Below are 57671 nucleotides of genomic sequence, written 5' to 3' on the forward strand. Positions count from 1 at the left end.
ATTCAGAATCAGAGCAAGCGCAAGCGTTGTATTACTTCAACAACATGACGCCAGACCAAATCCAACAGCTGACCAATAACATCATCGCTGGCCTGCCGGGCGCTGAAGAAGGCTATACACTAGAAGCGTTTCAAGCACAGCTGGATCGCTATGCGGGAATCGACAAAGACAAGCTACGTGAGCACATGTCTTACTTCCTCGCTGAGCTGATGCCTATCTGTGATGCGAATGGCTTGAAGATGGCGGTTCACCCAGACGATCCACCGCGTCCGATTCTAGGCTTGCCTCGCATCGTCTCAACGATCGAAGACATTGATTGGTTGACCGAGCATGTACCAAGCAAGATGAATGGCTTGACGATGTGTACGGGTTCATACGGTGTTCGTGGCGACAATGATCTGGTTAATATGATCAAAAAGCACGGTGACCGAATTTATTTTACGCACCTGCGTTCAACTAAGCGTGAAGAGAGCAACCCAATGACATTCCACGAAGCAGCGCACCTAGATGGTGATGTGGATATGTACAACGTTGTGATGGCCATTTTGGATGAAGAAAATCGTCGTGCAGAAGTGGGCGATCACCGCTTAATTCCAATGCGTCCGGATCACGGTCATCAAATGCTGGATGACCTAAAGAAAACCACTAACCCAGGTTATTCGGCGATTGGTCGGTTGAAAGGCTTAGCTGAAGTTCGTGGTTTAGAGATGGCCTTGAAACGCGCTTTCTACACCAAGTAACGATTGCATCTAACTTTAAAATATTCTTAAAAACCAGAACTCATGTTCTGGTTTTTTTGTATCTGAGCTAAGTAAAATCTAAGAGTTTGTATTACTGCGATCACGTCCCTAACTTGGTAAACGCCAGTGGCGTTTGTCCGGTTTGCTGTTTGAAAAAAGCGATAAATGCACTGTTGGACGAGAACTCTAGCAGATGTGCCACATCACCAACTTGTCGGTTTTCTGAAAGCAGTTCAATCGCTTTAAACAAGCGCCATTGCTGACGCCATTCTTGATAGGTCATGCCTGTTTCGGCTTTGAATAATCGAGTAATCGTCTTGGTGCTTGCACCAACCGAGCTCGCTAATGTCGACAGGGCTGGAGCAAGAAACGAGGTGGTTCGGACTCGTTTGCAAAAGCTTTTAAAGCGGCGATCTGTTGGTAGCGGCAAGATAAACGAGTGTTGATTGGCGCTGTAAAACTCTTCCCAAAACAGGTTGGCAGTATTGGTGGTTTGCTCGGACGCAATGTCCCAATCCCAAAAAGCCATTTTGTTGATCAGAGCCTTTAGTAGCTCATTTACTTCTACAATTTCTATGTTTTCTGGGCATCTGTAAATACCACTGTCGAAATAGAGCGAGCGATAGGCAACCACATTGGTCATCTGCGCTCGGTGCTTGGTATAGGGCGGGATCCACACGGCCTTGGTCGGCGGTAAAATGCAAAGGGCGTTTTCTAAGGTCAAGGTGATGCAGCCTTGCGGAGCATACAGAAGTTGCCCCTTAACGTGGTGATGTATACCCGAGTCATGTTTGCCTAGCTTTGCGGCAATGCCAATTACAGGCGCGGGTAAACTGTCTGCATCAAACTCAATGGTTTCGCTGATTAATGCCATTTGTCCCAATCTTGTTGTTTTTGGTTTTAATGTTGTTAACGAGCCAAGGTTAGTTTCCCCTAGACTTCTCGTCAAGTTCACTGGTCTTGGAAAAATGATGAAAACAAAACCTTCTTTATGGCAAATGGTGCTGCTGCTGATGTTCCCTCAGATCGCAGAAACCATCTATAGCCCGACTCTGGATTCAATCGCGAAATCCTTTGATGTCAGTTACACACAAGCTGCTCAAACCCTCTCTATCTACTTCTCTGCATTTGCGTTGGGTGTGGTGGTATGGGGCGTGTTAGCGGATAAATGGGGACGTCGTCCCACCATGTTATTGGGGATGGGATTATTTGCCTGTTCTGCACTCATAGCCATGCAAACCCACAGCTTTGCGTGGTTGATGGTCGCAAGAGCGATGGGCGCTTTCGGACTTGCTGTTGGCTCTGTCGTCACTCAAACCATGCTGCGCGATGCTTTCAGCGGTACTGAACTGGCTAAAGTATTTGGTTACATGGGAATGGGGTTGTCGATTAGCCCAATCATCGGGTTGCTACTTGGTGGTCAACTAAGCCAAGCGGGCGGACATCAATATGTGTTTATTGCCTTATTTATTATGGTATTAGCGTTGTTGGCACATAGCTTATGGTCGCTGCCTGAAACACAACAATCTCAGCAGCCGTTGCAGTTAAAATCGCTCGGTATACGCATGGCCAAAGACGGCAGTATTTGGATTTCAGCACTGCTTGTCGCATCGTTCAATATTGCGCTGTTTTCGTATTACCAACTAGGTTCATTCACCTTCTTACAGCTTGGATTCAGCATCGAGCAGTTTGGTTATAGTGGTGTCGTTCTTGGGTTCGGAACCTTGCTAGGAAGCTTGGTTAACAAGGCGCTATTGAAGCGACAAGTTTCCTCTATCTCTTTGATTAGCTTAGCGGCAGGGCTTCAAACATTAGGTGCGGTGGGTGTCTATTTTTCACAGCAGTCAATATGGTTTTTACTTCCGATGATGTTGGTGGTTATGGCGTTTGGCATTGCGATTCCTAATGTATTGAGCCGTGCGTTGGTGCGTTACCAATCTCAAGCAGGAAGTGCAGGCGCACTGTTTGGTTTGATGTACTACACCTTGATCGGTACAGGGCTCGCTTTAGCGGGAATGATTCAAGATCTAGGCGTGGTACTGGTACTTTGTGGCGCGTTATCTGTGTTGGTGATGATACGCAGTCGACTCTAGCTTAAACGGTAAATCTCTGATCGATATCGATAAATTCCGCATTCTATTGGGTGCGGAATTTTTCATTTTCTTGATTCGTAGCCGTTGGCAACGAAGTATTGGCGAACGTGTTCTGATTGAGCCTTGTTTGACTGAGGTTTATGGGCAAGATTTGCCGCAGCGATGGTATTTTAGCTCTGAGTGCGATGGCGGTTTTGCTGAATACACCAAAGTAGCAGCAAAACATGCTTACGCGGTGAACAGCACAATGTCTGATGTTGAGCTAGCGTTTTTCCCATTGGCTGACTCCATACTGAACAAGATGAGTTCTTGAAGAAAAGCACGTAGCCAAGATTGTGCTAGAAGTGGCAGAGCGCTAGTTTTAGTCAGCTTTACGATTTAGATTGATGGAAGAGTGAGCAAGCGTTAATAGCTCGCTCTTTTTGTTTCTGGGAGATACGTAAGTTTGGTTTAACAACTTGATGAGTAACAGATCCTATACAGCTGAAAAATTAATGATTTATTTATCATTGTATGGTTTATGAGTCTGCTGTGTAATAATCGCCGCCGTTATATATCCCGTTCTGTTTTGTATTCATCTAGGAGCCGTATTGATGTTTAAAAGGGTATTGCAGGCACTATTCTCGCCTTTTGTTGATTCAAAAAACAAACCCTCTGCAGAGCCTGCCCAAAAAGAGCAACAACAAATCGTTGCTACTGATTCTGTTCGCTCTTCAATCTTTGTTCCGCCTTCGTCAGCTCAACCATCATCATTAATCGTCGACAAAGCGATGAGCCTTCACGATGGTGAGTTTCTTGATTACTTGTTTGGAGAGTCTCGCCTTCGAACAGAGTCAGACCCATTTAGCGATTTTGTCGCTTGTCAGATCGAACGTTTGATTCGCTCTCCAAAAGCCTTGCTCAATGAATTGCCAGTGATGCCAGCCTCAGTGACTACATTGATGGCAGAATTACAGAGCGACGAATTTGATGTCGATGCACTGTTAAGAGTGATTGAGCGCGAGCCGAGTATGGCGGCCGATGTGATTAAACTGGCTAACAGTGCGTTCTACAAACGTAATGAAAAGCAGGTGACGAACCTAAAAACCGCATTCTTAAATATGGGCTCTCAAGGCCTTGTTGAGGGGGTGGTGAATTCTTACATGAAGAACTTCACACCGGGCAATAATATTTACTGGCGTCATTTCGGTGAGAAAATTTGGAATCACAGTGTTCAAACTGCTTCTTTTTCTAAGGAGTTAATGAAAGAGTCGCCATCTCAAGAAGACCAAGCTACCGCATATTTTGTAGGGTTGATCCGTAACCTAGGCAAGATGATCATTTTCCAAATGATGGTGGAAGCTTTCAAGCATGTTGACCCTTCAGTTCCGCCTAACTCGTTGGCATTGAAGCGCTTGATTAATAGCTATTCTATTCGCCTGACTTACACGATTGCAAAGTTCTGGGATCTGCCTGAATCGGTACTGACTGTGATTGGTTATCAAGAGTCGAGCAGATACGCATGCACTCCACTTGGCCAAGCTGTGTTTGAGGCTAACTCTTTGAGTGAGCTGACGAACTTATTGGAAGAACAGGCGATCGACATCGAGCAGTTTAAGAGTCGATGCAAGGAGAGGCTGACGTCACCGGCAGCGTATAAGGTAGCTAATCGCATCTATAAAGAGTCTGAATTGGCGTTGGTGGGATAAGCTGTCGAATTTGCTTTGTTAATTGTGGATGTTGTTTAAATCAGCATGCTTTAAATGGCCTTATTAATATGTAAGGCCATTTTTGTTTCTAGTTTTGATACATCATTGGTAGCTAAATGATGTATCAAAACTAGGGAGTAGCTTAGAACAAGGGGCTTAGCTGAAAACAAGTGCTGCTTAAGGGAGCTCTGCTAACTCTTGCTTTAAGCGATCGATTTTATGCAGTTCTTTTTCGATCTTATGTTGGTATTTTTGAATCTTATCCGCTTTATCGTCTCTTTTTGCTTCTTCTAAGTCGGCTCTGTATTCGGCCAAATCTTCTTCATTGGATTCAATCTTCTCACGGAGATCATCCTTCAAGCCTTCATTAGTGCAGTTCTCTTTCGCGGCTTTTAACGCCGTGGTTAATCGCTCCACTTTGTACTGATTATCGTACTGCTCCGCTTTCTTTATTTGATATTCGATCTCACAGAATTTCTTTTCACAACCAGTTAGTGCGTCGCATTGGGTGCTCGCCATGCTGTTAAAAGAGAATGCGCAAAGAAACAGTAATGAGCCTTTTAAGTGTCGAGTCATGGTTTACCTTCTTATTATGGCTGTTTAGCTTGTGTTATTTTTTGTTGAGTATTACTTCCAGAGTACATTAGCACCCGATTACCTTGCTATTGGCAGGGGAGTGTTAAAGATAAGTTGCTGTGCCTAATGACTTATTTTGAACATGGTTAGATTTACAAATGGCTAATCCATAACTTGTCGAGTTCGCACCAACCGAAACCATTCACTTGCGCGCCGTGTATCTTTTCAGAAACCTCTAAGTTGAACGCCTCTTGCTTGATCTCAACCACAATCCCAGAGTCATTCAACCAAAGCCGAAGCATCAACAGTGCATTCATTGCTAACTCAAAGTTTGGCTGGTTTGTTATTGAAGCTAAGCCTTGTTCTATTGTTTTTAGCATCTCAGAGGGTAGAGCTAAGTCCTCAAACGGGAAGCGAGTGAAAAAGCTTAACCACGAAGTGAAGGTGTCGCTCTCATCAATAATGCTGCATAGCGCGACGTCTTTGATGGTTCGGTAGCGTCCATATTCAACGCCAATCGGACTCTCACCAGAAACCGATAACTGTTTGAATAGTGCTTGGCATTCAGATGTGTCTTCAACGGTGAATTCACGAACGGCTTTCGACAACACCGGACTTTGAATCATAAAGAAGGTTGAGCCGAATTCCGGTTGGGAAGAATTGTCATCGCCACGCACGGTGATCGTCTTTTCGGGCAGCTTCACACACACCTTATTTTGAGCGCAAGCTTTACTCTGTGCCCATTCTGGATAGACCCACAACTCAACTCGATTAAGAATGGGCGTACTGTGTACATACGCGCTATTGCGGCTCAATCTCAACATCTTGCTCGAGAAAATGTCTAACGAGAACGCACCAGATCCAATCAGCCGATCAGTTGATGATGAGTCAAATATGGAGGCTTCAACTCTGGCAAGCAAGCGCGGTAAATGCCAATCAGGTTGATTCAATTTCACGATAAGCACATTACCAGTCGAGACAGAGGCCTCATCAATATGCTGATAGCAGCGACGCCATATTTTGTCTTGGCTGAGTGAGTTAAGGTTGCGAGCTATGTCTTGAGCTTCCAGTGTTCGACCGCTGTGGAATTGAACGCCATTACGAATTTGGAAATGCCAGATCGTTGCATCTTCATTGGGTTGCCAATGGTAGGCTAAATCGCCGCTGAGCTTACCGTGCTGAACGGAGGTGAGGCGTTGGCACACCTGCATCACTAAGAAGCGTTCGGTGCGCCTAAGTACTCGTTGAGGATGAAGAGTCTCGAGCTCACGGTGAAAGGGAATGTACGCGACGCTCTGTGCAGATTGATTGGCGCTGCTTAGAAAAGCTTGCAGCTCCGCGCCAGCGTTGCGTCCGTTAAAGCTCAAGGTGCTAAATACCTGAACGACGTTACCTGAATCTACTTGGTTTTGTGCGTATTGGTAACAAATATCCATCGGTTCAACCAGACACGTGAGCTGTGCCTTTTTGTTGCGCCCAGAACTGGCTTGCCACTCAATCCAACCTTGCGCTGTCATCACTTTGAGTAAGGTCTGAACATGACGTTCACTCACGTGCAGCAGTGTGGCCAGTTGGTTGACCTGACAATGTGATACTCCAGGCCCAAAAGCCTGAAATATCTTTTCATACAGTTCAAGCTTGCGCTTAAGGTTGCCCAATTTTCTTTTCCTAACGACGAGGTTGAGTTAAATGTGGATAGCCAGAATAAATGAGTGCGTTTTCCATCGTGTCGAGAACTCGAGAGGTTATCTCTGAGCTTAGGATATCAGACTCAAGTTTGCCTTCTAATAGAAGTTGCGAGAAGTGCTCGATTTGATATTCGAACCCATTGCCCTCAATCGGGTGTTGAATAGTGAAGGTTTCATTCCGGTATTCGATCTCGATGTAGGCAGGGTTCCACCACTTCTCTTGAATTGTGATGGTGATGTCTGGGCCAATTAATCGCGCAGCGCGTGGCAGATTGCGCACCGTTGAAGCCGATATGGTCGCGCTGATTTCTCCAGAGAACTGGAAGCATGAATCGGTATCAACATTTGATTCTTCATAGAGGCTCGACATCTCTACTTGAGGGATAGAAGGCGCAACCCCAAGCGTGCGGCACAAATCGTAGAAAAACCATAGTCCATACACCCCAACATCAAGCGTTGCTCCGCCCGCTAAATCTGGGTTGAAGATAAACAGTTCAGGGTCATAGTCGTGCTCATTGCCAAAGCTGGCTTCTATCGAATCAATCTTAATCTGGTTGTCGATCAAAAACGATGTAAGCTCGCGATAGGCTGGGAATACGACAGTCTTCATTGCCTCTAGCAACATCACACCATGTTGTTTCGCAAGGACTTTTATTTCTAACCAATCACCAAGGTTGGTGAAAGCGGGCTTTTCTACCAATACGTGTTTTTTATGGCTCAGAAACAGTTCGGCTAGAGGCTTGTGATATGGATGAACCGTGGCTATGTACACTGCTTCGACGTCTGGATCCTTAGCCATAGCTTCATAAGAGCCATAAGCCTTAGCGCAACTAAACTTGTTGGCGAACGTGGCTGCGCGAGAGTGATCTCTTGCAGCAACAGCATACAACTCACCATGCAGAGAGTGTTCTGTGACTGCGGTTGCGAATCTATTGGCGATATTACCTAGCCCGGCTATGCCCCATTTAATCTTGCGTTGCGTGTTGCTCATCAGTTGCTCCAAATCGTTGTTTTGTGTCAGTGTACTCAGAGACGTCACATACAAATAGAGAACAGATTTCTCAACCTGTTCTCTATTTATTTTATTCTAGTTGAAGCTCTGGCTTAGCTCTGTATGGAGAGCTTCCAATCGGCTAGGGCTTTAATGTGTTTGGGCCCGATGCCACAACAACCACCGACGATATTCGCGCCCAATGCATGCCAGCGTTTAGCGTAAGCTAGGTAACCTTGACCATCCAATTCACGCATCTCTTGAAGCATGTCATTCGCTTCATGTTCGCTGCTGATAGGCGCAAAGTTGTTTGCGTAGACACCAATCTCTAAGCTGCTACCTAGCTCATTGATCACATTCTTAGCATCAATAATGGCTTGATCCATCACTTCAGGCACTGAGCAGTTAAACATAATGCCTTTTGCGTTTGATTGGCAGGCCAGTTTGATGGCGTCTGTTACGCTCTCACCAGAACGAATAGAAGCGGAATCGCCCTTGGTATCTTCCAAGCTGAATGCGTAATAACACGGTTTGGTTGATTGCTTGAGCACCGCATGAATGGACTCGAACTCTTGCAGACTACAAATAGTTTCCGCTATCCAAAGATCGATGTTTGGGTCTTGGGCATCGTAAAGAGTTTGGATGATTGGCGCTGCTTCTTCGACTTTGAACAAGTCTGGTCGGTAGCTACCAAATGGCGGTGGAATTGCACCCGCTACTTTCACGGAGTGAGGAGCACTATTGGCAACAGCCTTAGCCAATTCGCCAGAAAGCGCAGCTAGCTCAAAGCCTCGTTGTGTAAAGAGTTCTTCACCCAAGTGAAAAGGCACACACGCATAGCTGTTGGTAATTATGATTTCAGCGCCTGCATCGACAAAGTTTTGGTGTGCTTGGCTAACAAAATCAGGGGCTTCAATTAGCGCTTGAGCGCTCCAAAGAGGTTGCGAGAACGGCGCGCCAATTTCTTTGAGTTCTCGGCCCATGCCGCCATCAAGTATGGTGAGTGTTTTCATATTCAATACTATCTAAACAATTGCTGAAGTTCTGCCGCCACCATATCAGACAACCTTGCTTGACTAAAGCTATCCAAACGGAAGGGTTTTAACTAAGTCGATCCCGCATAAATAGGAATAATAAGATATTGTGCCTCTGGCGCTATGTTGTATTGGATTTGGGGGATATATTATTAATCACTGGGGCCTGTGAATAATTCGAACACAACAAGTTGTAGAGGAAAAGTGCATTGAAGTTAACGAATAAACTCGTGCGTTACCCGCACATTGATGTTGATCGTGCGTTTGAAAAAGAAGACGAGCTATTGCAGCAAATTCAGGCTGGTGAGATTGGACAAGCCTTAATGTTGTGGCAAGCGAAAACGCCAACACTGGTTTTGCCTGCAGGTAAAAAGTGGCCAGTGACGGTGCAGTCTAAAGCACAGCTCGACGACCAAGGCTGGCAACTCTGTTCGCGTAAAACGGGTGGCGCTCCCGTTCCCCAACTGCCGGGTGTCATTAACCTATCGCACATTTATCATTGGCCTCGTGATGAAGCCTACAATATTCAAAAAGCGTATCGACATTTATGCAATGTATTAACGATGTTTTTTAAAGAGTTGGGCCTCGATGTGGATGTTCATGCAACCCCCGGTTCTTATTGCGATGGCGATTATAATCTCAACATCAATAAACAAAAAATAGTGGGTACGGCTCAGCGTGTTTTACTCAAACGCGGGGGCGGTCAAATCGTACTTTCGCAAGCCTGTATCTTGCTAGACGCTGATTTAGAGCACATCGTTGCCCCCGTGAACTTTTACAATCAAGTTTGCGGCAATCCAACCGTGGTGGATGCACATGTTCATACCTTGTTGTCTAAGCATGTAACACCCTTACCCAACTTAGACTCACTTTTTCAGCAGCTAAGCCAAGCTTTTATCAAGTATGCTTGATGTTATGTGTCTACCAGAATTAACTGGGTGCGACGCACAATTTCTCTTCTAGCAACCGATCAAGCGCTTCCACTAATTTACGGTTTTTAGCGGGGTTCAATGCATCGGCATGAGGGGCTTTGAATAACCCTGAATCATTATCAAAATATTGACCAGAAGCGTTGGCAAACTCGTCACTGAGTGCAGCGCGACAAAGGATATCGGCGCCAATCGCCAGATCATTCCCGTCCACGCCATAAGCTTCTTTGACCAATTTACTGCCGAGGAAGGAAGCAGGGTTCACCGGGATCACCGAAGGTCCATTATCTAATAGAGTGTTGGCCAATTCGATAGACCACATCGTCAGCGCGAGCTTACTTTGCGCGTAAACTGGGCCATCTAGTTTGCCTGCGTTCGAACTGATAAGCGCTTCTAAATTTACGGTTGATTGGGCTGCTGAAGATAGGTTGACGATACGACCTGTCGCATCAAAAAGAGGGATCAGCTTCTGTGTCAGTAGGTAAGGTGCAATGGTGTTCACAACAAAGCGTACATCAAGGTTGTCTGAGGTGGTGACTTCTGAAATCTTGTATACGCCAGCGTTGTTAATGAGTACATCGAGCTTTTCATGCTCCGATTTTACTTGGTTGGCGAGGGCTTCAACTTCTGAAAGAGAAGAGAGATCGGCAACATAACTTTCGATCACCGCATCCTTGGATAATCGAGAAAGGCCTGTTTCTACTTTGCTGAGTTTTGTTGGGTTACGTCCATGGATAAGGATGTGATGCCCTTGTTGGGCTAACATTTTCGCGGTCTCTAAACCGATACCATCTGTCGCACCTGTAATCATGATCTTTTTTCGCATCTTCCTTCCTTGAATAAAGAGTCCGGACAACTTTTATAACAAAGTTTGATTGCACAAAGTTTCTACTACTTCACATGCTGAGATATAGAAAGTACGGATGTGTATTGCTATTGAGAAACCGTGAAATAAGGGTGTGGTTTAACAAATACAGTACTGTTTTTCTGGGCTTGATAAGAAGATTTTCTAAATGCTTATTGAGTACTGTGAGTGGGGTTTCTCATTTAATTTTCTTGATATCGAATAAAGCTAAAATCAAAAAAGCCTCAACCGATTTAATGGTTGAGGCTTGGTCGTAATTAGCCTTGTTTCGGCCTATTTAAGCCAGTTTGACGTTGTAATTATTCTACCTTAGAGCTGCTTAATGAGCGTGTACCGCTGAATCTTGGTATAGCTCGGCATCCACCTCTTCGCCTTTACTTGGGCGAGGTACAATCTCAAACGAGGTGTCAGCTTCAGTCAGTGAAGACAACAGTTTGTTGAGAGATGATTTGTCACCTTTCACACCTGCTTGGCCATCTTCTATTAGTTTCCCTAGGCTTGTTTTCTTCAGCACGATGTCAGACACGTCAGACTTATTGATGATCAGTGTCGTATCCGCATCTTGCAGCTCTGATACTTGAATGTTGTTCAGGTTGCCGTTCGACATTTCTACGTAGTAGAACTCTTTTACGTCAGGTAGCTGAATATTCATGGTAAATGGTGTTTCTTGCGCTTTTAGCGAATCCACTTTTACAGCTAAGTAATCCAACAAGTTTTCGATGGTCATGTTAGCTAGTACGTCCGGCGACGCGGTTTTTGGTGCGCCCGGTTGTGTGCCAATGCGAAGCTCTTGAGCGCCCGTTAGGTAGATGTTTCTCCAACCAGCACCTTCTGATTGGTAACCTAACTGTTCGTAAGTATCTGCCAATAGGCCACGTGCAACTTTGTTGTCTGGTTCAGCTTGAATTACTTTGTTCAATGCTGTCGCAACGAAGCGGTATTCACCTTCTTGATAGTCTTGCTGCGCTTTTTCAATTACGGCATCGCTGCCGCCCATGTATTCAACAAACTTAACCGACTCTGGGTGAATCTGTAGCGGGTTCAGATTCGCTGGGTTCATGTCGAAGTAGCCAAGGTACATGTTGTACACAGCGCGGGCATTGTGCGAGTAAGTACCGTGGTAACCATTGGTGTGCCAAGACTGTTGAATACTGTCTGGCATTACTTTGTAGATCTCATCACCGATGTCTTGCAGAACCACACCGTTGTTAGCTAAGCGAAGCGTTTGGTTATGAGTGAAACCGTAAGCGTCACGCTGCATCTTTAGGTAGTCAGAGATTTCTTGTTCGCCCCAAATTGGCGATGAGTGAGAAGCAAACAACACTTCAGTTTCTTCACCCCAAGTCACTAGCATTTCGTTGATTTTCTTAGACCACTTCAAACCATCACGAACCTTCGCGCCGCGTAGGGTATACAGGTTGTGCATACCTTGGTAAGTCAGTTCACCCGTCCATAGTGCTTTCATGCTCGGGATATAAGTCACCATCTCAGAGGCCGCTTCAGTGCCCGATGCATCCATAAATTGCAACTCTAAACCGTCGATAACCAGAGTTTCAATTTCTTCGTTGTGATTCAGTTCGTAGTCTGGCAATACGTAGGTAATGCTACCCGTCGATAAGCCTTTTGCCAGCGCAGCATCGACAATACCGTGTTCATGGCGATTCAGTGTTGCACCATATTGATAAGCGGTACGGCGAGACATTGCATTACCAGCCAGCACGTTTTCATCTACGATTTCTTTAGTGATGTTCTTTGAGCCATATACTTTTACATCTGGGTACGCGTCTTTAATTGCGCGAGCACCACCGAAGTGATCGGCGTGTGAGTGCGAATAGATCATCGCAACGATTGGTAAGTTGCCACCATTAGGAACATTCTTTTGGAAGAACTTTAGTGACTTCTCTGCTGCTTCTTTGGTTAGTAGAACGTCATAAGCGATCCAGCCATTGTCAGTACGGATGAAAGAAATCGAAGCTAAATCGGCGCCGCGAACCTGATAAACCTTACCCGGAACAACTTCATATAAACCTTCTGCGGCTTGGTTCAATACCGCTTGTCGCCATAGTGATGGGTTGACTGAATCTGGCGCTTTGTCTGCATTTGAAACACTTGGATCGATGAAGTTAAAGCTGTTACGGATGATGTCGCCCGTCTCTTGATCAAAGCTAGCAATCAGTCCCTTGTTGTTATTGTCGAAAGCGCGAGTGTCGGCAAAGTTAAGTGTTTTTGCGAACTCTTGGTTTGCTTTGGTCGTCATCTCGGTTGCGCTTTTGCCACCTTGGTCACCAATTTCGCTGAAGTGTGCGTGATCATGGTTAGCTGCAACTGCAGGGAATGCGAGTGAGATAGCTAGGAATAGTGATGCGTTTTTGAACGTGCGAGAAGTTGTCATAAGAGCCTCTTCATTTCAGAATTTTGTTTCGTTGAGGCGATTATAGGAATAAGACATATAGCAAAAAATAAAGTAAGCTTTATTTAACACATCACGAACTGTTATGTGTTGTGTGCTTAAAAGTAGCAGATTGAAGCGCAAAGCTTGTCGCATAACCAATGCGAGTGCCCTAAACATGGAGAGTGACCGTGAGTGATGTTGAAAAGTTAGATCTAAATTTACTGAGCGTGTTTTTGGAAGTGTATCGATTAAAGTCGATCACGTTAGCATCAGAATCTCTTGGTATGACTCAACCTGGAGTTAGTGGCGCTTTGAAACGGCTGCAAGCACAATTGGGTACAGACCTTTTTATTCGAGAAGGTAGAGGTATAACGCCGACCAATGCAGCGATGCAATTGGCGTTACGTGTAGAACCCGCATTGGACGGGATAACCAGCGCGGTCAGCACGCTAAAGCAGTTCGATAATCAGCAGCATCATGTGTTTCGAATTTTGGTCAACGAGATCGGTTTAACCAAGCTTCAGCCCCTTGTGGAAAAGGACGATACGCTTGGTAACATCTCAATTGAATTCAATATGGTGCCAAGCAATGAAGAAGATCTGCTGCAGAGTTTGAGCATGCAACAAGCCGACTTAGCGATCGATATTCACTATCCACAAGTGAATGGTTATATGAACCAGCAAGTGATCGAAGATGAGCTCGTGTTGATCGCAAAGAAAGGGCACCCAAGGATTGATGGATCGGTGACGGAAGAGCAGTATTATCATGAGAAACACATCACCTTCAGAATGCGTCGTTCTCGCCTTTATACCGCAGATTACTTTACGAAAAGCCCGATACAACAGCGAAAAGTCAGCTCCGAATGTGATTCATTGATGACGATGTGTGTGTTGGTCTCTGGCTCTGACTGTGTTGGTAGCACGTCTCGTGATTTTGCTAATCAGTTTGCGGAGCGATTCCAATTGCAAGTGCTCGACCAGCCGTTTGAGGTCTTGCCCATGAAGCAGTATATGATTTGGCATAAACGAACAGACTTAAACCCGGCACATCAATGGTTAAGAACCAAAATTCAGCAATACATGACGAGTTCTCAAAGCTGTTAACGATTCAATAAAAAACGGCCTCCATTTGGAAGCCGTTTTTGTCTCTGTTACATCAGAATTTTAATTAAGATTTTTGGGTTCAACCTGCTTATTGCGCGCGTTTTTGACGGGCATTTTTGAGCATCTTAGCCGGAGATAACCCCGTCACTAACATGGTACCTGTGATAACCAAAATAGAGCCGGTCACAGTGTTAATGCCAATCGCTTCATCTAAGAATAAGTTCCCCCAAAGAATACCAAACACTGGAATCAAGAAGGTCACCGATAGTGCTGAAGGCGCACCAAGTTCATTAATGAGGTTGAAATAAAGCAGGTAGGCTAAACCAGTACAAACCGCGCCGAGCAAGATGACCGATGTGGTGATCGTGAGATCGGGTGCTTCTCTCATCGGAATAAAGAACACAAACGGCAATACGATTAATACTGCCGCCCACATGCTGCCGTGGGCATTATTGAACGCTTCAACCTTTGGTGCTGTCTTGGTGTAGTTAGAGGCGATACCGTAGCTAAATGCAGCCAAAACCGCAGCAAAAATAGGAACAACCGCTTCTTGGCCGATGTTCATCGCATCCCAACCGACCAACACACCGACGCCAGTGACACCAATACCTAATCCGAGCAGCACCTTCTTTTCAAGCGCCGTTTTTGTCCAGAACGCACCAATGATTGCCGCCCATATCGGTGCCGTAGAGTTCAAAATCGCAAGGGTTGAAGCATTCAAAGTTTGAGCTGCATAAGCGAAACACAAAAAAGGAAGCGCGGTGTTAAACAAGCCAAGAATGAAAAAGTGTTTCGAATGAGTATTAAAAGAGAGCTTCCTTTTCAGATAAAAAGAAACCAAGAGTAAGGTGACTGCCGCGCACAGAACTCGCGCTTCAATTAGGACTGCTGGGCCCAAAGGGCTAGCTGCGATTCTCATGAAAAGAAATGAACCACCCCATATTGCAGCGAGGATAATTAGTTTTATAAAGCTCACAGCATGAACCTCTGAATATGTAAAACACCGACTATGAATCAAAGCTAAGTATTACACAAACTTAGATCTTAACAGTGTGCAACTGTGGATATAATATCTAGCTCTTAAACAGGAACATATTTGATGATTTTTGTTCTGTTTATCCTTCCCTATTTGGTGAGTAATCTAGCGTTAGACATCAAACTTAGGGGAACAAAATGAAGATTGAACACATCGCAATTTGGACCAAACAACTCGAAGTGTTGAAACGATTTTATGAAGACTATTTCGGCGCGACATCGAACTCAAAATACCATAACCCAACTAAAGGTTTCTCTTCATACTTCCTCTCTTTCGACACAGGAAGTCGTCTAGAGATCATGGAAATGGACTCGGTTCCTGAATCGAAAGATGACCTCTATGATCAGTTTACCGGCTTCATCCATATGGCAATTTCTCTAGGATCAGAGCAAGCGGTGGATGAACTCACTAAACGTTTGATTGAAGATGGTTATGAACGCTTAGATGGCCCAAGAAGAACTGGAGATGGCTATTATGAGAGCTGTGTACTCGATCCTGATGGTAATCGATTGGAACTTACCGTTTAATGTAGAGACTTAATTGAGTTACTCATTTACGAATGGAACTGAGGTATGACAATGATGAAGCACTCTTTGACTTTTCTTTTTGGTCTTGGGCTTATGGGATGTGCTACCTCAGATCTGGTACATAAGAAAGAGACTGATGCTAAGTCTGAATCATTGAACCCAATAGGGTATCTCGGCTTTAAAGCTCATCAAGAGTGGGCTCTTAAATTCAATGACTGCACGGTTTATGATCTCACAGGAGCACGGCCCTACCAATGGTTTGATCGCACATCCGCTTTCGTGAGCTGTTATACGTTTAAGCCAAGCGATGCTATCGAGCCTCTGTTGGTTTACTCCAATGCTGATTTCAACAGCAACAAACTTACACCGATTGACCGCTTCCAAGAACTACAGATTACTAAGTCTGGTTGGGGTAAATTTCCTAGCGTCTATGAAACAAACGGCACTAATTGGCTGAGAGTCAAAGAAGGCTGGATTCACCTTACACTCGCCGATCAGACGCTCGTACAGTTCTATCCTGGAAGCCAAGACCATTCTGGCAAATCACAACATGATCAGTATTTTGAACAGCATTGAGAACAAGCTTTAATTTAGAGATAACAAATGCCCCTATCAAATGTGTAGGGCCGAATTGAATCGTGAATTACAGGCCTTTCTTAAGCTTGATTACAAAAGGCATAACAGCACTGAAAACGATCACCGCTGCGCCAATCAACGCTAAGGTGTTTGGTAATTCAGCGAATAACAAGTAACCAAGAATCATTGAGTAGATCATCTGCGAATATTCAACATTAGATACCACGTTAGCTTCTCCCCATTTGTAGGCTGTCACGCCAAACCATTGGCCGATGGACGAGATCACACCCACCAATATCAACAACAGAAATTCAGAACCTGTTGGCCATTGCCACTCAATATATTAGCTTTTCATTATTTATATTAATAGGAATTAGATAAAAGCATATAAATTATCACCTTCTCGTTTAATAAATGAACACAGTAGTGATTTTACGGTGATTTTCATATTTTGACGTAATTAACGAACTCGGTAAATTCTGAGGAAATAAACTGAATTATGAATATTACCTTTTTATTAATAAGGGTAATTATCTCGAATAGTTCTTGTTAATATAAAAACAATGTAAAATCAGTGATAGTATTAACAGTAAGGTGGTGTAACGATGCGAGTCACAGCAAATAAACATACTTATTTTTATAAAAAGTAATGCCCTCTCGATTCTGAGCATGGTTATTACATGAATAAACTTGAAATAACGTCACGCTAAGCACGTTAACTTGTTGTTTTTTATGGGTATAGTTTTTCATTGAGTTTTGTGATGTGGTTCGGGCCAAGAAGGTTTCGAAATTTTACATTGATGAAGTGATTAATTAAATTAGCGCTGTCTGTTTAATCAATTAAATGGCGTATAAACAATGGTTATCAGAATAGATAATGACACTTTTAATAGTTGATGATATAAATTTAAAAATAAGGCAAAGACCTTATGGCTAGTTTAATTATAAAAAAATTGTCATATCCAGCGATAACGTTGTCTYTTCTTTAATTTCTTAACGAATAATATGTAGGGTCAACACTATGAAGTTGTCGATGAATAAGTCATTGTTAATAGCAATGTCAGCGTGTGTTTTTTCTAATGTAAGTGTTGCTGCAATTAACGGCGACTATCATGTGGTAGACGAAGATTTAACGGCTGATCACAACGAAAGCAACGGTGTGCCAATGCCTTTTTATGCTAACGGGAGAATGCAGTCAAAACTCAGTGTTTCTGTTTCCTTCGCAGATAGTTACGGCAGACCAGTGACCGTATCTAAGAGTGACTTAGAGGGAGCGATATCTTTTTACCTTAAGAATAGCGAACAAGAGTTAGGCAAAGATAAAGACTGTACCTATGGAAGAGATTGTTGGGGGTATACATTGAACCCAAATGACTATTCTCACCAAATGGGGAGCAGTTATGGGTACTCTAAGGGGCTACCAACGTCTCGGGTTTCAGCATCTGATACCAAATTAACCGCTTGGGTTTATAGCAATGAGGTAGCTCTGCATCGTGAAGTTTGTATGAAAGTTAAATTCAATACTGGTAGCCAATATGACAATAACTACTACGACAGCTGCGCTTATCCAAATGAATCAAGTGCCTTCTATCAAAGCGTACAGCCTAAGTCCTATAGTGCCGCCGACTTTTCAGAGATTGGAGAAGGTGACAAGGTATGGGAAGAGAGTAACGCTGATGGGTTCTATTTCGAAAAAGCTGAGATGTATAACTTCTATGTGACGCCCAAAGATACTTCAGTGAAACTGGTCGAGGTTGCTATGGATAACTTCGACGAGTCGGACAGCGATAAGGTGTTCCTAAACGATGAGTGGTTAGGTTGTTATTCAGATTGCACTAATGGCTTTCGTTCAGTGAAAGGTTATGTGTTCGCTCCAGGGTCAGAGCGTAATGTATCTGATGAATATGTTTGGAATAGCGCCGCTGGCGAAGGTCGCACGGCGGTATGGCGAGTTAACCAGCAACTAAGATCAGTGACTCTGAGCCAATTGCTTTATTCAAATAGCGGGACATCGAACAATGATTCTCAAAAAGAGTACCGATTTACTGTATTTGACCAATACGGAAATAAAGGACCACTAAAGCTTATTTATCCTCAAAGTGAATTTACTGGTGGCGGCCAGAAATGGGATTACACCCATTGGAATCTCGTTAGCCAATAACATCCAGATAAAACAGAGTTAGCTCATCCACTTTGAGCTAACTCATTCACTTTAGGGGAAATTTATGTCTAATTGGACTTCAAACGCTTTTAACTTTGATAGCTTTTGTTCGGGCGGCGTAGACCAAAGAACCAGAAGCTATTCATATCAAATCTTACTTGGCTCTCTTATTGGTAACTGGCTTAAGGGACCAAACCTCGATATATCCATTCAATTCTCACCTTACTCGACGGACAACCTTGGTTTCGGTAAGGGCTGGAAATTGAATCTCCCAAGATACGACATCGAGAACCAACAGCTCTACCTTGCAAATGGACAGTCCTACCGTGCTGAATTAAATGCCAATATCGAAATGAGTATTCGCTACAAGAAACTGCTCGATTTTTCGGTATCTTCTAGCGCGAATGGTTATGAAATTAAGTATAAAAATGGCCGTATTGATCTTTTAGATAAAGATGGCGACATCATTAAGATCACTCAAAGTAATGGCCATGCTCTCTACTTTTCTTGGCTCAACGTGGGACAAAATAAGCGCCTAGATAAAATTTGGGATGATAGAACAACCAAACAGACCGCACTGTTGTGGGTCGAGTATATTTCGGTAGGGCGCGTTAATATTTTTACTAATATTGGCAGCACCCATGAAGCTTATTTCAGTCTTACTCTTAGCAATAACAAGCTCGTCACATGCAATTTACCAGAACAAGCAGGTAGCTATAGTTTTGGTTATGAAAGCATTGGTTCATATACGCTAATCAATGAAGTAAATCACCCTTGTGGTTTGACCGAGCGTTTGAGATATAAAGCTGATGGTATTCGAGTCAACTCAATGACTTATTTACCAGCCGTTACTGCACACGATGTCCTCACCCTTAATTCGCCAGTTATTAGCACAACCTACGACAGTGTTGGTACAGATAGCCGCAATTTCATGGGTTATGGTGTACGTGGTGGTGAATTAAGTGAAGGGCTTGATAACCTGCTTGAGCGTGGTTACGAATATACTTATCGCGTCCAAAAAATTGAAAATGGCACCGTTGTAACAGCGCAAACATATAATCAATTTCATCTACTCGTTGAAGAAGCTAGACAGGTTAACGGAAACCTTGTTCATTTGAAAAGGCTGGAATACCCAGCGATTGATAACCAACAGTTTTCGGATCAACCTGCTCAGTATTCTTTGATCAGTAAAGAGGAACAAATCTGGTTTTCTGGATCGGATAGCCAAGCTCAAAGTCGATTTTGGGACTATGACGAGTATGGCAACATGCTTAAGTTCGTTGATGAGAATGACATCGCAGAACGTTACGAATACTACGCTAAAAATGGTGAGGCAGGTTGTCCTGCATCGCCTACTGACATGGTGAATTTCGTAAAATCTCGTACGCTCAACAATGGTTCAGAACAGAGAGTGATCTCTTATCAATATGCTTCTCTTGAGGGGCTGAATGGCCATCGTGATGTGGTTCTGAGTTTGGAAGAAGACGTTCAACGCTATAGAAGTCATTACGCTTATCAAACTGATACTGGTGATACTTACTCTTTCGGCCGATTGGCTTCAGTCCAAAATGACATTCTTCATCCTAACGGCACGTATTCTGCTATTTCTCACTATCGCTATGAGTTGGATAGCGATGTCCTTGAAGAACACGAAGAGCTGACCTGTCACGACAATACGAAAACCAATCTTGCGGTTGGGCACTACCTTGATATTGGAGAACTCGCGCGTCATGTCGATTCAGACGGAGTTAGCTGTGCATTTACTTATGATTCGCTTCGTAGAACTACTGAAGAACGGATTGAAGGAAGTGCAGCCCGTTCGTATCAATACATTGTTGATACTGGTATGAGTCGACAAACCTTGTTGCTAACCGATTGCAAAGGCAACTTGTGTGAACAAAGCTGGGACGGTCAAGGACGTGAATTAGAGGCTAAAGTTGGTAGCTCGGTCGTATGGACAAAAATGTACGATGCGTTGGGCAGACTCCAAAGTAAGAGTACTTACGATGTGTTGCCTGATCGCCATTCTAGATCGGCGCCTGTGGTGTTAACAGAAAGCTATGAATACGATGAGTGGGATCAGGTTAAAGCGACTCTGTTAGCGAATGGAAAACGTCGTGTCGAGTTCAATAACCTCGCCTCACGTAAGAAAACTCAAGGTATTGAAGGCTTGACCATGACGGTCAGCTCTCTGAATAGCTGGGGGTTAGAAGAGAAAAAAGAGCAAGGCATCAACAGTTGGAATTATGAGTACGACTCATGGGGAAGATTGATTAAAGAAACGAATCCTCTCGCTCGATCTAAGCATTACCACTACGACCGTTTTGATCGTGTTGTTCGCATGACTCAAGCGAACGGTGTCGATCAAGATATCACTTACGCTGAACATACCGATCAGTCACAAGTTGTAGATCTGAAAATTGGTGGGGTGACTTTAGGGCAACGCGATATTGATGGATTGGGACGTCCGCGATCCTTGCGCAGAGGAGCGAGCCCCCAAGCTTCATTGGCGTGGACTTATGCGGATAGTAGCAATATTCCAGAAACTGAAACCAGCATGGCAGCCCCAACAAGGATATTTACTCGCGATAGCCAATTGGGTGTGCTAAGTGCTAAGTCGTCTGATGGGCAGGCTTCTAGTTACAGTCATGACCCAATATCCGGCTTACCGACAGGGAGTCAGGACAGTGAAGGTAATCAAAGTACCATTATCTACTCGACTAAAGGTTTGCCTGAAGCCGAGGTGAATGATGGTCAGTCTCGTTATTACAGCTACTCCGATGGTGGGGTTATCGCTGCAATTGATAGTGACACGGACACTCGCCAATATGGCTACGACGAACTCGGACGATTAGTGAAGTTGAGTTCAAATTCAACAACGGTTTACTACGAATATGATGAGTTTGATAGAGTGATATTAGAAACATTGATATCGGGTAGTCAAACCCAAGTCACTGAACTCGAATGGGATGAATATAGCCGTGAGGTGAATCGCGTTATTGCATTGAACGATAATTATATCTTTGAGCAATCACAAGAATATAACGTGCTAGGGCTGCTTAGTTCACGTGATAAGGAGTGTACAACTTTAGGTAATCTGACGGAAATCTATACCTATGATGACCTCTCTCAGTTGACGAAAGTCGAGTTCTTCGGTGCGGGCCCACTGAGCGATTGGTCTCAGCCTATGACGTCTATTGATTGGAGCTTCGATGAGCTAGGTAACATGCTGACGCAACGCACAGTTACTACTGAATCTGAGGATTTCGCTCGTTACTTTTATGAATCGGATGATCCTTGCCAGTTGACTCGTATCACTCATTCCCACCCACAACTCGATGGTCAGGTAACAGTGAAATACGACTTGAATGGCAACATGGTTCAAGATGCGGATGGTCGAGTGCTCGAGTATGACAACTTCGATCGATTACAGCGTGTGCTAGCTGATAATACTGAATGGCTTTATCAGTATGACAGCAATGACCGATTGTCTGCACAGCTATCGTCTTCTGAAACTCGTCACTTTGATTATCTATGGGGCGATCTCGCTTCGATAGAAGAAAATGGAAAATTGACCAACTATATCTATCACGAAGGGGTACCTAAATGGTCAGAGATTGACTCGGAAACCACGTTATTGGCCACGGATCAAAATGGTTCGGTAATCGCGTCAAATACATCGGGTAAAACAGGGTCTATGTACCGTTACTCTCCATATGGGCAACGTGATCAAGCGGGGAATGCAAATGAACAATAAAGACTCGGTATTTATTACCCCACTTAATCGACGTGAGTTCCTGATTAAAATTGGTCAAACTGCAGCGGTGGCTGGTGGCATCTCACTGCTTCCGACTTCGGTTCGTTTAGCGATGGCGCAGTCGATGACCATCTCTCATTCGGAGATTGGCTTTAATGGCGAGTGGTTGGATCCTGTACTGCAAGGCTACCATCTAGGCCAAGGCTATCGCGTTTACCAGCCGAAGTTGATGCGCTTCAATGCACCGGACAGTTTGGCCCCTTTCAATGAGGGGGTTCACAATGCTTATGTGTACTGCCATAACGATCCGATTAACTTCACCGACCCAAGTGGACATCTGAATATCAGTAAGATCTTGTTTGGTGCTTTTGGTGTGATCGCGGGTATTGTGGGTATTGCATTGGCGGCACCAACCGGTGGTTCTAGCTTAGTATTGGCGGCGGGTATTATCGGTGGTATTGCAGGTATGACTAGTGGTGCGCTACAAATTGCCTCGGGTGTTATCGATGATGGGGATATCTCTCATAAACTCGATATTGCGACCATTCCATTCGATATCATTGGTGTGGTGAGTGGCGGATATTCAGCCTACAAGTCGGTTCAGAACTTACGTTGGGTAAGAGCGGGTGGGGCATTGGAAGATGTCACGCAGCCCGGTCTTGGTTCTCGTTTGATGAACAAGATTAGACCTTCTGGTGAGTACAATCTTGCGTGGGCCTCTAAAACGAACCCAGCTATGCGTATAGGCAGCTCTAAGGGGCAGGTGATTGCGACCAGAATGACGCAGGGCGGTAAGACGATGACGTACACACCTCCTCCCATTCATGGTGGGTTTACCAAGATTCTTCTTGGACAAGTCAAAGTGGGCGCCCGAGGCTATACCATCTATCAAGGTATAATGACGGCGCGCTCGATTGGTGGTTTAGGTTGGTCATCGGTTAAAACAATACCTGGGCGATTAGATGAAGAAAAGTCTTCTGCGGATACTATGGTTACGGAAGGTCGAAGTGCCAACCCTGCAGCCAAGAAGACGCAAATGTACGCACTCGAAGAGACACGACAACGAATAAAATATGGCAATGAGGTTCAGCAGATGATCCGTCAGTTGCCATTGTCGTAGTCTGATTTATTCTTTTTCTCTAACAACACAAAGCCAGCTCAATCCTCATTGAACTGGCTTTTTTGCATTCTGTGTAGGCGTTCTCGAACGTTATCCATCAACCATGAGAACTTTCCTTAGATCCCACTTCCTGATCAAAAAAAGATCAAAACCTCCTTGCTGAAACCGGTTTCAATCTGTATCTTTGCTTTTATTGAAATCGGTTTCAGAAGCTGCAATGAGCTCTCTAATCCTGATCTTTTCACGAATAACTTTTAGTGAGTAATGGTATGAATAACGAATTTCCAAACGATTTTTTATGGGGTGGTGCGGTTGCAGCACATCAGTTAGAAGGCGGCTGGGATGCGAATGGTAAAGGTGTGAGTGTCGTTGATGTATTAACGGCAGGCGCGCATGGTGTCCAACGTCGAATCACCGATGGTGTGATCGACGGTGAAAACTACCCTAACCAAGTAGCGGTTGATTTCTACCATCGCTACAAAGAAGACATTAAGTTATTCGCTGAGATGGGCTTTAAGTGTTTCCGCACCAGCATCGCGTGGACGCGTATTTTCCCAAATGGCGATGAAGCCGAGCCGTGTGAAGCGGGTTTAGCATTTTACGATGATCTGTTTGATGAACTTCTGAAATACGATATTCAGCCAGTCGTGACGCTGAGCCACTTTGAAATGCCTTACCATCTAGCCAAAGAATACGGTGGCTGGATGAATCGCAAAGTGATCGACTTCTTTGTTAAGTACTCGACCACAGTGATGGAGCGTTACCAACACAAAGTGAAGTACTGGATGACCTTTAACGAGATCAATAACCAGATGAACACCTCAGCGGACATCTTCGGATGGTTATGCTCTGGCGTGAAGTTCCCACAGTGCGAAAAGCCGCAAGAAGCGATGTACCAAGCGGTTCACCACCAGTTTGTTGCGAGTGCCTTGGTGGTTAAGAAAGGTCACGAGATCAACCCAGATCTTCAGATTGGTGCAATGTGTGCGATGGTGCCTTTCTACCCTCGTTCTTCAAAACCAGAAGACATCATGGTGGCGCAGCAAGCGATGCGTGATCGTTACTTCTTCTCTGATGTCATGGTTCGTGGTCACTACCCAAGTTACGCCAAGCGTGATTGGGCTATCAAAGGCTTTAATATCGAAATGCAGCCTGAAGATGAGCAAATCTTAAAAGAAGGCAAAGCGGACTATCTTGGTTTTAGCTACTACATGTCGAATACCTTGGATTCTTCTTCGCATCAGTCGACTGAAGAAGCAATGGACGGTGGTCATGAAAATTCGGTAGAGAACCCGTTCATCCAATCAAGTGATTGGGGCTGGCCGATTGACCCAACAGGTCTGCGTTTCTGTTTAGCTTCTCTGTATGAGCGTTACGGAGTGCCGCTATTTATCGTTGAGAATGGCTTTGGCGCTGTTGATACGATTGAAGATGATGGCAGCATCAATGATGACTACCGCATCGCTTACCTTGGCGATCACATCAAAGAGATGAAAAAAGCCGTTGCGATTGATGGCGTTGACTTGATGGGCTACACCCCTTGGGGCTGTATCGATTTAGTGTCGTTCACCACCGGTGAGATGAAAAAGCGCTACGGATTCATTTATGTAGATAAGCACAACGATCAATCTGGTTCTTTAGAGCGCAAACGTAAGAAGTCGTTCGAGTGGTATAAAGGCGTGATTGCATCTAACGGTGCCACTATTTAGAATGCCTCTTGTTGCGTCGTCCTATGTAATATAAAGATACGCGCAATATGAATTAGCATTAAATTAGTCGGCTTATGTCGGCTAATTTTTTATATGAGGAAAGAAGCAAATGGTGACAATGCTTGATGTCGCGAACCGCGCAGGGGTATCTAAGTCGACGGTTTCTCGTGTCTTAAATGGCAAGAATATCGTACGCCCAGATGTGGTGAAAAAGGTATTTGATGCGATTCAAGAAACAGGTTATCGACCAAACCTGTTAGCTCAGCAATTGGCGACCAAGAAGACCAACTTCATCGGCTTTGTTATCACTAATGAGCTGTTCAATGGCCCTTACTTCTCTTCCTTGATGTATCACGCAGCATCTTATAGCGAAAAATCGAATCACCAACTGGTGATCACCGATGGCAAACACAGCGCTGAAGACGAAAGAAAGGCGATCAATTTCTTACTCGACATGAAATGCGCGGGCATCATCATTTATCCGCAGTGCTTAACGGAAAGCGAGATTACTCAGATCATCGAAAGCACTGATACACCAATTTTGGTGCTCAATCGTGAAATGCCGTCGAAGCCTGAGCATGCTATCACCACAGACCATTACCAAAGTGCTTGTTTGATGGTTGAACACATCATCGAGCAGGGTCATACAGAGATTGCAGTGATTCGCGGTAAAGCTGGTTCGTCGACCGATGAACAGCGTTATCAGGCCTATCAAGATGTGTTAACCAAGCACGGTATTGCAGTGAATGAACTTAATGTCGTTCAGGGCGATTGGACAATGGAGAGTGGTTACCGTGCCGCGCAAGCTTTAGTGGAAAGCAAAGCAAGCTTCACTGCGATCTTGTCTGAAAACGATGACATGGCGATTGGCGCGATTAAAGCGTTAACAGAGCTGGGTTACTCATTACCTAAAGACATCTCTATTGTTGGCTTTGATAACAGTAAAGTGGGCGAATTTCTAACGCCAAGCTTAACCTCTGTGAGTGTGCCACTCGAACAAATGACGCAAAAGGCGATACTTCGAATTGTTGGTGAGACAAAGCAAGCAGAAGCATTGAGTACGACTGGTAGCTTGGTAATTCGCGACTCGGTAGCCCAGCGTATCTAAGCCGCGTGCAACGCACTGAATTAAACCGGCCTTTGCTTGATAGCAAAGGCTTTTTTATTGGTGATATCTATGTTTCTTGTTTAGTTGGACATCGATTTTAATGGGCCGAACACTACAAATCGTGACTGGCAGCGCATCTCAGAAAGCCTCTTAAAACCGTGCTTATTATGAGAGTTAAAGATATGCGATATTGCGTTCTTTGGTCGATGAATTGACCACTATTAGTTAAGTTATGTGAAAACGGTAAGTAGTGTGAAAATAGGTAAGTAACGTGAAAACAGAAAAACAAAAAATGCTAGCAGGTGAACCATATCAGGCTTGGGATGAAGAGCTTTATTCAGCTCGAATTGAGTGTCGTAAGGTACTTCAAAAACTCAACAACAGTATTCCTGATACGTCTGAATGGAAAGCGGCAACTCAAGAGCTTATTCCTGGCTGTGAAAATGCGCATTTGGAGCCACCATTTCGTTGTGATTACGGCTCGAACATCAAGTTGGGCAAGAACTTCTACGCTAACTTTAACTGTGTGATTTTGGATGTGGCTGAAGTCACCATTGGCGACAATGTGTTGCTTGGCCCTAATGTACAAATCCTTACAGCAGGCCATCCATTAGATGTGAAAGGCCGAGTTGAAGACGGCGTTGAGTTCGGTACACCAATTACCATTGGCGATAATGTTTGGCTTGGTGGTGGTGTGATTATTTGCCCCGGCGTCACCATTGGTGAAAACAGCGTGATTGGCGCCGGAAGCGTCGTGACTAAAGACATTCCAGCTAACGTGGTTGCCGTGGGTAATCCATGTAAAGTGCTGAAATCGATCGATAACGACTAAATTTACTGGATACTTTCATCATCTACATTAGAGCCATTTTCTATTGTGTAGGTGATGAACTTAGCTTTCTCGATGAATTATTACCAATACGTAATAATCATTTCCAAAAATAGGGGATTATCAAAATTGGCATCCCTACCTATACTAGCCCCAACAAAACGAGAGAGCGATAACAAACAAGCTCAACGTTGACTGACTAATATAGGAAATATCACATGACTATCGAAATTAAACCTGGTCAAACTCATATCCAATCTAAAGCTATGGTTGCTTGGAAAGCAGGTGAGCCACTAAAGCGTGAAACGGTTGACGTTGAACTGCCAAAGGCTGGCGAAGTACTTGTTCGTATCGTTGCTACTGGTGTTTGTCACACTGACGCGTTCACTCTTTCAGGTGACGATCCAGAAGGTATCTTCCCTTCAATTCTTGGTCACGAAGGTGGCGGTATCGTTGAAATGATCGGCGAAGGCGTAACAAGCGTTGAAGTTGGCGATCATGTTATCCCACTTTACACAGCAGAGTGTGGTGAATGTAAATTCTGTAAGTCGGGTAAAACTAACCTTTGCCAAGCGGTTCGCGAAACTCAAGGTAAAGGCCTAATGCCAGATGGCACAAGCCGTTTCTCTATCAACGGTGAGCCAATCTTCCACTACATGGGTTGTTCTACTTTCTCTGAGTACACGGTACTTCCAGAAATCTCACTAGCGAAAGTAAACAAAGAAGCACCTCTTGAGGAAGTTTGTCTTCTAGGTTGTGGCGTAACCACTGGTATGGGTGCGGTACTGAACACAGCTAAAGTTGAAAAAGGCGACACAGTTGCTGTATTCGGTCTAGGCGGTATCGGTCTTTCAGCAATCATCGGTGCTCGTATGGCTGGTGCAAGCAAAATCATCGGTGTTGATATCAACGAGAGCAAATTTGAGCTAGCAAAACAACTTGGCGCGACTGACTGCATCAACCCAATGAACTACGACAAGCCAATCCAAGACGTTATCGTTGAGATGACAGACGGTGGTGTTGATTACTCATTCGAATGTATCGGTAACGTAAACGTGATGCGTCAAGCTCTTGAGTGTTGTCACAAAGGTTGGGGTGAATCAGTTGTAATTGGTGTTGCAGGTGCAGGCCAAGAGATCTCAACTCGTCCGTTCCAACTAGTAACAGGTCGTGTATGGCGTGGTTCTGCTTTCGGTGGTGTTAAAGGCCGCTCTGAGCTTCCAGAAATCGTAAACCGTTACATGGCGGGTGAGTTCGGGCTACAAGAGTTCATCACTCACACAATGGGTCTAGATGACGTAAACGAAGCATTCGAATTAATGCACAAAGGTGAGTCTATCCGTACTGTTCTACACATGGATAAATAGAGTCAAAACTTAAACCTCATCTGGTTTTAATAAAGTCCGTTTAGATTGAATCTAACGGACTTTATTTTTTCTTAGGCATATCTTTACCACGGCATATTTTTATTAAAGGCTCTTTCCCTTTAATAAAGGTATCAGAATCGTTCTATTAGGTTACTGGAATCGTCCTTATGTTGACCAAACTTCGCCACTCTCTACCTCTTCAACTGATGCTAGCTGCATTGCTTGCTTGGTTTCTCGCACAACTTATTTCTCCAACATCTGATGTAACCCAGTCGGGTTGGTATCAGTTCTTAATGCTTGGCAAAACTACCTATATCGGCTTGCTAAAAATGGTCGTTGGGTTAGTGGTTTTATTCTCGCTATTGCAAGGCATAACAAGCATTGGCTCGATAACTCGATTGAAGAAAATTGGCCGCAATACGGTGCTTTTTTATAGCTTCACGACGTTGATAGCCATCTCTTTGGGCTTGGGTGCTTCACTGCTGTTGCCTGCTTGGGAGCCTTTAACCAGCGTTGCTACGATTGGAGACGATGTTCAGCTTATAAGCGAAGATGCGGCAGGTGGCGCTGCGATTGCCAGCAAGCTTTTTAGTATGGCACTCGTGAACCCAGTAGCGGCGTTAACCAATGGTAACTTGCTCGCGATTGTCGTGTTCTCATTCATGCTGGGTATTGCTCTACTTTCTTCATTGCCAGAAAAACACCCAATTTTTGAGGTGCTTAATGGTTTGAACAAGAGCATCAATACCATTGTCGGTTGGATCATTCATTTAGCTCCGCTAGCGGTTTTCGCCATTGTTCTCGATTTTACAGTTCGTGGTGGTGAGTCACTGTTTGAGCAATTAGCACTGTTTGCTTTGCTCGTGTTTGTGCTGACTTTGATCCACGGAGCGATTGTCTTGCCGACTATTGCGAAGGTGATGACGGGGATTCGTCTCAGCACTTTGTTTAAAGGTATCTCAGCACCGATGGCGATGGCGTTCGCAACGTCATCAAGCTCTGCTACCTTGCCACTTGCGATGAAGAGTGCGGAAGAAAAGCTCGGTGTATCGCAAAGTACGAGTAGCATGGTGTTGCCACTTGGTGCAGTGATGAACATGGATGGTACGGCACTTTTCGAAGGGGTAGCGGCAATCTTCTTGGCTCAGTTGTTTGGTGTGGATCTCACTACTTCTGGCTTGGTGATGATCTTCATTATGGCGATGGTCTCTTCTGTGGGGGCACCGGGTATGCCATCTGGATCTATGTCAGGCATGCAGCTGGTGTTATTGGCCGCAGGTATACCACTGGAAGCGATCGCGATTCTGCTCATTATTGAACGCCCGTTAGATACATTCCGTACCGCGGTGAACGTAGAAGGTGACATGATTGCTGCACTGGTCGTGGATAAATGGCAGAAACAACAAACAACAGTGTCTGAGCCAACACTGAGCGAGTCTCCAGCTTAGCGAATATTCTGATTTGATTAAAAAGCCCGTTCAGACATTATGAACGGGCTTTTTGTTGTTTGTTAATGTATGCAGTCATTCAGTGTTGATCGGTACATAACCTTTATGCGAACAACAGATTTAGCGCTTACGTAAGTAGTGAGTGGTTACGATCTCATTAAGGTAAGTGGTGACACTTTTCAGTGTAAAGTCGAGAGGAGAGACTAAGTCACCAAATAGCGGGGAGCCACCACCAAGAACGACAGGGATCGTCGAGATAATCAGTTCATCAACCAGGTCCTCTTTAAGGAAGTTTTGAATGGTCACACCGCCATCAATATACAGATTGTTAAGGCCTTTGCTGTTCAGGTCTTCGATGATCTGAGTGAGCTCACCCTTTATCAAGAACACTTTACCTTCGAGTTCCTTAGGTACTTCCGTCAACGTGTTACTCAATACATAAACAGGCTTTGTGTAAGGCCAATCAATACCGAAGCTCAACACCATATCCATTGTATTTCGGCCCATTACTAAAGCATCAATACGATCGATATGGGCGTTATACCCCATGTCATCACCCTCTGGGTTTGGGATTGCTTGTAGCCAATCTAGACTACCTTTTTTGTCTGCAATGTAACCATCAAGACTCGCACCGATAAAGACAATATTTGACATTGTTAACTCCGAAATTGAACTGGAACTTGGCATTCACGCTCTATTAAATTAAAATATTCTACAGTGTAGAAATTAAGTTTAAGAGGTGGTGATATGACTGTCAAGGATCAAAAACGAGGTCGACCAAAGAGTGGATCAAGCCAACTGAGTGCCGAAAAGATCTTAGATACGGCAAAGGGCATGATGCGTGAAGGCGGTAAAGTTCCGAGTATCAGAGGGTTAGCCACAGAACTCGGCGTAGATGCGATGGCGATATACCATTACTTCAAAAACAAAAATGATCTATTGGAATCGATCACTGTCTCTTTGGTGGAAGAGGTGGCACAGCCTGAACAGAACCAAGAGTGGCAAGAGAATCTTTATCAACTCAGCGTGAGTTACCTGTCGGTGTTAAATGACTATAGTGGCTTACTTGAAACCTTGCTAACGATGAAGTCGCTTGGGCCCGTTGAGGTATTTAGTGAGCGCTTTGAAGCGGTAGTGAACCCGCTGAATCTCACACTAGAGCAAACCGAAGACGCTCTTCATTTGCTAGTGGACTATTTACACGGTTACGCGCTTGCATTGAACTGTAACCCGGATAGAACAGAGATTACGGTTGAGATGGTGAGAAAGCCTTTAGGCCTCTATTGTTTGGGTATCGAGCAGCTGAAATCGTTGTGATCTTGCAGCAAAGATTGATAGACGAAGAGGGTACTTTGGTGCTGTGTTGCTCACGTTCGAGTAGTGATGTTTCATTTATACTGGATAATTACCTATAAATTTATGGATTTAGCAGTAATAATCTAAGGATAGACCTGAATAGCTTGTGAGTCGAAAGCTGTCGGGACAACTCTCAAAGACGTCATCGTGAAAAGGAAGTCAGACACATGCCTGTGCTCCAACGCATCAGTTTAACCTTAATTTTTGCCGCTATTCTGGGCGGTTGTTCTTCATTACCAGAAGGCATCGACCACTCTGCAGAACCGTACACCTCTTATGGACCAAGCACTTTGTCGCTTTTGGCAGATGAATATCAACCAGCATCAGCGCAGGCGACGACCGCCGTTCGTTTACAAGAATCCGGTTGGGATGCTTTAGCGCAGCGACTAGCGTTGGTTGAAAGTGCAGAGCACACCATTGATATTCAATACTACATCTGGAACTCCGATGAATCGGGCAGATATCTAGCTAGCCGTTTATTAGCAGCCGCTGATCGTGGTGTTAAGGTTCGAGTGATGTTGGATGACATCAACCTCAATGAGCGTGAAGGGCTATTGTCAGCACTCGACGCTCACCCGAATGTCGAGATCCGTATCTTCAACCCAACACCAACGCGTCGTGGTTTCAGTAAGTGGTTGAGCTTCCTTGGTGATTTCTCACGTTTAAACCGCCGTATGCATAATAAATCCTTCACTGTAGATGGCACCTTGTCTGTGGTCGGTGGACGTAATATTGGTGATGAATATTTCGATCTTTCTGATGAAATCAACTTCCGAGATCGTGATGTATTGGTGATGGGCACAGTCGTTACCACTATCCAAACCAGCTTTATTGAGTATTGGGACAGCCGTTGGTCTTACCCAGTCGATATGTTAGGTGACGAGGAACAACCGGATCTTTCAAAGATTGACGATATAACCGTTCCGCAATACAAAAACTACCCAGAGTTACCATTAAATCGTAAAGCGGCAGATAGCTTGCTGAAAGAAGCTCTAGATGAGATGACTTGGGTGAATGCTCGTTTTGCTTATGATCGCCCTGTGCCTATCGATTCAGACAATACCGACGAACCGAAAGCAACGGCGGTTCTGTTAGGGCAACTAGCAAGCGAATCAAAACAAGAGATCTTGTTGGAATCGGCTTACTTGGTATTCGATGACGGTCAGTTGGAAGAGTGGCAAACGTTGAATAACGAAGGCGTCGAGATAAAGGCACTGACCAACTCAATGGCCTCGAATGACTTGGTGACCAATCATTCTGCTTACGCGGGTCGACGCTACGACATGTTAGAACATGGCATCGATTTGTTTGAGTTAAAACCAGATTCCAAGTTGTGTGAAGTATCTACCCAAGACGTATCTAAGTGCGCACCTGAGACTGCTTATGGCTTACATGCTAAATCTGTCGTGTTTGACCGCAGTATCGCGAGTATTGGCTCATTTAACTTTAACCTGCGTTCGACCTACCTAAACACGGAATCGGTGTTAATCATCGAGAACAAAGCGATTGCTGAAACGCTAGCTGAAACTATCGAGCAGGCGATGAGTGAAGACAACAGCTGGCGCTTGGAACTTGAAGACGGCGATGTGTATTGGTATTCAGGTGAGCAAAGTTGGGACAGCGAACCTGAAACAGGTAAGTGGGAACGAATGCAGTCAGGCTTCCTACAGCTTCTCCCGATAGAGAAGTATCTATAAGAGAATCAAAATCCTAGAAAAGAAAAATGTCAGCGCATAATACGCTGACATTTTTGTTTGTGATGGCAAAACTCAGCTCGTTTATCTGAGCATCATCTTTAGAGCTATCTCTTAGTCAGTTGTTTACTGTTCAAGTACGGCAGAATGTGTGGGCGAGATTCACCAGAGAGTTTCTGTGTGATCTGCTGTGACCAACTGCTTTGCTTCTGGTTACTTGAGCGGTTGGCATAGTAGCTTTGCATTGAATCATCGTAGCGAGCAATTTCATCTAGGCTCAATGGTTGGTATTGGTTTTCGTGCATCACCACATGAGCTGGAAGGCGGGGTTTTATCTCAGGTTGCTGCGCAGGGTGACCTAGACACATACCGAATAGTACGGCAGTGTGCTGTGGAAGTTCTAATAGCTCATCAACCTGTTGAGCGCTATTGCGTAAGCCACCAATGTATACGCCACCTAATCCCAACGACTCCGCTGCTAGCATGCAGTTCTGCGCCATAATGCCAGAATCGACGGCGCCAATTAGGGTCAGTTCAGTAAAGTCGGTTTTTACCTCAGGGTTAATCTGAGCGTGGCGTTGATAGTCGATACAGAACACCAAAAACTCAGCCGCGTTCTCAACGTAAGCTTGGTTGCCTGCATATTCTGCTAGTAGCTTACGCTTCTCTTTGTCGGTTACTCTCACAATAGAAACAGCCTGCAGTAAGCTCGATGATGAAGCCGCGAGACCAGCTTGAATAATCACATCAAGTTGTGCTTTTTCAATCGGTTGATTTGTATATTGACGAATGGAGCGGTGCCCCAGAATAGTTTCAATCGTGCTGTTCATAACTCTCAGACAGTCCTTGTGATGATGACGTAGAGAATCACAATAACGACAATTACTATGGGCGTAAAGGGTGTTAGAGCCTTTCTTGTTAGCGTAATGATATTCATAAATTTAAAAGGATTGCTCTCACAGACAATCCTTTTTTGTACCGTTTCCTGCTAGAAGCTAGAAGCTAGAAGCTAGAAGCTAGAAACTAGAATGGAACGCTTAAGAGTTCGCTTTAATGGCGAAGAGACAAAGTGATGAAGTGAACTCTGTTGGTCGAATAGCTGCCAGAAGGCTGAAATAGTCCTGAATCCGCATTAATTTCACCATGACCTAGATCTTGGTATTGGTAACTCAACCCTAGATGTAAGTCATTGGATATCTTCTTCTCAGCGCCGAAGCCGATACGCCACTGTTTATCGAGCGGGAGTAACACATCCCTGTTTTGACTGCTTACTGGGCTCGTGTCACCGCTCAGTCCGCTGTACAGCAACCAATCCTCATAGGCGTATTCCACACCAACCCCAAGAGAATAGGTGGTTGAGTATTTGTCATCATAATCTTGCCAAGTCTCCATGTTGGAGCTGAGTAGAAGGTTTAAATCTCCATTTAATGAATGCTTCAACCCTAAGTTTAAGCTTCGAACCCACGTCAATTCAGAGCTAATTCCAAAAGCGTTGGCGTTATCAAGGGAAAGGTCGTGATCAAATTGGCCCTGATAACTGACACCCAATTGTGTGTTGTCACTGATGTGGTGATTGAGACTCAGGCCGAACCCTAGATCAAGGCTATCCCCTTGGAGTTCGCGACCATTCAAAGCTTGAGTTTCGAGCGCTGCGTGCTGCAATATCAAAGAACCACCAAGAGACAGTTGTTCATGAACTTGATATGACAATGAAGACGTTAAGTTGAGTGCGGAAATGCTATTTTCTTTGATCAATAAAGCAGGGTGCGCGCCAACGCCGTGTGAGTATTCAACGCCAGTGCCGCCTGCTGCGTGCAATGCTGCGCCAACGACCCACTGGTCATTAAGCCTTGATGCGTAAGACAAGTGAGGGAGAACATCCGCGCTGCTTCCCGTGGTCGAAGCCGAGTTGTCATCACGAACAAAAGTGGTTTCAACATCGAGGTATTGAACACCGAGAATCCAAGCGCTTTCTTCAATGGCCGATAACCCTGCAGCGTTGGTGATCACTGCTGATGCATCGTTCGCGGTTACGTTTCCTGCGCCGGCCGTACCAACGCTTTTGGTTGTTGCAATCTGAGATAGATTTAACCCTCCCGCGTGAGCGAGAGAGCTGACTATCCCTGTCACTAACAGAGACAGTGTGATGAAAGGTGCTTTCAAGAGTAAAACCTCATTTTCAGTGTATGAGTTATGTTTCCAGTAATTTGGGTGATGTTTCTAGCAGTTCGAGCCATGCTCTTAGAGAGAGAAGTCATTGCCACGAGCGGACACTAAGAACGCAGTGGCAATTGACTTGATCGACTTCATTACCTTAGTTGGATTAATCGACGTAATTAACCTAATTGAGGCTAGAGCTTTTCAACTTGTGGCAGTGGATATTCATTGTCGAGAACGGCTTGAGTTGGCTCATACAGGCGCATGTGAAGATAGAAGTCATCTTGAGGTGCTGGTAGCCAGTTACACGTTGGATCGGACGGTTTTACGTATTGAATACATATTGGCAAGGTGCCGTCTTCTGCGTATTTCAGTTCATCTTTACGATTGGTTGAGATGGAGTAGCGTTGAATGAAGTTTTCAACCATGAATAGGTTTTTAGCGTCATACATGGTCAACGACCAAAAGGCCTCTGCCGGTGCATCGGCTGGCATGGTCATTCGATATTGATTGTCGCCCGACAGTTGCTCGCCATTCGAGTCCGTGTATCGATTTGGATAAAGAGCTCGCTCTGGCACATTCAAACCAGCCGCACGCATATTGATGCTCGCTCGGCTCAGGTAATCATTTCCGTAGCGGCCTCCCTCGTACATCATCGACCAGCCGTTATTGACATCGCCGATGCTTCGACCTGCGTATTGAATGATCTGTTGCGAAGAGTTAATCGCGCGCATTAGCCCTTTTTTCTGTGCTGAAGTTAGCGCGTCTGGGTTAAAGGGAGTCGCTCCTCCAATACCAATTTGTTGGAACTGATCAACGATGGGAGCATCTTCTGGAATCGGATTTTTACGTAACTCACGGTCAATTAGTGAATACCACTCTAACCCTTCAGGCCTTGCCATGGGTGGGATACGACTTATTGAAGCTTTGAGTTCTACGATGTCATGCTCTGCGACGAGTTGATCGAGTGGGTAGCTGAGGAATTTATCGTGAACAACCAGTGCGTCATCGAGATCTTGCTCGCCAAACACGCCCGTTCGTTGAATCAACCAAACCATAGGAGTGCGAGACTCTACGACACGATCAATCCCCTCTGGCACTTCGCCAGCCCATCCTTTGTTGACCAACAGCACTTTGGAACCTTGGTCGCCGACATTCTTGGCGTGCAGATCTTCAATCGAATCTGAGTAAGCATCCAATAATTGAACAATGTAGTAACGGTTATCGGTGCGAGGAATATCTATAACCATCGGACCCGACAAATCGAGATCGTAGTGAGCTTGTGAGTAGAGCGTATCGTTGTTGACAGTAGGCACAATTCTATCCTGAGGCCCAGATAGAACGCGTGTCTTACCCATCTCATTTAATGGTGCCATGGCGTTGTCCATCGGCGCGTCAACCGATGTGGTCGTTTGCCTAACCGCCGCCACGGTTAATGGACCCGTACCGTAGATAAACGCTTGAACACCTAAGTTGTAAGCAAGCTCTTCTTCAGGATTAATAGATTGTTGGGCAAGGGATGGCATCGCCATCATAATGCTGGATAAAGAACACACTAAACTGGCTAGTACACTTTTCTTATAGAGTAGTTTTCTCATGGAACACCTTAGGTCGTAGGAACAGAGTTAGGCATTTATCATATGAGTAAGTGAGATTAAGGAGTGTAATAGCCGATATTAAGGATGTTAATACGCTATTTTTGTCATTTAACTCATTGCTTTATTTGATATTTTTTCTAAGTGGTAAGGCGCTTGGATAGCGTGTGTTAATAGGTCGGCTGAGGCGCTATTGTTTGATTGATTTGCGGTTGATATGTTGACAAAAAAGTACGGGAATCAATATGAACACATCAACTCATCCTTTTAGCTTATTCATTAAAGCCGAAGGGGCTCAGTGCAATCTGGATTGTAGCTACTGCTATTACCTCAATAGACAAGATGGCGACAAAAGGTCTTCGATGTCTCTGGACATGATGGAGCAAATTGTCGGAGCTCATATCGACGCGCAGCCAATGAAAGTTCAGCAAGTGGACTTTATCTGGCATGGTGGCGAGCCCATGTTAAGAGGGCTCGATTTCTATGAAACGGCAATGAAAGCACAGGCAAGCAAAGCGACGAAAAAGCGTGTCGTAAATACCATGCAGACCAATGGAACCATGATTAACGATCGCTGGGCGAGCTTCTTTGCTAAACACAATTTCATGATGGGCATCAGTATCGATGGCCCCAACATTCTGAATGACATCGCCCGGATCGACAAAAATGGTCAGTCGTCTTTTGAACGCACAATGCGTGGGATGTCTTATCTAAAAAAGCACAACGTTGAGTTTAATACGTTAACGGTCGTGAATAATAAAACCTACAAACACGGTAAAACGATCTATCAATTTTTGGTTGAAAATGGCAGCGGTTATATGCAATTTCAGCCTTGTATCGATCATGAATTGGATAGGCGAACAGGGCACGACTGGTCGCTAACCGGTGAGCAATGGGGACAGTTCCTTTGTGATTTGTTTGATGCGTGGGTCGCCAATGATGTCGGTAAAGTGTATATCCAGTTTTTTGAAAACTGTCTAATGGTGTTGATGGGTTACCAAAGTCAAATGTGCCATCATAGCGCGACTTGTGGACAGCAATTAATGGTTGAGCATGACGGCAATGTTTACAGTTGTGACCATTATGGGTACCAAGATCATCAACTGGGTACTGTGAATAGTGATAAGCTTGCAACCATGGCGAGCTCACCAGAACAAATAGCGTTTGGCACCAATAAATATCATGAACTGAACAGCACTTGTCGAGGTTGTGACTTTGTTGAGCTTTGCCAAGGTGGCTGCCCTAAGAATAGAATAGCAACAACCGAAGATGGCAGCGCGATGAATCATTTGTGCCAAGGGTATGAGATGTTTTTTCGTCACGCATTACCCAAATTATTGCCAATGGTAGAAGCGATGAAAAAAGGGTATTCGCCAGCGTACTTCCCACTTTTCTAAATAACTTGGAGTCGGGCATGACCAGAGATCTAAACTTACTGCGGCTTATTTTGGTGCTCAATGAAACTCGCCAAACGGTAAGCGCAGCAAAAGCCTTAAACGTAAGTCAGCCGACGATCAGTGTCATGCTTCGTAAGCTCAGAGAACAATTTGATGATGAATTGTTTGTTAGAGATAAAGCGAGGCTTGAACCTACCCCAAAATGCTTGAAGCTCATCGAAACCTTGCCTCTGCTATTAGAACAACTAGACAACCTTTATATCCCCAATGAAGAGTGGGACTTGGAAGATTTAAGAGGGGAGGTTCAAGTCATGTTACCTTCCCCATTGTTGATCCCAGTGGGTGTGCCGTTAATCAAAAAGCTGACCAAAGAAGCGCCGCAAGTGACGTTTCAATGTTCGCCTTGGTTAGATAATGGCGTCCAGTCCCTAGAGACCAACCGCATGTGTTGGGGAGTGAGTTATCTTCCTATGGACGTCAATAAAACCCTGACCGAGCGCCCGGTTGGCTTTGATAAGTTCATGTTGGTGATAAGAGCTGATCACCCAATTCAAGGCAATTCTCTTGAGGACATTCTGAAATACCCACTCTGTATCAATATGATCCCTGGTTACATTCAGCCGTCCAAGGCGGAAATGTTGATCAAAAAATATGACTTAGATAAACACATCGCGCTCAGAAGCAACAATATGAACTTGATGCTGGAGATCGTTAAGGACAGTGACTTTATCTATATTACATCGTCGAAATGCCGCTATTTGCTTGATCACTCTTATCGTTGTATCGATTTACCGTCGGAAATGTTGAAAGACACCTATCGTCGAGAGTTGGCACTGTTTACTCATCAAGCAAACCGCAATAACCCGTTCACGGATTGGCTTCAAAAAGAAATTGCGTCGATTATTCAATCCTAGCATCACGCTACTATTCCCTTTAAATAACTTCCCTTTCTAACTATCACTATTAAAAATCGTAATAGTGGCTATCAAGCCATTTTTGGCCTCTTTCTTATACCATTTATTTAAACAACGGTTCGCTGAGACATACATCATTGTCGGTGTGGTTCTAGCGATTTACTCATAGTGAATGAGGGTTATAAATGTATAAGTCTTTTGTTAAATCCGCTCTGGCGCTCTCGGTATTGGCGAGCGTCAACGTACATGCAGCGAGCCAACCCAATGTGGTTGCTATCATGCTCGATGATGTGAGCCCAACGGATCTGTCTGCCTACCACCGTGGTTTAGGCGCGGTGGATACGCCGAACATTGATCGAATTGCCGAGCGCGGCATGATGGTCAGTGATTACTACGCACAAGGCAGCTCTACCGCGGGGCGCTCTGCCTTTATCACAGGTCAATATCCTTTCCGAACAGGCTTAACGTCTGTCGGCCAGCCGGGCTCTTCGCTTGGCCTTCAAAAAGAAGATCCAACCCTAGCCGAAATGCTGAAAGACAAAGGCTATGCGACCGTGCATGTCGGTAAAAGTCACTTAGGCGATAACAATAGCCACCTCCCAACGGTGCACGGCTTTGATGAATTCTTCGGTTTCCTTTACCACCTCAACGTTATGGAGATGCCTGAACAGCCGGAATTCCCCACAGACCCTGACTTCAGAGGTCGCCCTCGCAATGTTATTCATACCGTTGCGACGGAAACTGCAGATATGACCGATGATCCTAGATTTGGTGTGGTTGGAAAACAAACGATTGAAGACAAAGGCCCGTTAGGTGCCAAGCGCATGCAGACAGTGGATGGCGAATTTTTGGAGTTTGCTACTAATTGGCTTGATAAACATGAAGCGGAGAAAGACGAGCAGCCATACTTCATGTGGTATAACCCGACTCGTATGCATCAAAAAACTCATGTACGTCCTGAGTACAGAGGCGCGAGCCAAACCAACACGTATTACGATGGCTTGATCGAACTTGATGACCAGATCGGTGTATTACTCGATAAGTTAGAAGATCTTGGTGAAATTGATAACACGATAATCTTGTTTACCTCAGACAACGGCGTAAACCTAGATCATTGGCCTGATGCTGGTTCTGCCTCTTTCCGTGGTCAAAAAGGGACGACGTGGGATGGCGGTTTCCGTGTGCCAATGTTGGTCAGCTGGCCAGATAAAATCCCTCAAGGCGAATATACCGATGGCTTCATGACATCTGAAGACTGGGTTCCAACAATCATGGCCGCCGTGGGTGAAGAAAACATTAAGGAAGAGCTGTTAGAAGGTAAAGAGCTGAACGGTGAAGAGTATCAAGTTCATCTTGATGGTTATAACCAGTTAGACATGCTGACAAACGGATCAGCAAGTGAGCGTCATGAGTTCTTCTTCTACAACGAACAAAGTCTTAACGCATTCCGCGTGGATGAGTGGAAAGTACATCTAAAAACCAAAACGGAATGGATTGCTCCAGTAGAGGATTGGCCACTAGGTATGCTCATCAACATTAAGGCAGACCCATATGAGCGTAGCCCTGATACTCGCGGTTGGTTCCTTTGGATGAAAGAAAAAACATGGGTACTGCCAGAGCTTCAAAAAGCCGCCGCAGATTATCAAAAATCACTGAAAGCATTCCCACCTAGGCAAAAAGCTGGTGGTATTGGTATGGCAGATAAATCAGTGGTTGCTGACTAACGCCAAATACGACTAATGCAAGGTGTGCTGTAACAAGCACACCTGACTACTGGACTACAATATGAAGAAACCATTACGTCTGCTCACGGGCACTTTTTCCACTTTTACACTCTCTATCTTCGCTCTTATCTCCTTTGCATTTTCCGTTTCCGCTCAAGAAGAACCTGCCAGTGACATGGCTGACCCCATGGCCGTTTATACGGGAGGTGAGTTAATTGCGGGCAATAAAGGGCTTGGCGCTACCTTCCAATTTGGCGTGAATCGTGGCGATTGGGGGGTGTTGGGTAAGCTGGAAGGCAAAAACAACTTTGAAAACTATCGAGCACGATTCTTCACACCCAACAAGAAAACGGGCACTGGCTTGTTTGTTGATGCTGGACACGACTTCTCCAACGACGGCATGACCTCAAACTATGCGTCGGCGGGCATCATGCAGTCGTTCAAGCTGAGCGACAAGGTTAACCTGTACAGCGCCCTAACGTACGGACAAATGTGGGAGGAGAGTAATCAGTTTGAGGACACGCAAATCATCAGTAGTATTAACTACTTAAAGTACGATTTTGCTGACCAATTTTATCTTCTACTCGCTCCTCAATACACCTACGGGTTAGATGGTGAGAACACACGAGATTTCTCTACTGAAATGCAGCTGGGCTACAAGGTCGATAGTGACAACATCATCATTTTTAGTGGTGATACTGACAACAACACTTGGATCACCTTCCGTACTCGCTTTTAGTTAGGACATTAAATGATGAAACAAAACGTACTTGCGACAACACTGGCTTGTGCTTTCATGGTTGCACTTCCGTCTTCGGTACTCGCGAGCCAATCCGTGGACGCGACGAGCGCATCTATTGGGATCAAGACGGAAACTCTACCCATTGAGATGGCGAGTTTAGCGTCGCTCAAAAAGGATAATCAGCTATTGGCACAACTTGCCTATGAGTACGCGTACTCGATAGATGAAGCATACAAATACTTTTACAAAACCGTCGTTGAGCAAGACTACCCTTTGAATCGATTCCAAAATATTCGAATACTTGCTGACGACACTTACACTGCGCATCCGACGATTAACAATGACACGTTACACTTGATGGGTTGGATGGACCTAGCAGCAGAACCGGTCATCATTACGATTCCAGACCATGATGACAATCGATACTGGTTGTTTCATACCATGAATATGCAGCACTTTACTGACTCGGCTTTTGGCTCTCCACAGCGAGGCACAAAAGGCGGCAGCTTCATGTATGCAGTTGAAGGGTGGAAAGGTGAAGTGCCTGCGAGTGTCGATCAAGTCATCTATGTCGAGCATCCGCTGGTCAAGATGATGGGGCGAATCATGGACCTTGGTGGTGACGATTCTGCAACTGCTCAAAAGTTAATGGATCAATGGAATATTAGGACGTTGTCGGAATATTTAGGTCAGAAAGGGCCAGATCCTGTTGAACGCGAGTATCCAGACCCTGAAGATTCTAATTGGGTCGAACGAACCAATTTCATCCTGTCTGAAGGAACAATGAAGACGCATGACCAAAAGCTGCTTGAACTGTTCGAGTACATTGGCTTAGGAGATGTTGAATTAGACAAAGCCAATCATCCATTTACGGCAGAGCAGCTTAGTATGATCGAGTCTGGTCAAAAAGACGGACTGGAACGAATCATTAATGCGGGCTTTGATGATTCACGTGACGTGTTAGGCACTCGCGATGAAATGACTAAGGTTCCAAGCTTTCAGCACGCCTACGGCACCTTAATGGGCCAATGGGGGCTGCCTGCGAAGCACACTATGTATAGCGGTGACTTCTTTGATAGTGAAGGTGCTGCGCTCGATGGCGGAAAATACGATTACACGGTGACCTTCGATGCGCCACCGCTAGAAGAGGGTGGTTTTTGGTCATACACGGCTTACAGTGGTGAAACCCGATTGATGGAGAAAAACGAGTTAAACCGTCATTCCCGTGGAGACAGAACGCTAACGCCTAATGCTGATGGCAGCTACACCATTTACATGAGTAGTGATGTAAAAGGGCATGAAGATGATCCTAACTTCTTACCTATCCCCGATCACCAATGGTATTCAGTGTTACGCATGTACACGCCCGGTGAAGAGGTGAGAACAGATAAATGGAAATCGACACCATTTACCAAGGTCAAAAAATCCACGGTAAAGTGATGATTTAAGTCACCTGTTTAAGGTTTTGTTTATAATCGATTAATGCCAGTTGCTATGCCGCTGGCATTTTTTATTGAGCGAAACTTGTTTCGAAATAGGCGTTAAATGCTCGGAACTGTAGAATAAAATAGGGCATACTAGACGCAATATATAGACCAAAGAAAGTAACCACGCGCATGAATCCAATCTGCCTCAACGACCCTTTTTCTCTTCCTAATGGTCAAGTGATTAAAAATCGCCTGTTCAAATCGGCAATGAGTGAACAACTAGGTGATAAACACCATAATCCTAAGCAAGGTTTAGTCACGCTTTACCAGCGTTGGGCTCAAGGAGGAATTGGTCTATCCATGACGGGCAACGTGATGGTCGATAGAGGTGCGCTTGGTGAACCTAAAAACGTTGTGTTGGATGAGCACAGTGACTTAACCGTATTTCGTGAGTGGGCGAGTGCCGGAACACAGAATGGTTCGCAGATATGGATGCAACTGAATCACCCAGGTAAGCAAATTCCTAAATTCTTATGTGATAGCCCGGTAGCTCCTTCGGCTATCTCTTTAGAGCGTGGATTAGAAAAAGGCTTCAATACGCCACGAGCTCTTACTGAGACGGAAATAATCGCAATCATTGATAAGTTCGCGTTGAGTGCAAAGCTTGCAAAACAAGCGGGTTTTACTGGCGTGCAGATTCACGGTGCTCATGGTTATCTTGTAAGTCAGTTTTTGTCTTCGAGACACAATCAACGCCAAGACAAATGGGGTGGCTCACTCGAAAACAGACTTCGTTTCGTGCTTGAGGTTTATTGCGCGATTCGAAAAGAGGTTGGTGACGACTTCCCTGTCGGGATTAAGCTCAACAGTGCTGACTTTATGAAAGGTGGCTTCACTGAAGAAGAGTCGATGCAGGTTGTACAAACACTGAGTGATAACGGTATCGACCTGATTGAGATCTCCGGCGGCACCTATGAAAGCCCATCAATGATGGGGTCAAAAAGCAAAACAGAACCAATCAAGGCCAGCACGGTAAAGCGTGAAGCGTATTTTATGGATTACATGGTGAAGGCGAGAAAACTCGTCAGCACTCCGCTGGTGGTCACAGGTGGTTTTCGAACCGCGCAAGCTATGAATGAAGCACTAAACACCTCGGCAACCGATTTTATTGGTATTGCACGCACAATGGCGGTTGATCCTGATTTCCCTAACAAGTTAATCGAAAACCCTAGCCACGGCATGCCATTAACGGTGCCAACCACAGGAAAACCCGCATTAGACAAAGTGGCGATGGTCGGGCTGGTTTGGTATGAACATCAGATGTGGCGTATTGCCTCTGGCAAGAACGCCGATCCTAAATTAAGCGCACTCGGTGTGGTGTTAAAAACAATTTTCAGCGCCGGCTGGCACGCGTTCAAAAAGCGCAGAGTATAAGCAGTAATGGATTGTTAAAGCAGAACTTTGAGGAATTGAAGTTCTGCTTTTGTTGCTTATCCTCCTTTTAAATTTAAATGCTCAAGAAATACGTCGTATGGCACTCCTAGCCAGTATTCGCTGCGGCACCAATCCAATACCAACATGAGTATTAGTTATAGTGTTCATAAGTGGAAAATCAGAGTAGACCAATTAGGATGAATTGAATTAAACGCTACAATTAATTCAATAACATGGTAGTTGCTATGAAGAACATAACCCTTTTATCTGTCGCGATTTTATCCAGCCTCTCTTTCTCATCTTTTGCTAAAGACTGTGATCCGAATCTACTGCCTTCATGGAAGGATAGTGAGAGTAAATCTGCTATTGTGGATTTTGTTGATCAAGCCACTAAAGCTGAGTCTGATATGTTCGTTGCGGTCCAAGATCGCATCGCTGTATTCGATAACGACGGTACGCTTTGGTCAGAAAAGCCTTACTACTTCCAGCTTGCTTTTGCGCTAGATCGTGTAAAAGAGATGGCGCCTGAACACCCTGAATGGAAAACAGAAGCACCGTTTAAGTTTGTGCTTAAAGATGATATTGAAAGTGTTCTGGGCAGTGGCGAAGAAGGGTTATTGAAAATCATCATGGCGACACATTCTGGTATGACAGTAGAACAATACCAGCAAGACGTTGAGCAATGGTTGGCGGTAGCAAAAGATAAACGCTTCAATAAAGCCTACACAGACCTTACTTATCAGCCAATGAAAGAGATGCTGACTTACCTGCAAGAGCATGACTTTAAAACTTACATTGTGTCGGGAGGTGGTGTTGATTTCATGCGAGCGTGGGCTCCGCAAGCTTATCACATTCCTACCGAACAGATCATCGGCAGCGCGCTTAAATACAATTACAGCTACAACGATGGTAAGCCGACGGTTACTAAGGATTCGTCCATTTTGACCATTGATGACAAAGCTGGAAAGGTCACGAATATTCAGCATATTATCGGTAAGAAGCCTATTTTAGCAGTAGGCAACTCAGACGGTGACCAAGCTATGATGCAATGGGCAACGAGCCAACCCAACTCAATGGCGATGATTGTTCATCACACTGATGCTGAGCGAGAGTGGAAGTACGACCGTAAGTCTCATGTTGGTAAGTTGGATAAAGCGCTAGATGAAGCGAATTCCAGAGAGGACTGGACGCTGATCGACATGAAATCCGATTGGTGTGGGGTGTATTAACCCTCATAAACTTTCAGATAAAACAACAAAGGCTCGGATTGTTAATTCGAGCCTTTTTGCTAAATAGCGAAGCCTTCGTCTCAGTTTCAGCAAGAACGTACTATAAATCTTCAACGTATGACGCTTTAATCGGGATAGTCAGAAATTAAAGGAATAGAAAATGAAAACGATCGGTTTGCTTGGTGGCATGAGTTGGGAATCGACAGTGAGCTACTACAAATCCATTAACGAGGGTGTGAAAGCCACACTTAGCGGGCTCAATTCTGTAAAGATTTGTATGTACAGCGTGAACTTCGACGAGATAGAAAAGCTGCAGCATCAAGGTCGTTGGGCGACGAGTGATTAGCATCTAGCTCTTATTCTTAGTTCCATGCCTGTCCTCTTTCACTTTTATGCAATTTTTATTCTTGGGAGTGAAAGTTTTTTGTACAAAAGCAGGTCGTTAATTAATGAAGCGACACTTTGTTCATTAACCAAGGCTTTATTGGCAGGTAAGGCTTTAGTTAATGGCTGAGGTATCTGCGCTTTTAAGCACTATGCTTTAGTCATGATCAAAAGAGGGTTTATTATGAAATGGCTTATCTTATCTGTAACGCTATTATTCGTGGCAGGATGCCAGTCTACGGGGTCTGAATCACAGGTTGGTGATGATATGAATCGAGTACATTCGGGGGGTTGTAATAGCTAACCCCAATTTATGTAGCAATATTTGTTAGCTATCGTTTATAACAACGACCTGTCTAAGGCCTCACGATCAAGTGAGGTTTTGTTTTATTCAAAGGCTAAAAACAACTTGGTGATATGGTATATCGTCAGTGGTAGATTTTGTTATTGAGAAAAACCTCAATCCAATACCATAGCTTTTGTGGGGGAAGGTTGTAAATTTGTTAATTTGAGTTGTCTAAATTCTAGGCTGTGTACTGGATCTCATTTGTTATTTGAGTCCCTTGCTAAGGTAAATAATGAATGCTTAATACCAATCACTTTACTCAACTTAAGAGGTTTCTATGCTAGGTGAAAATCACTCTCTTGTTCACGAATTTCCTGAAATGAAAGACAAAATTGCTGAGCTTGCTAAAACTGACGATGGCTTTGCAGCAGATATGAAGACATACGACAACCTTGATAAAGAGATTCGTAAACTAGAGCTGAAAGATTCACCCATTGATGACGGCTCGATGCACCAACTAAAACATGATCGTTCTGAGCTTAAAGATTCACTGCATGCTCGCTTAATTGCCTAGCTAGCGGGTTATTTTGCTGAATAGCTAAATTAAATAGTTAGTTAGCGAATTGCAGATTGAGACAATAAAAACTCCTTCGGGAGTTTTTTTGTTTCTGCATTCCCGTCCCTATCTGAACAAATAAGCTTGGGTTTCATTGGATATATAAAAAGCTTAGCGCGGGGGACGCTAAGCTTCATGGTTAGTTATGCTCTTGAACCATGTTTGGGCTGGTGGGGTTAGCCTACTTGAGAAAAGCTTACCACTTTACTTTGTAGTTTCTGTTTCAAGTAATCCGTCACCGCTTGTTGCTCTGATTCACTCATGTACAAGCCAAGTTTGGTTCTGCGCCACAAGATGTCTTCGTCAGTCATTGCCATCTCTTCACTGATCAAGTAATCGATTTCAACTTGATAAACGCCATGCGCTTCGCTTGAGAACTGGATGCCAAGGTCAGCTTCGCTATTTGCGCCTTCCAATAGCTTCCATGTGTAAGTACCAAATTGAGTCACGTAGCGAAGCAATAGCGCTTCAGATGCCCAAGGGTATTTTGTGTGGATCATCTTCGCAAGCTGCTCTCTGCTGCAACTAAAGTTACCGCCTGGAAGCGTGTCGTTCGCTGTCCATGGTGTACCCATGTTGGTTAGGTGTGGCTCAAGCTTCTTAAGCGCCGCTTCGCCGAGCTTACGATAAGTGGTTAACTTGCCACCGAAGATCGAAAGCAATGGTGCTTGATCAAGCTCTGCGTCCAATTCCAATGTGTAGTCACGAGTGATCGCTTGTGGTGAATCAGATTCGTCGTCACAAAGCGGTCTTACGCCACTGTATGTCCAAACTACGTCTTCACGGCCAAGCTGTTTAACAAAGTGCTGGTTAACGATATCAATCAAGTAATCCACTTCAACATCATCAATTGCGACGTTACGAGGGTCGCCTTTGTATTCAAGGTCGGTGGTGCCGATGATCGAGAACTTATCTAGGTAAGGGATCATGAACACAATACGATTGTCTTTGTTTTGCAGAATGTACGCTTGTGGTTCGTCGTGAATGCGTGGCACAACAATGTGTGAGCCTTTGATCAGACGAATATTACGCGGTGAAGCCTGCTCTAATCCATCATCAAAGAACTGCTTAACCCAAGGGCCAGCCGCGTTAACCAGCGCTTTCGCTTTACGTTCAAAACGTTGGTTTGTCATCACATCAAGGATCGTCACATGCCAGATGCCGCCTTCACGGTGCGCTTTTTCAACTCGGCAGTAGTTACGAACTTCTGCGTTGTTCTCTTTTGCTGCCAACACGTTGAGCAATACCATACGCGCATCATCAACCCAGCAATCTGAGTATTCGAAGCCTGTCTTCATTTCTGGTTTCAGTAGGCCTGATTTCGCTAGGTTGACTGTCTTACTTCCCGGAAGAGTGGTGCGCTTACCCAAGTTATCGTAAAGGAATAGGCCACAGCGAATCATCCAAGCTGGGCGTAAAAATGGTCGATGAGGCAAACGGAAGCGCATTGGTTGAGCAACATGAGGTGCTTTTCTTAACAAGACTTCACGTTCAGCGAGTGCTTCCGAAACCAAACGAAATTCGTAATGTTCAAGGTAGCGTAGGCCACCGTGGATAAGCTTTGAGCTGGCTGAAGACGTCGCAGATGCGAAGTCATTTGCTTCGTATAAGCCAACGTTTAGACCACGACCTGATGCATCTGCCGCGATGCCTGCACCGTTGATACCGCCGCCAATCACGATCAAGTCTAAAGTGGAAGATGTACTGTTGTTTGAATTATTTTGTTGAGCACTCATGGTTTTGACCTCTTTCTGAGCGAACGAGCATTTTAGAACATAATTGAATCCTATATGAACTTTCGTTTGCGGTCATTTATTATTTTCGTTTATGCGCGTTTTATGTGATTTGCGCATAAAAAAACCTCTGCTTATGAAAGCAGAGGTTCAAATAAGTCTAATTCGAGCATAGAAGCGACAGTGGTCGTGAGCAAGTTTTACTTTTTAACTTTTCTATAAAGAATCGTGATTCATTTAAGAAAGTGGCCTCATCGAGCACTGGGTGAGTTATTCGCTCACAGGGCGAGTTGTCTCGATGACTTCTAACGGAATGTCTGAATCTTTCAGGATGTTGAGAACCTCTTCCGGCGGCTGCTTATTAGTGAACACCATGTGTGCCTGAGAGATATTACCGAGCTTAACCATCGCATTACGGCCAAACTTAGTGTGGTCGACAGCTAAGAAGATACTGCGGCTGTTTTCGATGATGGCTTGTTTCACTCGAACTTCGTGATAGTCAAAATCGAGTAGTGAGCCGTCAAAGTCGATACCACTGATCCCCAAGATACCAAAATCGAGTCGGAACTGTTTAACGAAATCGAGTGTTGCTTCACCCACTATGCCGCCGTCGCGGTTTCTCACTTCACCGCCCGCCAAGATAACCTTAATCTCAGGGTTCGGCAGAAGGATGCTCGCAACGTTAATGTTGTTGGTCACAACTCTTAGCTGTTTATGGTTCTTGTTGAGTGCGCGAGCAACCGATTCTGGTGTGGTTCCGATATCAACGAACAAGGTTGCGCCATCTGGGATGTGTTTAACCAGCTCGTCGGCGATCACGTCTTTTTCGTTGAAGTTATGCGCTTTACGCGTGTTGTAAGAGGTGTTTTCTGAGCTTAAAGGTATGGTCGCACCACCGTGATAGCGACGGATTTTGTTGCTATCGGCCAGTTCGTTGAGGTCTCGTCTGATGGTTTGTGGGCTGACATCGAACTTTTCAACGAGCTCATCGGTACTCACATATCCTTGTGTTTTAACCAGGTCTACAATCTGCTGGTGTCTTGGTATCTGCTTCACTTAACTTACCACTCCCTGCACGCCAAAGGCTCTCTAGCGCGTCAAAATCGAAAATATAAACTCGCGCTATTGTGCTCGAATTGACGAAGAGAGAGAAGTAATGATGGTAAGGAATCGTGTCTAAACCGCAAAAACGGTGCTCAGAGCGGTAAATTTGAGCCCGAAACGCAAAAAAGAGCACAAAATAGTGCTCTTTTTAGTTTCGTTTACTGAGGTTCGAACAATCCAATCGACAAGAGAGTGACTATTCGAACTCCTCTGTTAACTCACGCTTAGATTACTCTTCGTCGTCATCGTGCAGTTCAGACCAAACCTGCGCACACTTGATAGCACGCTTCCAACCTTTGTAACGGCGGTTACGCTTCTCTTCGTCGTGGTGTGGCATGAACGTACGGTTAAGAACGGCTTTGTCTTGAAGTTCATCAATGCTGTCCCAGAAACCGACCGCTAGACCAGCAAGGTAAGCGGCACCCAGAGCGGTAACTTCTGTTACTTCAGGGCGGTGAACTTCGGTATCCAGTACGTCTGATTGGAATTGCATTAGGAAGTTATTCGCTACTGCACCACCATCAACACGTAGGTTTGCTAGTTTGATGCCAGAGTCCGCTTGCATCGCGTCTAGTACGTCACGCGTTTGGTAAGCAATGCCTTCCAGGGTTGCACGGATGATGTGGTTGGAGTTAACACCACGAGTCAGGCCAACAATCGTACCGCGAGCGTAAGCATCCCAGTATGGTGCGCCTAAACCAGTAAACGCAGGTACTACGTAAACACCGTTTGAAGAATCTACTTTTGTTGCGAAGTACTCAGAGTCTTCAGCGCCAGCCAGTAGCTTCATCTCATCACGTAGCCATTGGATTGATGCGCCGCCCATGAATACTGCACCTTCAAGTGCGTATGCAGGTTCGCCTTTAGGACCACACGCTAGCGTAGTCAGTAGGCCATTCTTTGAGGTTACTTTCTCTTGGCCTGTGTTCATCAGTAGGAAACAGCCTGTGCCGTAAGTGTTTTTCGCTTGGCCTGCTTCTACACACATTTGGCCGTAAAGTGCAGCCTGTTGGTCACCCGCAATACCCGCGATTGGAATACGAGTACCGCCTTTACCACCAAGGTTAGTTTGGCCGTATACCTCTGAAGAGCGTTTCACTTCTGGCATCATTGATGAAGGGATACCCATCTCATCAAGAAGCTTTTGATCCCAGCATAGGTCGTTGATGTTAAATAACATAGTACGTGACGCGTTAGTGTAATCCGTAACGTGAACACGCCCTTGAGTCATCTTCCAAACCAGCCAAGTATCAACCGTACCAAACAATAATTTGCCAGCTTCAGCATCTTCGCGAGCGCCTTCAACGTTGTCTAGAATCCATTTTACTTTTGTACCTGAGAAATACGGGTCAAGGACTAAGCCAGTATTGTCACGTACGTAGTCTTCTAGGCCACGTGCTTTAAGGTCTTCACAGATGTCTGCTGTACGGCGACACTGCCATACGATTGCGTTATAAACAGGCTTACCTGTCTCTTTGTTCCAAACAATGGTGGTTTCACGTTGGTTAGTGATACCAATACCTGCTAACTCATCGCTGCGGATGCCTGCTTTAGCAAGCGCTTCAACCAATGTAGAGCTTTGAGTTGCCCAGATTTCCATTGGATCATGTTCAACCCAACCGGCTTTAGGATAAATCTGAGTAAATTCGCGTTGAGAAGAACTTACGATGTTTGCATCGTGGTCGAGGATTACAGCGCGAGAGCTTGTGGTGCCTTGGTCTAGGGCAACAATGTATTTTTGCTCGGTCATGGTAAGAATCCTTTTTCTTTTATTATTTATATTTTAGTAAATGTAGGGGCGCTTAGTGATTAAGCTTGAGCTTGTTCAGCTTCTTGTTCTGTTTCACATTGGTTTGGAATTGTGCAGCCTTGGCCTTCAATTGGTAGGTAAGCACCGATAACGCGTGGGTACAACCAACCACCAAAACATGCACCCACAATTGGAGCAAGGATTGGTACGATGAAGTAAGGAATATCACGAGCACCTGTTAGTGCGAAATCCCAGCCTGCAAAGTAAGCGAACAGTTTTGGTCCGAAGTCACGAGCAGGGTTCATTGCAAAACCAGTCAGTGGACCTAAAGAACCACCGATAACTGCGATAAGAATACCGATCAGTAGAGGGTTCATTGCACCGCGAGATGCGCCATTGTTCTCATCACCTAACGCTAAGATGGCAAACATTAACACTGCAGTAATCACGAATTCCACAGCAAAAGCGCCGAAGAAAGAGAGTGAAGCATGTGGGTAAGTCGAGAAGATACCAGCAGTTGATAGTGCGTCTTGGCTGCTACGAACGAAGTTATGTGCAATTTCGTAGTCAGTGAATAGGTTGCTATAAAGGCTGTAAACCAATGCTGCAGAGCAGAATGCGCCAAGCAGTTGCGAAATGATGTAAGGCAGCACTTTCGCTTTATCAAAGCCGTGGAACATAGCTAATGCAATGGTTACTGCAGGGTTTATATGTGCGCCTGACACGCCGGCAGTACAGTAAATTGCAATCGCAACACCGAAGCCCCAGATGATGCTGATTTCCCATTGTCCGAATGTCGCACCTGTTAATACCAGTGCGGCCACGCAGCCAACGCCAAAAAATATGAGTAATCCTGTACCGATAAATTCAGCCAAGCATTGCCCAAATAAAGAAGGGTGTTTATTTGTTGTCATGTTCGAGTCCTTTTTAGTTTTGCTTATCTAGCACGTATATTGTGCATATATTTGCGAACTCGAAAATAAACGAACACCAAAAATGAGCGTTTGAGCATAAAATTGTTAATTAAAGTCACTTGAAATGTTAATCCGAACACTTTTGCTCGGAAAAGATGCTCGCATGAACGTCATTACTCGAATTGATAGGTTGCGAAGCCGCTCAAACTACCTATATGTAAACGGATGCGCAACTGGTACGAGGAGTTTATGTTTGGATTTGTGATGCTACTTCGTGAGTGGTGGATTATTAGACTTAATTACGAAGGGCTATGTGATGTTCTTGCTATGTTAGAAGGGCGTTAACAAATGAGCTTATATGCATAAGTGAATAAACTGCCAGCTACGGTGTAGTTTGGCAGTTTAATTTGGGTGTTTGTTCTTGTTATAAGGTACGAAATTACAGTTCTAAACCAGAGCTGCAACTTTTCCTTTCGCTACCAATTGATCTCGAATCGAGTCATACGCCCAGTTGAATGCAATCGCGTAAAGTACGAAGAAAATCACTAGGCCGATGTCCATGATCAGTACGGTTAGGAAGTCGAGTTGTAGAACCCACATCAAGACAGGTAGAGTCACTGTCATTAAGCCAAGTTCAAAACCCAATCCGTGCACAACACGTGTTTTCTTGGTTCGTTTACTGCGGTCAGCTCCGAATACTTTGTCGTAGCCATAGTTGTAAATGTAGTTCCAAGCCATTGCTATCAATGATATTGCGAGCGCTAAGCCTGCCATTTCACCTGCGCCGTTTCCTGTAATATAGGTTGCAAGCCCTGCCATCAAAACCAAAGCAACCAATTCAAATAGCACCATGTGTAACATGCGTTCTTTATGTGACATTTTCTAACTCTCTTTACGATTAAATAGCCGCCGATGGGCTAATGACTTGGCTAAATAATATCTAGTTAAGTGATAATATAAAGATAGTTAGCATCACATATGGTGATGGTTTGTTTGTGGAGAAGCCAAATGTACAACATTGAACAGCTGAAAATGTTTGTGTATGCCGTTGAATTAGGGTCATTTTCTGCCAGTGCTCGTCATTTAGGGAAGGTGCAGTCGGCGGTGAGTCAAGGTATCAGTAATCTTGAAATTGATTTTAATGTTGAGCTTTTTGATCGCTCGACTCGAAAGCCTTCACTAACCAAGGCGGGCGAGCAGTTATTTAAACAGGTGAAAGCGATTGTACTTCAGGTTGAAGATCTGAATGTGACGGTTAATGCGATGAGGAGCGGTGAAGAGGGTCTCATCAAAATTGCATTAGATGATTCATTGTTGGTCCCGAACCTATCTAAGATCCTTAGTCAATTCAGTAAACAATTCCCTGCTACTGAAGTTGAACTGGTTGCGTGTACCACAACTGAGGTCAACCCGTTGATTATCGAAGAGAGAGCCGACATTGGATTGATGTTTACCAACTTGGCTTTTGACGTCGGCTCTGAGCCTTGTTTTATCGGCCACTTGCCGTTTATTGCTGTGTGTCATCCAAGTCATACGCTCGCAAAAACAGGTGTTGCGAAACTTTCTGATTTACTCCCGCATCGTCAGTTAATGTTGAGGGGAGACAAAGGTAAGGTGATGGATCAGTTTCCGCTGATTGCCGGTAAGGTGTGGTGGTCAAATAGCTTTATTGTTATTAAAGAGGTGGTACTCGGCAGTGATATTGGGTGGGCATACTTACCCAAACACCTTGTCGAAGAGGAGCTTAATAAGCAGCGTTTAGTGGAGATTAATGTCTCGTTTGATCACAAAACATGGTCGCCTCCGGTTGATCTGGTTTTATCCAAAACACGCTCGAAAGGGCCTGCATTGCTTTGGCTTGAACAAGCATTGAAAGGCCTATTGGACGAAACATAAGCTGGATGAGACTTAAATTGGAAGAAACTGAATAAAGAAAAGGCTCACAAAGTAATTTGTGAGCCTTTCTGTTTAAAGCGATACGCGATTTTCTAGTTCGCAGATTTCACTGTTAGACCGTTGTAGTACTTGTCTTTCATCTTAAGTGCAACGTTCACTAGGTAAATCAGCACAGGTACTTCAATCAGTGGACCGATAACACCGGCAAACGCTTGGTCTGAGTTGATACCGAATACAGAGATTGCTACGGCAATCGCTAGCTCGAAGTTGTTACCCGTCGCTGTGAATGCAATTGATGCATTCTTGTCGTACTCAATGCCCATCTTCTTACCGATGAAGAAGCTGATGAAGAACATCGCTGTGAAGTAGATAGTCAGTGGGACAGCAATCAACAATACGTCCATTGGCAGTTCAACAATCATCTCGCCTTTTAGGCTGAACATTAGAACGATAGTTGCCAGTAGAGCAATCAGTGTGATTGGTGAGATGCGTGGAATAAACACGTCGTTGTACCACTGCTCGCCTTTCATCGACACTAGGATCTTACGGCTTAAGAAGCCCGCTAGGAATGGGATACCTAGGTAGATAAGAACACTGTGTGCAATATCGATCATCGAGATATCAACCATCATGCCTTCGTAACCAAATACAGGTGGAAGAACGCTGATGAATAGCCACGCCATAAAGCTGTAGCTCACCACTTGGAATGCACTGTTTAGAGCAACCAATGCCGCGCCGTACTCTTTGTTACCGCCGCCGATGTCGTTCCAAACCAGAACCATTGCCACACAACGAGCAAGACCAATCAGAATAACACCCACCATGTAACCTGGGTGATCACCTAAGAAAGTCAGTGCCAGTACAAACATGAGGATTGGGCCAACAAACCAGTTCATGATCAAAGAGAGCTTGATGGCTTTCTTATCTTTGACCACAGTGCCTAATAGGTTGTAGTTAACCTTAGCCAAAGGTGGATACATCATTAAGATAAGGCCAATCGCAAGTGGAATGTTGGTTGTGCCAACAGACATCGATTCGTTCCACTGTTCGATTTGTGGGAACAAGGTGCCAAGCAGTACACCAATGCCCATGGCGATGAAGATCCACAGCGTTAAGTAGCGATCGAGAAAACCTAATTTTGGTTTCATGATATTATCTCTTTGGTTGATATCGTTAATCGTCGAAAAGCGATATTTAAAGGCAAAAAATACGCTTAGTTTATTGTGTTCGACAAACTAAGCGTGGTTAATCTATTTTAAAATGGTGTCGATAAGCGATTCAAATTGCAGAATATTATCTCGGTTAATGCGATAGCACATCTTCGGTGGTATCGATTCGGCAGTGATAAAGCCTGAGTTCTTCAAGATTCGTAAGTGCTCAGATACCGTTGACTGAGCCAAACCTAATTCACTCACCAAGTCACTGTTCAAACAGCCGCCCGATTTTTCTAACGTTGAAAGGATACTCAATATACGTATTCTTGCCGGGTGAGCGAGCGCTTTCGCTAGAGCTGCCATTTGCTTTTCAGCTTCGGCATCACCATGTCCGATTGGTAGAGCACAGCCACCAGTTGTAGAGCAAGTTTCGTTCATATTGATGTTTCGCTTTCCATAATCGTTAAAAGACGATTAATAGTAAGCCCATTTTATGTAAGGGTCAATGTGATCTTTCAATTTGCTTTTAAATTGGGTGTCAAAATCCAAACTTACCATTGAAATTCAACGGACTAAGACTTGGACGAACCAAACCAGTATAACGGCCACTTTTGCTGTGAATCGCTGTTATTCAATAGCGTACCAATACCAACCAAAGCGATGCTGCCGATTAATACGGGAGTGAATAAGAACGTCCAATCCACATGCGCAGTACCTGCCAAAGCTATCACAATCGGATTCGCGCCTGCGGGTGGGTGAATCGCTCGAAAGTATTGCATCAACATGATGGATGAGCCGACAGCGATAGCCATGGCCACATAAGAATCCCCAAAGCCATATAACGCGATTAGGCCCACAGCAGACGAAAGAAAGTGACCCGCAATGACGTTTCTAGGTTGCGCTAACGGCGATGCCGGCACCGCAAACAGTAGTACGCACGTCGCACCAAATGGCGCCATTAACCACGGGAAACCAGAGCTTTCGGCTAATAAGCACAAGATTAAGATGCCCAGCGTACCGCCAATAAAACCTTTAACAAGCTGTCTAATGCTTGCCTTCGGAGGAAGGTTTCCACCACCAGATAGTTTGCTGATCATAATCGTTTCCTCTTCGTTATCTCGTTTTATTGAAAGTGTACAGATCTGTACTGTTTGATTTGAATGATACAGATCTGTACACTTCTTGCAACGAGAAATTGAGCTCTACGATTTCAGAGCGATTTGAGGTTGATGAACGATGAGTAAAAAAGATTTGATTCTGGATGTAGCTGAGTCGTTGTTTAATCAGTTTGGCTATACCGCTGTTGGGGTGGATATGATCCGAGACGAAGCGGCGGTTTCCAAGACATCCATGTACCGCCATTTTGGCTCGAAAACCAAGCTGATCGAAGCCGTGTTAGAAAGGCGTCATCAGCGCTTCGAGTCGAGTTTAGAAGCGGTGCTATCATCAACTTCTGGGTTACAAAACCAACTTGATGCGCTGTTAGATTGGCACCTTGCGTGGTTTGAACAAGCTGACTTCAAAGGTTGCATGTTCATGCACGCACTCGCCGAATTTAAAGAGTCGGAAGATGACATTGCGATGCTTTCACAACAGCACAAATCATGGTTGAAAGAACTTATTGTGTCGTTGCTTCCGGAAAAGAAATCTCATGACGTGCGACCTGAAATGATGATGGTCTTTCTAGAGGGGCTGATTGTTCGAAGTGAGTTTCAGGGAAGTAAGGCTAATAGGCAAGACTACCGTGAAGTTTGGTTGAAGTTGGCAGGCGTGACCCCTTAGCAAATGAAGGCACCAATAATGAAATCTTTTACTGGTGCCTATTGTGACTAAAGTTCTACCAACGAGGTTAAAGAATTAAAAGAATCCATTAGGCTGCTACTTGATTCTGCGCTTTGTGGAATCGCAACTCCTGCACTGTTATGGCATTGAGCAACGATATTACTTTCACTTAATCCCTTACATTGTGTAAGAAGCTCCGCTACTTGGGTGTCATTTCCTAATGCTTTGTGTGCTGAAATGTACTCGGGGAAGAATGGAACTTGGGTTCCGATAACTTGTTCACCTTTTGCGAGAAGTTTGAGCGAGTTGGTTGGCTTTTTCTGTTCGCGATAAGATTGTGCAGCTAACGTGAAAGTTTGAATTGAGGCGTAGTCCCAGTTCTTGATCAGGGCTAGATTCTGCAGTGCTTTCGAGTCTAAGTTTTGTGCTTTTCGTACTCCATAGAAAGCTAAACGCGGGTAAGCATGATTTTTAGTTGGACCAGATACTGCTTTTCTTGCGAGCGTTTCTGCAGTTTTTATATCTCCAAACTCTAAGGCTTTAAAAGCCTCGGATGCATACCAATAGTTCTGTTGGATCTGCTTGCCTTTACCATTTTTTACCACCCTCTCGAATTCAGTCGATGACACGTATCTTTTACGCTCTT

Annotated in this window: 49 protein-coding genes and 2 pseudogenes (2 of these 51 cut by a window edge); 29 read left to right on the top strand and 22 right to left on the bottom strand. The window is 44.6% G+C overall.

The genetic code is table 11. The features are described from left to right. Positions 1-740, top strand: the 3' portion of a protein-coding gene (uxuA, locus tag L4C44_RS11290) for a mannonate dehydratase (protein ID WP_327784687.1). Its footprint begins 448 nt before the window's first position; 740 of the gene's 1188 nt are visible here — the last part of the coding sequence; its start codon lies beyond the left edge, outside the window; its stop codon occupies positions 738-740. 100 nt (positions 741-840) lie between these two features. Here the strand turns inward: uxuA and L4C44_RS11295 are convergent, their stop codons facing one another. Continuing rightward, positions 841-1614 (bottom strand): AraC family transcriptional regulator, encoded by a 774-nt coding sequence (locus L4C44_RS11295; RefSeq protein WP_428805039.1) that lies wholly within the window; start codon positions 1612-1614, stop codon positions 841-843. Between the two features lie 97 nt (positions 1615-1711). Here L4C44_RS11295 and L4C44_RS11300 point away from each other — a divergent pair, with 97 nt between their 5' ends. The 3 genes and pseudogenes from L4C44_RS11300 (at position 1712) to L4C44_RS11310 (ending at position 4521) form a co-directional block, all read left to right on the top strand. Beyond that, positions 1712-2833, top strand: coding sequence for a multidrug effflux MFS transporter (locus L4C44_RS11300; protein ID WP_428805040.1), 1122 nt, complete (start codon positions 1712-1714; stop codon positions 2831-2833). Positions 2834-2930: 97 nt separating this feature from the next. Beyond that, a pseudogene (locus L4C44_RS11305) lies at positions 2931-3137 on the top strand (alcohol dehydrogenase); the annotation flags it as partial. 289 nt (positions 3138-3426) lie between these two features. After that, a complete protein-coding gene (locus L4C44_RS11310; RefSeq protein ID WP_428805041.1) occupies positions 3427-4521 on the top strand; it encodes an HDOD domain-containing protein in 1095 nt (364 codons plus the stop codon). Between the two features lie 177 nt (positions 4522-4698). On the opposite strand, the gene L4C44_RS11315 is transcribed toward L4C44_RS11310, so the two are convergent. From L4C44_RS11315 to L4C44_RS11330, 4 genes are all read right to left on the bottom strand, one after another. Further along, positions 4699-5097 (bottom strand): DUF1090 domain-containing protein, encoded by a 399-nt coding sequence (locus L4C44_RS11315; protein ID WP_428805042.1) that lies wholly within the window; start codon positions 5095-5097, stop codon positions 4699-4701. A 152-nt stretch (positions 5098-5249) separates the two neighbouring features. Then, positions 5250-6755, bottom strand: a complete 1506-nt coding sequence (locus tag L4C44_RS11320; RefSeq protein ID WP_327784692.1) for an SgrR family transcriptional regulator — start codon at positions 6753-6755, stop codon at positions 5250-5252. Between the two features lie 10 nt (positions 6756-6765). Beyond that, a complete protein-coding gene (locus L4C44_RS11325) occupies positions 6766-7776 on the bottom strand; it encodes a Gfo/Idh/MocA family protein (RefSeq protein WP_428805043.1) in 1011 nt (336 codons plus the stop codon). Positions 7777-7889: 113 nt separating this feature from the next. Next, positions 7890-8789, bottom strand: a complete 900-nt coding sequence (locus tag L4C44_RS11330; RefSeq protein ID WP_428805044.1) for a homocysteine S-methyltransferase family protein — start codon at positions 8787-8789, stop codon at positions 7890-7892. A gap of 230 nt (positions 8790-9019) precedes the next feature. Here L4C44_RS11330 and L4C44_RS11335 point away from each other — a divergent pair, with 230 nt between their 5' ends. Further along, a complete protein-coding gene (locus L4C44_RS11335; RefSeq protein WP_428805045.1) occupies positions 9020-9721 on the top strand; it encodes a lipoate--protein ligase family protein in 702 nt (233 codons plus the stop codon). Positions 9722-9740: 19 nt separating this feature from the next. Here the strand turns inward: L4C44_RS11335 and L4C44_RS11340 are convergent, their stop codons facing one another. Both L4C44_RS11340 and L4C44_RS11345 read right to left on the bottom strand, forming a co-directional pair. Next, positions 9741-10565: an SDR family NAD(P)-dependent oxidoreductase gene (locus tag L4C44_RS11340; protein ID WP_428805046.1), complete on the bottom strand. Its 825-nt coding sequence runs from the start codon at positions 10563-10565 to the stop codon at positions 9741-9743. Between the two features lie 358 nt (positions 10566-10923). Continuing rightward, positions 10924-12996 (bottom strand): alkyl/aryl-sulfatase, encoded by a 2073-nt coding sequence (locus L4C44_RS11345; RefSeq protein ID WP_327784697.1) that lies wholly within the window; start codon positions 12994-12996, stop codon positions 10924-10926. 188 nt (positions 12997-13184) lie between these two features. On the opposite strand from L4C44_RS11345, the gene L4C44_RS11350 reads away from it, so the two are divergent. After that, a complete protein-coding gene (locus tag L4C44_RS11350) occupies positions 13185-14099 on the top strand; it encodes a LysR family transcriptional regulator (RefSeq protein ID WP_146491094.1) in 915 nt (304 codons plus the stop codon). 88 nt (positions 14100-14187) lie between these two features. Here the strand turns inward: L4C44_RS11350 and L4C44_RS11355 are convergent, their stop codons facing one another. Next, positions 14188-15075 carry a DMT family transporter gene (locus L4C44_RS11355; protein ID WP_428805047.1) on the bottom strand — a complete coding sequence of 296 codons (888 nt, stop codon included), beginning with the start codon at positions 15073-15075 and terminating at the stop codon, positions 14188-14190. 197 nt (positions 15076-15272) lie between these two features. Between L4C44_RS11355 and L4C44_RS11360 the strand changes: the two genes are divergently transcribed. Together L4C44_RS11360 and L4C44_RS11365 are read left to right on the top strand one after the other, a co-directional pair. Beyond that, a complete protein-coding gene (locus L4C44_RS11360; RefSeq protein WP_285953903.1) occupies positions 15273-15662 on the top strand; it encodes a VOC family protein in 390 nt (129 codons plus the stop codon). A 51-nt stretch (positions 15663-15713) separates the two neighbouring features. Continuing rightward, a complete protein-coding gene (locus tag L4C44_RS11365) occupies positions 15714-16238 on the top strand; it encodes a hypothetical protein (RefSeq protein ID WP_285953937.1) in 525 nt (174 codons plus the stop codon). Between the two features lie 67 nt (positions 16239-16305). Here L4C44_RS11365 and L4C44_RS11370 read toward each other — a convergent pair whose 3' ends face one another. Then, positions 16306-16578 carry an EamA family transporter gene (locus tag L4C44_RS11370; RefSeq protein ID WP_261383441.1) on the bottom strand — a complete coding sequence of 91 codons (273 nt, stop codon included), beginning with the start codon at positions 16576-16578 and terminating at the stop codon, positions 16306-16308. Positions 16579-17271: 693 nt separating this feature from the next. Here L4C44_RS11370 and L4C44_RS11375 point away from each other — a divergent pair. The 8 genes from L4C44_RS11375 (at position 17272) to L4C44_RS11410 (ending at position 29737) form a co-directional block, all read left to right on the top strand. Beyond that, positions 17272-18399, top strand: coding sequence for a hypothetical protein (locus L4C44_RS11375; RefSeq protein ID WP_146491091.1), 1128 nt, complete (start codon positions 17272-17274; stop codon positions 18397-18399). 64 nt (positions 18400-18463) lie between these two features. Beyond that, positions 18464-22156, top strand: a complete 3693-nt coding sequence (locus L4C44_RS11380; protein ID WP_428805048.1) for an RHS repeat protein — start codon at positions 18464-18466, stop codon at positions 22154-22156. Beyond that, positions 22146-23276: an RHS repeat-associated core domain-containing protein gene (locus L4C44_RS11385; RefSeq protein WP_017081371.1), complete on the top strand. Its 1131-nt coding sequence runs from the start codon at positions 22146-22148 to the stop codon at positions 23274-23276. Before L4C44_RS11380 ends, L4C44_RS11385 begins: the two co-directional genes overlap by 11 nt. Before the next feature lie 269 nt (positions 23277-23545). Next, positions 23546-24985: a 6-phospho-beta-glucosidase gene (locus L4C44_RS11390; protein WP_428805049.1), complete on the top strand. Its 1440-nt coding sequence runs from the start codon at positions 23546-23548 to the stop codon at positions 24983-24985. 109 nt (positions 24986-25094) lie between these two features. Further along, a complete protein-coding gene (locus L4C44_RS11395) occupies positions 25095-26093 on the top strand; it encodes a LacI family DNA-binding transcriptional regulator (RefSeq protein WP_428805050.1) in 999 nt (332 codons plus the stop codon). A gap of 271 nt (positions 26094-26364) precedes the next feature. Then, positions 26365-26925, top strand: a complete 561-nt coding sequence (locus tag L4C44_RS11400) for a sugar O-acetyltransferase (RefSeq protein ID WP_102442310.1) — start codon at positions 26365-26367, stop codon at positions 26923-26925. A gap of 215 nt (positions 26926-27140) precedes the next feature. Further along, positions 27141-28289, top strand: a complete 1149-nt coding sequence (locus tag L4C44_RS11405) for an S-(hydroxymethyl)glutathione dehydrogenase/class III alcohol dehydrogenase (RefSeq protein WP_146491086.1) — start codon at positions 27141-27143, stop codon at positions 28287-28289. A gap of 167 nt (positions 28290-28456) precedes the next feature. Next, entirely contained in the window at positions 28457-29737 is a 1281-nt protein-coding gene (locus L4C44_RS11410) for a dicarboxylate/amino acid:cation symporter (RefSeq protein WP_428805051.1), read from the top strand. Between the two features lie 120 nt (positions 29738-29857). On the opposite strand, the gene L4C44_RS11415 is transcribed toward L4C44_RS11410, so the two are convergent. After that, positions 29858-30391 (bottom strand): dihydrofolate reductase family protein, encoded by a 534-nt coding sequence (locus tag L4C44_RS11415; protein ID WP_428805052.1) that lies wholly within the window; start codon positions 30389-30391, stop codon positions 29858-29860. A 93-nt stretch (positions 30392-30484) separates the two neighbouring features. Between L4C44_RS11415 and L4C44_RS11420 the strand changes: the two genes are divergently transcribed. Together L4C44_RS11420 and L4C44_RS11425 are read left to right on the top strand one after the other, a co-directional pair. Next, positions 30485-31054, top strand: coding sequence for a TetR/AcrR family transcriptional regulator (locus tag L4C44_RS11420; RefSeq protein ID WP_285953893.1), 570 nt, complete (start codon positions 30485-30487; stop codon positions 31052-31054). 206 nt (positions 31055-31260) lie between these two features. Then, complete coding sequence (locus L4C44_RS11425) at positions 31261-32790, top strand: phospholipase D family protein (protein ID WP_428805053.1); 1530 nt, start codon at positions 31261-31263, stop codon at positions 32788-32790. Between the two features lie 104 nt (positions 32791-32894). Here L4C44_RS11425 and nfsA read toward each other — a convergent pair whose 3' ends face one another. The 3 genes from nfsA to L4C44_RS11440 all read right to left on the bottom strand — a co-directional run bounded on the left by nfsA (position 32895) and on the right by L4C44_RS11440 (position 36542). Next, a complete protein-coding gene (gene nfsA / locus L4C44_RS11430) occupies positions 32895-33617 on the bottom strand; it encodes an oxygen-insensitive NADPH nitroreductase (RefSeq protein ID WP_327784706.1) in 723 nt (240 codons plus the stop codon). A 220-nt stretch (positions 33618-33837) separates the two neighbouring features. After that, positions 33838-34950 carry an OmpP1/FadL family transporter gene (locus L4C44_RS11435; RefSeq protein ID WP_146491080.1) on the bottom strand — a complete coding sequence of 371 codons (1113 nt, stop codon included), beginning with the start codon at positions 34948-34950 and terminating at the stop codon, positions 33838-33840. Positions 34951-35138: 188 nt separating this feature from the next. Further along, positions 35139-36542, bottom strand: a complete 1404-nt coding sequence (locus tag L4C44_RS11440) for a DUF1254 domain-containing protein (RefSeq protein WP_428805054.1) — start codon at positions 36540-36542, stop codon at positions 35139-35141. 242 nt (positions 36543-36784) lie between these two features. Between L4C44_RS11440 and L4C44_RS11445 the strand changes: the two genes are divergently transcribed. From L4C44_RS11445 to L4C44_RS11485, 9 genes and pseudogenes are all read left to right on the top strand, one after another. Then, on the top strand, positions 36785-37936 hold the full coding sequence (locus L4C44_RS11445) for an anaerobic sulfatase maturase (protein WP_327784709.1): 1152 nt from the start codon (positions 36785-36787) through the stop codon (positions 37934-37936). Between the two features lie 17 nt (positions 37937-37953). Continuing rightward, the gene (locus tag L4C44_RS11450) at positions 37954-38850 is read left to right on the top strand and encodes a LysR family transcriptional regulator (RefSeq protein ID WP_428805055.1); all 897 of its coding nucleotides are present in this window, start codon (positions 37954-37956) and stop codon (positions 38848-38850) included. A 185-nt stretch (positions 38851-39035) separates the two neighbouring features. Further along, positions 39036-40574 (top strand): sulfatase-like hydrolase/transferase, encoded by a 1539-nt coding sequence (locus tag L4C44_RS11455; RefSeq protein ID WP_146491076.1) that lies wholly within the window; start codon positions 39036-39038, stop codon positions 40572-40574. Between the two features lie 61 nt (positions 40575-40635). Beyond that, the gene (locus tag L4C44_RS11460) at positions 40636-41313 is read left to right on the top strand and encodes a hypothetical protein (RefSeq protein WP_146491075.1); all 678 of its coding nucleotides are present in this window, start codon (positions 40636-40638) and stop codon (positions 41311-41313) included. Between the two features lie 12 nt (positions 41314-41325). Continuing rightward, entirely contained in the window at positions 41326-42756 is a 1431-nt protein-coding gene (locus L4C44_RS11465; protein ID WP_428805056.1) for a DUF1254 domain-containing protein, read from the top strand. A gap of 176 nt (positions 42757-42932) precedes the next feature. Beyond that, the gene (locus L4C44_RS11470; RefSeq protein WP_146491073.1) at positions 42933-44177 is read left to right on the top strand and encodes an NADH:flavin oxidoreductase/NADH oxidase family protein; all 1245 of its coding nucleotides are present in this window, start codon (positions 42933-42935) and stop codon (positions 44175-44177) included. Positions 44178-44422: 245 nt separating this feature from the next. Continuing rightward, positions 44423-45406 carry an HAD family hydrolase gene (locus L4C44_RS11475; RefSeq protein ID WP_428805057.1) on the top strand — a complete coding sequence of 328 codons (984 nt, stop codon included), beginning with the start codon at positions 44423-44425 and terminating at the stop codon, positions 45404-45406. 160 nt (positions 45407-45566) lie between these two features. Beyond that, a pseudogene (locus L4C44_RS11480) lies at positions 45567-45740 on the top strand (aspartate/glutamate racemase family protein); the annotation flags it as partial. Between the two features lie 673 nt (positions 45741-46413). Then, positions 46414-46650 carry an HP1242/YdcH family protein gene (locus L4C44_RS11485; protein ID WP_012600119.1) on the top strand — a complete coding sequence of 79 codons (237 nt, stop codon included), beginning with the start codon at positions 46414-46416 and terminating at the stop codon, positions 46648-46650. A 218-nt stretch (positions 46651-46868) separates the two neighbouring features. Here the strand turns inward: L4C44_RS11485 and glpD are convergent, their stop codons facing one another. The 5 genes from glpD to L4C44_RS11510 all read right to left on the bottom strand — a co-directional run bounded on the left by glpD (position 46869) and on the right by L4C44_RS11510 (position 53072). Continuing rightward, positions 46869-48428, bottom strand: coding sequence for a glycerol-3-phosphate dehydrogenase (glpD, locus tag L4C44_RS11490; protein ID WP_372385651.1), 1560 nt, complete (start codon positions 48426-48428; stop codon positions 46869-46871). Between the two features lie 267 nt (positions 48429-48695). Continuing rightward, complete coding sequence (locus L4C44_RS11495; protein WP_428805058.1) at positions 48696-49481, bottom strand: DeoR/GlpR family transcriptional regulator; 786 nt, start codon at positions 49479-49481, stop codon at positions 48696-48698. A gap of 277 nt (positions 49482-49758) precedes the next feature. Then, positions 49759-51279 carry a glycerol kinase GlpK gene (glpK, locus tag L4C44_RS11500; RefSeq protein WP_017064019.1) on the bottom strand — a complete coding sequence of 507 codons (1521 nt, stop codon included), beginning with the start codon at positions 51277-51279 and terminating at the stop codon, positions 49759-49761. Positions 51280-51338: 59 nt separating this feature from the next. After that, positions 51339-52193: an MIP/aquaporin family protein gene (locus tag L4C44_RS11505; RefSeq protein WP_285953883.1), complete on the bottom strand. Its 855-nt coding sequence runs from the start codon at positions 52191-52193 to the stop codon at positions 51339-51341. Positions 52194-52640: 447 nt separating this feature from the next. Continuing rightward, the gene (locus tag L4C44_RS11510; protein WP_146491067.1) at positions 52641-53072 is read right to left on the bottom strand and encodes a PACE efflux transporter; all 432 of its coding nucleotides are present in this window, start codon (positions 53070-53072) and stop codon (positions 52641-52643) included. A gap of 129 nt (positions 53073-53201) precedes the next feature. Here L4C44_RS11510 and L4C44_RS11515 point away from each other — a divergent pair, with 129 nt between their 5' ends. Continuing rightward, positions 53202-54089, top strand: coding sequence for a LysR family transcriptional regulator (locus tag L4C44_RS11515; protein ID WP_428805059.1), 888 nt, complete (start codon positions 53202-53204; stop codon positions 54087-54089). A gap of 92 nt (positions 54090-54181) precedes the next feature. On the opposite strand, the gene arsB is transcribed toward L4C44_RS11515, so the two are convergent. The 3 genes from arsB to L4C44_RS11530 all read right to left on the bottom strand — a co-directional run bounded on the left by arsB (position 54182) and on the right by L4C44_RS11530 (position 56340). Next, positions 54182-55237 carry an ACR3 family arsenite efflux transporter gene (gene arsB, locus L4C44_RS11520; RefSeq protein WP_146491065.1) on the bottom strand — a complete coding sequence of 352 codons (1056 nt, stop codon included), beginning with the start codon at positions 55235-55237 and terminating at the stop codon, positions 54182-54184. Positions 55238-55339: 102 nt separating this feature from the next. Continuing rightward, positions 55340-55681, bottom strand: coding sequence for an ArsR/SmtB family transcription factor (locus L4C44_RS11525; RefSeq protein WP_146491064.1), 342 nt, complete (start codon positions 55679-55681; stop codon positions 55340-55342). A 134-nt stretch (positions 55682-55815) separates the two neighbouring features. Continuing rightward, positions 55816-56340 (bottom strand): HPP family protein, encoded by a 525-nt coding sequence (locus L4C44_RS11530; protein ID WP_428805060.1) that lies wholly within the window; start codon positions 56338-56340, stop codon positions 55816-55818. Positions 56341-56479: 139 nt separating this feature from the next. Here L4C44_RS11530 and L4C44_RS11535 point away from each other — a divergent pair, with 139 nt between their 5' ends. Then, complete coding sequence (locus L4C44_RS11535; RefSeq protein WP_428805061.1) at positions 56480-57025, top strand: TetR/AcrR family transcriptional regulator; 546 nt, start codon at positions 56480-56482, stop codon at positions 57023-57025. A 47-nt stretch (positions 57026-57072) separates the two neighbouring features. Here the strand turns inward: L4C44_RS11535 and L4C44_RS11540 are convergent, their stop codons facing one another. Next, a protein-coding gene (locus tag L4C44_RS11540) for a M48 family metallopeptidase (protein ID WP_428805062.1) crosses the window boundary here: on the bottom strand, positions 57073-57671 show its end. Its footprint extends 1015 nt past the window's final position; 599 of the gene's 1614 nt are visible here — the last part of the coding sequence; its start codon lies beyond the right edge, outside the window; its stop codon occupies positions 57073-57075.

The sequence above is a fragment of the Vibrio satsumensis genome, from assembly GCF_050337435.1.
GTDB lineage: Bacteria > Pseudomonadota > Gammaproteobacteria > Enterobacterales > Vibrionaceae > Vibrio > Vibrio satsumensis.

What these genes read in the sequence shown, in the direction of transcription:
- L4C44_RS11295 (WP_428805039.1), bottom strand. Translation starts at nt 1,614, where the DNA reads ATGGCATTAATCAGCGAAACCATTGAGTTTGATGCAGACAGTTTACCC.
- L4C44_RS11300 (WP_428805040.1), top strand. Translation starts at nt 1,712, where the DNA reads ATGAAAACAAAACCTTCTTTATGGCAAATGGTGCTGCTGCTGATGTTC.
- L4C44_RS11310 (WP_428805041.1), top strand. Translation starts at nt 3,427, where the DNA reads ATGTTTAAAAGGGTATTGCAGGCACTATTCTCGCCTTTTGTTGATTCA.
- L4C44_RS11315 (WP_428805042.1), bottom strand. Translation starts at nt 5,097, where the DNA reads ATGACTCGACACTTAAAAGGCTCATTACTGTTTCTTTGCGCATTCTCT.
- L4C44_RS11325 (WP_428805043.1), bottom strand. Translation starts at nt 7,776, where the DNA reads ATGAGCAACACGCAACGCAAGATTAAATGGGGCATAGCCGGGCTAGGT.
- L4C44_RS11330 (WP_428805044.1), bottom strand. Translation starts at nt 8,789, where the DNA reads ATGAAAACACTCACCATACTTGATGGCGGCATGGGCCGAGAACTCAAA.
- L4C44_RS11340 (WP_428805046.1), bottom strand. Translation starts at nt 10,565, where the DNA reads ATGCGAAAAAAGATCATGATTACAGGTGCGACAGATGGTATCGGTTTA.
- L4C44_RS11345 (WP_327784697.1), bottom strand. Translation starts at nt 12,996, where the DNA reads ATGACAACTTCTCGCACGTTCAAAAACGCATCACTATTCCTAGCTATC.
- L4C44_RS11360 (WP_285953903.1), top strand. Translation starts at nt 15,273, where the DNA reads ATGAAGATTGAACACATCGCAATTTGGACCAAACAACTCGAAGTGTTG.
- L4C44_RS11365 (WP_285953937.1), top strand. Translation starts at nt 15,714, where the DNA reads ATGATGAAGCACTCTTTGACTTTTCTTTTTGGTCTTGGGCTTATGGGA.
- L4C44_RS11375 (WP_146491091.1), top strand. Translation starts at nt 17,272, where the DNA reads ATGAATAAGTCATTGTTAATAGCAATGTCAGCGTGTGTTTTTTCTAAT.
- L4C44_RS11380 (WP_428805048.1), top strand. Translation starts at nt 18,464, where the DNA reads ATGTCTAATTGGACTTCAAACGCTTTTAACTTTGATAGCTTTTGTTCG.
- L4C44_RS11385 (WP_017081371.1), top strand. Translation starts at nt 22,146, where the DNA reads ATGAACAATAAAGACTCGGTATTTATTACCCCACTTAATCGACGTGAG.
- L4C44_RS11390 (WP_428805049.1), top strand. Translation starts at nt 23,546, where the DNA reads ATGAATAACGAATTTCCAAACGATTTTTTATGGGGTGGTGCGGTTGCA.
- L4C44_RS11395 (WP_428805050.1), top strand. Translation starts at nt 25,095, where the DNA reads ATGGTGACAATGCTTGATGTCGCGAACCGCGCAGGGGTATCTAAGTCG.
- L4C44_RS11405 (WP_146491086.1), top strand. Translation starts at nt 27,141, where the DNA reads ATGACTATCGAAATTAAACCTGGTCAAACTCATATCCAATCTAAAGCT.
- L4C44_RS11410 (WP_428805051.1), top strand. Translation starts at nt 28,457, where the DNA reads ATGTTGACCAAACTTCGCCACTCTCTACCTCTTCAACTGATGCTAGCT.
- L4C44_RS11415 (WP_428805052.1), bottom strand. Translation starts at nt 30,391, where the DNA reads ATGTCAAATATTGTCTTTATCGGTGCGAGTCTTGATGGTTACATTGCA.
- L4C44_RS11420 (WP_285953893.1), top strand. Translation starts at nt 30,485, where the DNA reads ATGACTGTCAAGGATCAAAAACGAGGTCGACCAAAGAGTGGATCAAGC.
- L4C44_RS11425 (WP_428805053.1), top strand. Translation starts at nt 31,261, where the DNA reads ATGCCTGTGCTCCAACGCATCAGTTTAACCTTAATTTTTGCCGCTATT.
- nfsA (WP_327784706.1), bottom strand. Translation starts at nt 33,617, where the DNA reads ATGAACAGCACGATTGAAACTATTCTGGGGCACCGCTCCATTCGTCAA.
- L4C44_RS11440 (WP_428805054.1), bottom strand. Translation starts at nt 36,542, where the DNA reads ATGAGAAAACTACTCTATAAGAAAAGTGTACTAGCCAGTTTAGTGTGT.
- L4C44_RS11445 (WP_327784709.1), top strand. Translation starts at nt 36,785, where the DNA reads ATGAACACATCAACTCATCCTTTTAGCTTATTCATTAAAGCCGAAGGG.
- L4C44_RS11450 (WP_428805055.1), top strand. Translation starts at nt 37,954, where the DNA reads ATGACCAGAGATCTAAACTTACTGCGGCTTATTTTGGTGCTCAATGAA.
- L4C44_RS11455 (WP_146491076.1), top strand. Translation starts at nt 39,036, where the DNA reads ATGTATAAGTCTTTTGTTAAATCCGCTCTGGCGCTCTCGGTATTGGCG.
- L4C44_RS11460 (WP_146491075.1), top strand. Translation starts at nt 40,636, where the DNA reads ATGAAGAAACCATTACGTCTGCTCACGGGCACTTTTTCCACTTTTACA.
- L4C44_RS11465 (WP_428805056.1), top strand. Translation starts at nt 41,326, where the DNA reads ATGATGAAACAAAACGTACTTGCGACAACACTGGCTTGTGCTTTCATG.
- L4C44_RS11470 (WP_146491073.1), top strand. Translation starts at nt 42,933, where the DNA reads ATGAATCCAATCTGCCTCAACGACCCTTTTTCTCTTCCTAATGGTCAA.
- L4C44_RS11475 (WP_428805057.1), top strand. Translation starts at nt 44,423, where the DNA reads ATGAAGAACATAACCCTTTTATCTGTCGCGATTTTATCCAGCCTCTCT.
- L4C44_RS11485 (WP_012600119.1), top strand. Translation starts at nt 46,414, where the DNA reads ATGCTAGGTGAAAATCACTCTCTTGTTCACGAATTTCCTGAAATGAAA.
- glpD (WP_372385651.1), bottom strand. Translation starts at nt 48,428, where the DNA reads ATGAGTGCTCAACAAAATAATTCAAACAACAGTACATCTTCCACTTTA.
- glpK (WP_017064019.1), bottom strand. Translation starts at nt 51,279, where the DNA reads ATGACCGAGCAAAAATACATTGTTGCCCTAGACCAAGGCACCACAAGC.
- L4C44_RS11505 (WP_285953883.1), bottom strand. Translation starts at nt 52,193, where the DNA reads ATGACAACAAATAAACACCCTTCTTTATTTGGGCAATGCTTGGCTGAA.
- L4C44_RS11510 (WP_146491067.1), bottom strand. Translation starts at nt 53,072, where the DNA reads ATGTCACATAAAGAACGCATGTTACACATGGTGCTATTTGAATTGGTT.
- L4C44_RS11515 (WP_428805059.1), top strand. Translation starts at nt 53,202, where the DNA reads ATGTACAACATTGAACAGCTGAAAATGTTTGTGTATGCCGTTGAATTA.
- arsB (WP_146491065.1), bottom strand. Translation starts at nt 55,237, where the DNA reads ATGAAACCAAAATTAGGTTTTCTCGATCGCTACTTAACGCTGTGGATC.
- L4C44_RS11525 (WP_146491064.1), bottom strand. Translation starts at nt 55,681, where the DNA reads ATGAACGAAACTTGCTCTACAACTGGTGGCTGTGCTCTACCAATCGGA.
- L4C44_RS11530 (WP_428805060.1), bottom strand. Translation starts at nt 56,340, where the DNA reads ATGATCAGCAAACTATCTGGTGGTGGAAACCTTCCTCCGAAGGCAAGC.
- L4C44_RS11535 (WP_428805061.1), top strand. Translation starts at nt 56,480, where the DNA reads ATGAGTAAAAAAGATTTGATTCTGGATGTAGCTGAGTCGTTGTTTAAT.